This is a genomic window from Polaromonas sp. P1_F1 (genome assembly GCF_056405795.1).
Window position 1 is genome coordinate 275,650 of record NZ_JBFUBJ010000004.1, and the last position, 56,482, is coordinate 332,131.

Here is a 56,482-nt window from a genome sequence, read left to right on the forward strand (position 1 = left end):
GTTCGGCCGCTACGTGCTGAACAACACGCCGACATGGGCCGAAAGCCTGGCGCTTCTGCTGGTTGTATACGTGACCATGCTGGGTGTTGCCGTCGGCGTCCGCGATGCAGGCCACATCGGCCTCGAGTCCATGCTGGTGCTGGCGCCCGACTGGCTGCGGCTGAAGATGGAGTACCTGATTCACGCGCTGGTCCTGCTCTTCGGCGCTGCCATGGCATGGAACTGCGGTTATCTCGCAATATCCGTGTGGGGCTACCGCCTGCCCACCCTCTGGATTTCCGAGGGCTGGAAGTATGTGCCTGCCACTGTGGCCGGCGTTCTTATCGTGATGTTCTCGATCGAACACATCATTGCCCTGGCCAAAGGCCGCGAAGTTGAACCAGCCTGGGGCTAAGCATCCATCATGACAATTCCATTACTTATTCTCTGCCTTTCGTTCACACTGTTTCTGCTGCTTGGCGTTCCCGTTGCCTTTTCGATTGGCCTCTCGGCCCTGGCCACGCTGGCGTATGAGGGCCTGCCCCTGGCCGTCGGTTTCCAGCAGATGACGTCAGGCATGGGCATCTTCTCTTTCCTTGCGATTCCATTTTTCATCTTTGCCGGCGAGCTGATGCTCTACGGCGGTGTGGCGGACCGTATCGTCAATCTCGCGCGCGGCCTGGTGGGCCATGTGCGCGGCGGCCTGGGCATGTCCAATGTGGTGGCCTGCACCTTGTTCGGCGGTGTGTCCGGTTCGCCTGTGGCTGACGTTTCGGCCATGGGTGCCGTGATGATCCCGATGATGAAAAAAGAGGGTTACCATGCCGACTATGCGGTCAACGTGACGACGCACGCCGCACTGGTGGGCGCACTGATGCCGACCAGCCACAACCTGATCATTTATTCGCTGGCTGCCGGTGGCAAGGTGTCGATCGCAGCGCTGATTCTTGCTGCGCTGGTGCCTGCCGCGATCCTGACCATCTGCAACCTGGCGGCCGCTTACCTGGTGGCCGTGAAGCGTGGTTACCCCGCAGGCACCTTTCCCGGCTGGTCCATCGTCGCGCGTTCACTCGCGGCTGCCTTGCCGGGCCTGATGATCGTGGTCATCATCCTGGGCGGCATTTTGTCGGGTGTGTTCACGGCGACAGAGTCTGCGGCCGTTGCCGTGTTGTATGCGTTGGCGCTGACGATCTTTGTTTACCGCTCCATCAAATGGGAGCACTTCATCAAGGCGGCCTCCAAGGCGGTCAAGACCACCGGCGTCATCTTGCTGCTGATCGGCATCTCCAGCACCTTCGGTTACCTCATCAGCCTCTATGGCGTGGCGGAGTTGACAGGCCAGATGCTATCGCAAATCACCACCACACCGTGGGTGATCTTCCTGCTGATCAACATCATCCTGTTTGTGTTGGGCACCTTCCTGGACATGGCCGCGACCATCCTGCTGTGCACGCCCATCTTCCTGCCGATTGCCCAGCACTACGGCATGAGCTCGGTGCAGTTCGGCATCGTGTTGCTGATCAACTGCGCATTGGGATTGAACACGCCGCCCGTGGGAACGACCCAGTTCGTGGGGTGTGCCATTGGCGGAGTGTCCGTGGGCACCGTGATGCGGACCATCTGGCCTTTCTATGGCGCGCTGATTTTCGCGCTCGCACTGGTCACGTTTGTGCCGGCTTTCTCCATGTGGTTGCCCAGCCTCTACATGACGGTCGGCAAGTAAAAAGTTCAACAACACAACGGAGACATCCATGACAACAGGAACCACCATTCGCCAGGTCCTGATCCCCGCCGTTTTTGCCGGGACCATGGCTGCCGCTGGCGCCAGCAGCGCAGCCACCTGGGTGTATGTCAGCAACGCCGACAGCCAGGAGATCTCGGTGTTTCAGCTGGATCGCGCCGCAAGTTCCCTCAAGCCGGTGGCGAGGGTTCCTGTGGGCGGAACCGCCATGCCCATGGTGGTCAGCAAGGACAAAAAAATCCTGTACGTGGCCCTGCGCTCGCAGCCGTTTCGCGTTGTCACCTTTGCCATCGACGGCGCCAACGGCGGGCTGAAGAAACTCGGCGAGGCCTCATTGGCCGACAGCATGGCCAACATTGACCTGGACGCCTCTGGCCGCTGGCTCTTTGCCGCCTCCTATGGCGGCAACAAGATCACGGTGAACAGCGTGGGTGCCGACGGCCTTGTCGGGCCCGTCCAGCAGATCGTTCCGACTTCGCCCAACGCCCACGCCATTCACCAGGACCCTGCGGGCCGTTATGTATTTGCCACCAGCCTGGGCGGCGACAACCTGTCGAGCTGGCGCTTCGACCCCAAGACCGGCCAGCTGAGCGCCAACGATCCGGCGCTGGTGAATGTGTCGCCGGCCAAAACCGGCCCGCGGCACTTCCTGTGGAACAAGGCCCAGACGCATGTCTACCTGCTTAACGAACTGGACGGCGGTGTGGATGTGTTTGCATACGACGCTGGCAAGGGCGCCATGCGCCATCTGCAGCGAAGCACTGTCATGCCGGCTGGTTTTACGGGCAAGCCATGGGCGGCAGACCTCCAGCTGTCCGCCGACGGACGGTATCTGTATGGATCGGAGCGTACTTCCAGCACGTTGACCACATTCAAAATAGACCCTGCCACCGGCCTGCTGCAAACAGCCGGCACAACGCCCACTGAGAAAACGCCCCGCGGCTTTGCGGTGGACTCGAGCGGCAAGTTCCTTATCTCTACCGGCCAGGACTCCCATGCCGTGTCGCTGCATCCGATCGATGCGGCCACGGGTGTGCCTGCCGCCGGGGTGAGCCAGCCCGCGGGCAAGAACCCGAACTGGGTGGAAATCGTCGACTTCTGATGGAACGCACCAACGTCAACCCTCTTTTTATCCGCATGCACGGTGCGGACAACGTCGCCATTGTTGCCAACGATGGTGGCCTGCCAGCGGGCGCAGTGTTTGCCGATGGGTTGACGCTGATCGAGCGGGTTCCGCAGGGCCACAAGGTGGCGCTGGTCGACTTGCCCAAGGGCGCGGCGGTGCTGCGTTACAACGTGCCCATCGGTTACGCATTGAAAGATATTCCCGCCGGCAGCTGGGTGCATGAACGCCTGCTGGAGATGCCCGACGCGCGCACGCTGGACGCGCTTCCCATCGCCACCGTGCGGCCGGCCCCTCAGCCCGCGCTGGAGGGTTACACCTTTGAGGGCTACCGCAACCCGGACGGATCGGTCGGCAGCCGCAACATCCTGGCCATCACCACCACCGTGCAGTGCGTGGCCGGCGTGGTGGACTTCGCCGTCAAGCGCATCAAGGCAGAGTTGTTGCCCCGCTTTCCCCATGTCGATGATGTGGTGGGGCTGGAGCACACCTACGGCTGCGGCGTGGCCATCGATGCGCCGGACGCCATCATCCCGATCCGCACGCTGCGCAACATCAGCCTGAACCCCAACTTCGGCGGTGAAGTCATGGTGGTCAGCCTGGGCTGCGAGAAGCTGCAGCCTGAACGTTTGCTGCCGCCGGGCACCATCCAGATCGTCGATGAACGCAACGTGGCCGATGTGGGCACGAATGCGGAAGCCGCGCTGGATGTGGTGTGCCTGCAGTCCGAGAACCATGTCGGCTTCATGTCCATGATTGATTCGGTCATGGACATGGCACTGCAACATCTCGAACGCCTGAATGCGCGACGCCGCGAAACGGTGCCCGCCAGCGAGCTGGTGGTGGGCGTGCAATGCGGTGGCAGCGATGCGTTCTCTGGTGTCACGGCCAACCCTGCGGTGGGCTTTGCCACCGATCTGCTGGTGCGTGCCGGCGCCACGGTGATGTTTTCCGAGACCACTGAAGTGCGCGACGGTATTGACCAGCTGACATCGAGGGCCAGCAGCCCTGAAGTGGCCGCCGCGATGATCCGCGAGATGGCCTGGTATGACGCGTACCTGAAAAAAGGGCAGGTTGACCGCAGCGCCAACACCACGCCGGGCAACAAAAAAGGCGGCCTTTCCAACATTGTGGAAAAGGCCATGGGCTCCATCGTCAAGTCAGGCTCCGCGCCCATCAGCGGTGTACTGGCACCCGGCGAGAAGGTGAAACAAAAAGGCCTGATCTACGCCGCCACGCCCGCCAGCGACTTCATCTGCGGCACGCTGCAGCTGGCCGCGGGCATCAACATCCATGTGTTTACCACCGGCCGCGGCACGCCCTACGGCCTGGCGGAAGTGCCGGTCATCAAGGTGGCCACGCGAAGCGACCTCGCCCGGCGCTGGCACGACCTGATGGACATCAATGCCGGGCGTATTGCCGACGGCGATGCCACCATTGAAGACGTCGGCTGGGAGCTGTTCCAGTTCATGCTGGACGTTGCCAGCGGCCGAAAGAAAACCTGGGCCGAACACTGGAAGCTGCACAACGCGCTGGTGTTGTTCAACCCGGCGCCCATTACCTGATGGACTGATGCATTGACGTATAGATTCAAAGATTCACTGCCTACCTGATCAACAGAGATCATCGATAAAAAGAGAGTTAACTCATGACACAAGCAACCCCTTATCAAAGTTTTCCCAACAGCTTCAAGCGCGACCTGCTGGCCGGCAAAAAACTGATCGGCTGCTGGTCCTCGCTGTCCAACGCCATCACCACCGAGGTGCTGGGCGTGGCCGGTTTCGACTGGATCCTGCTTGACGGTGAACATTCGCCCAACGACATGGCCACCTACATCCCGCAACTGATGGCGCTGAAAGACAGCCGCAGCGCACCGGTGGTGCGCCCGACCTCAAACAACTCGGTAGAGCTCAAGCGCCTGCTCGATGCCGGCTTCTACAACTTCCTGATCCCCTTTGTCGAAACCGCCGAGCAGGCCACCAGCGCCGTCGCCGCCACCCGTTACCCGCCGCAAGGCATTCGCGGCGTGTCGGTGTCCCAGCGCAGCAACAAGTACGGCACGGTGCCGGACTACCTCAAGTCCATCAACGACCACATCTGCGTGATGGTGCAGATCGAAAGCATCGCCGGCACGGCGGCAGCGAACGAGATTGCCGCCATCGACGGTGTCGACTGCATGTTTGTCGGCCCGTCCGACCTGGCCGCCGGCCTGGGCCACCTCGGTAATGCCGGGCACCCGGAGGTGCAGGCCGCCATGGTGAAAATTTTTGCCGCCGCCAAGGCGCACGGCAAACCGGTCGGCATCCTGGCGCCGGTGGAGGCCGACGCGCGCCGCTACATGGAGATGGGCGCGACTTTTGTCGGCGTCGGCAGCGACCTCGGCGTTTTCCGTGGCGCCACACAGGCCCTGCGCGACAAATACCTCGCCTGATTTTTCTGTCATCCCGGACCTGGTCCGGGATGCGCCTTGTGGACCGCGCGTCCGGGGCCATTGCTATTTTTTACAAACAAGGAGCATTTTTATGAGCAAGCTTGGATTTATCGGCTTGGGCATCATGGGCGCGCCGATGGCTGCGCACCTGATTGCGGCAGGACACGAGGTTTTCATGAACACGCGGAGCAAAGTGCCTGCGGCTCTCTTGACCGGCAAGGGCAAGGCCTGCGACTCCATCGCCGACGTAGTAAAGCAGGCGGACATCATTTTCCTGATGTTGCCCGATACGCCCGACGTGGAGAACGTGCTGTTTGGCGAGGGCGGAGTGGCCTCGGTGCTGACCAAGGGCAAGACAGTGGTCGACATGAGCTCGATCTCGCCGATGGACACCAAAGAGTTCGCCAAGAAAATTGACGCCCTCGGTTGCGACTATCTGGACGCCCCGGTGTCGGGCGGTGAAGTCGGCGCCAAAGCTGCGAGCCTGACCATCATGGTGGGCGGCCCGCAGGCGGCGTTTGACCTCGTCAAGCCGTTGTTCGAACTGATGGGCAAGAACATCACCCTGGTGGGCGGCAACGGCGACGGCCAGACCTGCAAGGTGGCCAACCAGATCATCGTGGCGCTGAACATCGCGGCCGTGGGTGAAGCCCTGTTGTTTGCCAGCAAGGCTGGCGCCGATCCAGCCAAAGTGCGCCAGGCGCTGATGGGCGGTTTTGCCTCGTCGCGCATTCTGGAAGTTCACGGCGAACGCATGATCAAGCGCACCTTTGCGCCGGGCTTCCGTATCGGCTTGCACCAGAAGGATTTGAACCTCGCGCTCAGCGGTGCGCGTACGCTGGGTCTGGCTTTGCCGCAAACGGCGGGCGCCGCCCAGCTGATGCAGGCCTGTGCCGCCAACGGCATGCAGGACCTGGACCATTCCGCTCTGGTGCGCGCGCTTGAACTTCTGGGCAACCACGAAGTCGCGTAACTCATCCGCATGAAGAGCCCACAGAGGCTCACGGCGCAGCTGGTGGAGGACACCGCTTTTTCACACATCCGGAGACGAACATGCCGATCAATCGACGAGAGCTTATTGCTGCTTCACTGGCTTTGGGGACTGGCGCTGCGAGCGCGCAGGCTTCATGGCCGTCCAAACCCATACGCCTGGTGGTGCCGTACCCACCCGGCGGTTCTTCAGACATCATCGCGCGCGCCATTGCGCAGCCTCTGTCCGAGGCGCTCAAGCAGTCGGTCATCGTGGACAACAAGGCTGGCGCCAACGGTAACCTGGGCGCCGACATCGTGGCCAAGTCAGCACCCGACGGCTACACGCTGCTGCTGTGCGACACCGGCGCTCTGGCCATCAGCCCTTCGGTCTATCCCAAGCTGGGTTTCGACCCGACCAAGGACTTGCGTGGTGTCACGATGCTGGCCTACTCGCCGCACCTGCTGGTGGTTCATCCCTCGGTACCCGCCAGCAATCTCAAGGAGCTCGTAGCGCTTTCGCACAAGACCGACCTGAACTTTGCGGTAACGGCCATGGGTAGCGCACCGCACCTGGCTGGTGTTGCGGTCGAGCGGGCGAGCAAGGCGAAGTGGCAGTACATCCCCTACAAGGGCGGTTCGCAAGCCGTCAGCGATACGATCGCCGGCCAGACCCAGGTGTTGATGAACGGCATGCTGGCCACCTTGCCGCATGTGCAAAGCGGGAAGCTGAAGATCCTGGGTGTCTCCAAGAGTACGCGCATGCCGCTGATTGGCAATGTGCCGACGCTGGCGGAGCAGGGGCTTGCCAACTTCGAGTCGGGCACCTGGCAGGGCTTGCTGGTGGCTAATGGTACGCCGGCAGCCGTCATCAATCGCCTCAACACAGAGCTCATCAAGATCATCCGCAGCCCGGACATCCGCGCCAAGTTGGCGGGACAAGGCGCCGAGGTAGTGACCATGACACCGGCACAGCAGGATGTGTTTTTCAATCAGGAGCGCAGCCGCTGGGCCAAAGTTGTTGCAGAAGCAAACATCAAACTGGATTGAAAAATCGTTGCGTGATTTAGTGGTGATATTGCCTGATATCTTTGGGTTGTGAGCGCGCATCCGTGGGAATATCGAGCAAGGGATTCAATCTTGAAAAGAAACGAGTCGGCCCATCAGAGGCTGGCCGTTATTAGCCACGCCAGGAGACAAAAACATGCGGACTTCATTCAAGGGGCTTTTGTGCCTCTCTTTTGCCCTATGCGCGAGCGCCGCCATGGCTCAGACCAAGCTGCGGGCATGGAACATCCATCCCGATGGTTATCCGGTATCGGAAGCCATGAAGAGTTTTGTAGAGCAGGTGGCCAAGAGCACCAGTGGTCGCTACAACATCGAGCTTTTCAACAGCGGCACACTTGGCGACCAGCCCAAGGCCGTTCAGATGCTCAAGAGCGGCGAGATTGACGTGGCTGAGTTCAGCTCGGGCCCGCTGTCGGATGCCGTGCCGGGTATCAAGGTACTGAACCTCCCTTTTCTATTCACCGACTCCGCACACATGTTCCGCCACCTGGACGGCAAGCTGGGCGAACGGTTTTCTGCCAACCTGAAGGCTGCTGGCTTCGTTGTACTGGGTTGGTACGACGGTGGTGGACGTTCTTTTTACTGCGTCAAACCCGTCAACAACATCAGGGACCTGGCCGGCATGAATATCCGGGTTCAGCAGTCCGAGGTTTATATCGAAATGGTGAAGCTCATGGAGGCCAAGCCGGTGGCCTTGCCTTTCAAGGATGTGCTGAGCGCTCTGGAACAGGGTAAAGTGGATTGTGCCGAGAACAACCTGCCTTCGTATGAATCCACCGGCCACTACAAAGTCGCAAAAAACGTTTATATGACCAACCACGTGATCTCGCCCGAAGCGCTGGTGGTGTCGACGAAACTCTGGGACAAGCTGAGCAAGGAAGACAAGGCCGCTTTCGCCGATGCCGGGGCCAAGTCGGCCATCCTGATGCGCGAGTTGTGGAACAAGCGAGTTGCCGCTGCCCTGGAGACAACGACCAAACAGGGCTCGCAGTTCGTCAAGGTCAGGGACGCATCGCCCATGGTCAGGCGCATGGGGCCGCTGTACGGAAAATACATGGCCGATCCGACCACACGCGAAGAATTGCTGACCATTATTGCCAAGTGAGCAAGCTGAATACCGTCATGTTGCTTGATCCCGCGCGGTTTGTGCGCGAGATCGACGGCAAGTCCGTCGGGTTGTTCACGCTGCGCAACCGGCAGGGAATGACGGTTTGCGTGACCAACTACGGCGCCAAGATCGAGCAGATTCTGGTGCCCGGCCGCGATGGACATTTTGGCGACGTGGTGCTGGGCTACGACAGCATCGACGGCGTGATCGGCGGAGCGCCTTCAGTGGGTGCCTTCATCGGGCGCTATGCAGGTCGTATTGGCCATGCGCGCTTCACGTTGGGTGGCAAGGAGCATGTGCTGGCCGCCAACAACGGCCCGCATTGTTTGCACGGCGGCGTGAAAGGCTCGCGTTTTCGGGTATTCGCTGCGGTGCAGCGCAGCGATTCCAGCGTTGAAATGCGTTATGTGTTTGCCGATGGGGAAGAGGGCTTTCCGGGCACGATGACGCTGCGCCTGACCTACAGCGTGACCGAGGCGAACGAGCTGGTGCTCGACTACGAGGCGCTCGCGCTGGATGCCCCCACGGTAGCCAATTTCACCACGCATGCTTTTTTCAATCTCGAAGGCCCGGGAAGTCGTAATGCGCTGGAGCACGAGGTCACGATTTGCGCCGGCCGCTATTTCGAGATGGCGCCTGACCTCATCGCAACAGGCAGGTTGCTGCCGGTGGAAGGAACGCCGTTTGATTTGCGCAAGCCGGTCGTGCTGAACAAGCGCGTGTGCGGCTTGCAAGCCGAGGCCGGTATCGGCCTCGTCGCCGGGTATGACGACTGTTTTGAGATTGACCGCTCTGCCGCCAGTGATGAAGATCTGGCGCTATGCGCGCGCGTGAGTGCACCCATTAGCGGGCGGGTAATGGAAGTCTGGTCGACCGAGCCCACCATGCAGTTCTACACCGGTCTTGTGGCAGGCGAACCGCTGGCTGGCGGGCCGGGCAAGGGCGGCAGGCAGTACGCGCAGCAGCAAAGCCTGTGCTTTGAGCCGCAAGGGTACCCCAACGCACCCAATGTGCCGGCATTTCCTTCCGCCGTGCATGAGCTGGGACGGAGCCGCCAGGGCCGCACGCTCTACCGCTTCAGCACTTCCTAGGCAAGTGCGTTCCGCATGTCAAAATGCTCCGGCAACAAGCAAGGAGCTGAGCATGCGATGGTGGAAACTGGCGTGGATGCTTGGGATGGTGTGGGCGGCGCAGACGACCGGCATGCCAGCATGGGCGCAGCAGCCCGAGCGCGTGCCGCCGCAGATCGTCAAACTGCCTCTGCTGATCGACGGTAAACAGTATGAGGTTGTCACCCATCTCTACAAGCCCGCAGGCGAAGGTCCGTTTCCGCTGGTGATCTTTTCCCACGGGCGGGCGCCGTCGCGCGTTGACAGGGCCAAGCTTGAGTATCCGGTGCTGGTCGGGCACGCCAACTACTGGCTTCGCAAGGGTGTTGCCGTGGTTGCCCCGGTACGGCCGGGATACGGGGATACCGGGGGCACCGACAGGGAGGACTCCGGCATCCGGTGGAGCGGCAAGGTTTGCACCGGCGACCCCGACTTCACGCGTGTGGCCAGCCACGCGGGCCAGACAGTAGTCGCGTTGCACCAATGGGCGCTGCAGCAGCCCTGGGTGCGCAAGGACAGGGTGCTGCTCGAAGGGCAGTCGGTGGGCGGAATGACGACGGTGTCGGTCGCGGCGCTCAATCTGCCGGGCGTCGTCGGCGCCGTCAATTTCGCGGGCGGCTCCGGCGGTAATCCGGAAGACTCCCCGGCCAGGAGTTGCAAGCCCGAGAACATGGGTAAAACCTATGGTGAACTCGGCAAGCTGGTCAAGGTGCCCAACCTGTGGCTCTACGCCGAGAACGACCAGTTCTGGGGAGCCGAGGCGCCCCGCGGATGGCACGAGGCTTTTAGTGCCGGTGGCAGCGATACACAGTTCATCCAGACCGGCCCGGTTCAGGGACATGACGGGCATTCACTGCTGACCTACGGCGGAAAAATGTGGTCGGTGCCGCTGGATGCGTTCGTGCGCAAGGTGGGACTGACGGCGCCCTGAGTTTTGATCGGGCATAAAAAAGCCCGGAACCCTGCGGGGCCGGCTCATCAAGTCCCTGACTTGCCCATGGAATAATTTCGGATTTCCTGGCAGAGGTCTTCAAGCGCAGTGACCATGGGGATGTCGTAGTGTGCACACACGATGTCCACATTTCCCTTTCGCCAGTAGCCCGGAGGGCAACAGACCACCGCCTTTCTTTCGCGAGCCGCGAGGCCGAGTTCCAGCAAAGTGACGGGAGCCTGGGATTGCGGGGCAAAGTAAAACGCCACCATCCCCACGGCTTCCATCGCGCTCAATTCCCATTCGACCTGCTCACGAAACGGTGGAAAGTCGGCTTGCGCCTGCCAGCTTGAATCCCACTGGGCCCGGCGAGGGTTGAGCAAGGTTCCTGGACAGTCCGCCAGAGACAATGCCAGCTCCGCTTGCCAGTCAACGCTTTTTCCCAAGTCGATGGACCCCGCCAGGAACACGGCTTTGTCAAAAGACAGCGTGGAAAGACGAGTGGGTGGCAGGACAAGCTGCATTTCTCAAATGCGCTCGGTCAGCGTGAAGAAGAAATCCAGCATGTGGAAGTGATCGTCATGAAACCGGTCCTCCATGGAGGTCAATTGATTGACTGGAATCCATTCAGCCGCCGCCGCGTCGTCGGCCGCCTGGATTTCCGGCAGGTGACGCGAGCCCAGATCAAAGAAGTGGGCATGGGTGATCACGCGGCCGCGCAAGCTGCGATCCGGATGGTCAAACACGTGGACTGCTTTCAAGGCGTTTTTCATATCGCCTTCCAGCAAGCGCATCTGGGTTTCTTCCTCCAGCTCGCGCAAGGCTGACTGATACACCGTTTCCCGCTGCTCAATGAATCCGCCCGGCACGGCAAACAAGCCCTTGCCGGGAGAACGTCCGCGCTGTATCAGCAATACCCGGTCACTGCATTTCACGACCGCATCCACCGTCACAAAAACCGGCGCATAGGGAGAGCCGGCCCACTTCGCCTTTTCCTGCCTGAGGCTCTCCCATTCCTGTGCGAGTTCAGGAAAGTAAGGCAAGGCCGCCCAGGTGCGAAGAAATGCGATGGTGCTGGCCGGCGCCTGACTCACTAATGCGGCGAGTGCCGGTTCCAGCGCCGCGCCGGCATTGCCAAAGTAAGCGTCACGCAATGCGCTGGCATCGATCCTGCCTTGCGATTCGACGGCATCAAGCGTCCAGCCGGGGAAATTCTTCAAATACTCGCTGGTCGCATCTTTAAAGTGCCCGACGAGCACAAAGGATGTCCCGGATTTCTCGCCCACCAGCTCCGCCACGCCGTGCTTGACCGCCGATACCCAGCGTTCCTGGTCATAGTAGTCACGCACAGGCAGAAACCGGATTCTGTCCCGGTCGGACTCAGGCAGGGCCAGGCGGATCATTTCCGCCCGCTCTTGCCAGGTGAACGGGTTCTTGGGCGTGCGGGCCTGGTAGGCCGAGCCAAGTACGACGATGCACAGCGGCGCCGCTTCCAGGGCCCGGCGCAGCAGCGCAAGCTGCCCGTTGTGAAAGATCTGGAACCTCCCGATATAAATCGAGACGTCGTGTTTTTTAGGGTTTGATGTCATGAGAGCCTATTGAAATTTGGCGGCAATCGGCATCTGGCGACCGGAGCCGAAGGCGCGCGCGCGCAGACGGATGATGGGGGGGGCCTGCCGGCGCTTGTACTCGTTGCGGGCGATCATGCCCTTGATACGTTCGATCATTGCGAGACTCTCGGGCTGCCGGCGCAGTTGCGCGACGAAAGCGGACGCTTTCTCGTACTCCCACCCGGCCAGCCGCCGGCCTTCGATCAGGAGCTTGAGCACCTCGTCGAGCACCGGGTAAGGTGGCAGGCTGTCCACGTCCTTCTGATCGGGCGCCAGCTCCGCGGAGGGGGCTTTGTCGATGATGGCCTGAGGGATGATTTCTTTGCCTGCGACTTCGTTGAGGTAACTTGACAGGGCGAACACCTCGGTTTTGTAAAGGTCGCCGATCAGGCCCAAGCCGCCGTTGGTGTCGCCATACAGCGTGCAGTAGCCGACCGAGATCTCGGACTTGTTGCCCGTGGTCAGCAGCAGATGCCCGAAGCTGTTGGAGTATTCCATCAGGATGGTGCCGCGTGCACGGGCCTGAAGATTCTCCAGAGCAATACCGTGCAGCGGCTGGCTGAAGGCGGCTTCAAATCCACCGGAAAATTCGTTCACGATGTCGGCGATCGGATGGTGAAGCAGCTCCACCCCCAGATTGCGGCAAAGGACTTCAGAATCATCGACCGAGCCGGCCGACGAAAACCGCGAGGGCATGGTGATGGCCGTCACATTGGATGGGCCCAGGGCCTCGGCGGCCAGCGCCAGCGTCAGCGCCGAATCAATACCGCCGGACGATCCGATCACCGCGCGGGTGAAGCCACAGCGCCGCGCATAGTCCTGCAGGCCGAGCACGATCTGGCGCCGGTAGAACTCCATGGTCGGCAGTCCCTCCACGGGAACGGGGGCGGGTTCATCCCCGGCCAGCGTGAGGAACCGTCCGCTTTCAAAGCGCAGGGTCGTCACGTCTTCGGCGAAGCGTTCGGCTTCAAACACCACACCGGCTTGGGGCTCCACCGCGAACGATGCACCGTCATAGACAAGCTGGTCATGGCCGCCCACCTGGTTGACGTAGAGGATGGGCAATTGGTTGCGCTTGCTGGCGGCGCCAAAGATCTGGTGACGCTGTTCACGCTTGCCGATGTTGGACGGGCTGGCATTGATGGAAATCACCAGGTCGGGCGCGGCGTCGCGCATGCGGTCAAAGGGGTTGATCGCATAATCCAGTCCCTCATCGTTCCAGCCGTCTTCGCAGATCAGCACGCCTACCTTGGCATCCCGGATGCGCAAGACCTTTGCCACATCCTGGCCGGGTTCAAAATGCCGGCGTTCATCGAAGATGTTGTAGGTGGGCAGCAACTGCTTGGCGTATTCCAGCAGCACCTCGCCGCCCTTGATCACGCGCAGCGAGTTGCGCAGCTTCTTGCCCGGCGCTTCGCGGCGCGCGGGCAGGCCGATGACCCAGCAGAGATTAGGAATCTGGCGGGAAGCCAGCAGCAGATCCTGGAGAGCCGAATCGACGCGCTCCATAAAGCCCTCTTCTTCGAGCATGTCGCCGGGGTAGTAGGCCGTGAGCGACATCTCGGAGAAGACAACGATGTCGGACTGGTCGATCCAGGCCTTGCTGGCGGCCGTGACCATCTTGGCCACATTGCCTGAGAGGTCGCCTATGGTGAAGTTCAGTTGGGCGGCGGTGATTTTGAGCATGCTGTCCTCAAACCGAAGCAGGAAAACGGAACACCTGGCGCAGGTAGGCCAGAAAGGTCTGGTCGTTGCACAGCGTCTTGCCCGGGCTGTCCGACAGCTTGGCCACCGGCCTGGCATTGGCGCCGGTCAGCTTCATCACGATGTTCAGCGGCGTCAGCCCGACGTCGTTTGTCAGGTTGGTGCCTATGCCGAAGCCCGTCTGGGTGCGCCCGGCGAAGGCGCGGTAGAGCTTGAGCGCGGTCGGCACGTCCAGCCCGTCGGAAAACACCAGGCGCTTGTTCTGCGGGTCCACGCGCAGCTTGGCGTAGTGGGCCAGGGCTTTTTCACCCCACACAAACGGGTCGCCGGAATCATGGCGCAGGCCGTCGAACAATTTGGCGAAGTAGAGATCGAAGTCCGCCAGAAAGGCGTCCATGCCGACGACGTCCGTCAGGGCCACACCCAAATCGCCGCGGTACTCCTGCACCCAGTCTTCGAGTGCGGCCCGCTGGAAGTCGCGAAGCGTCATGCCCAGCGCTTGGTAGGTCTGCAGGTATTCGTGGGCCATGGTGCCGATGGGCACCAGGTTGAGCTCCTTGGCCAGCAGCACATTGGAGGTGCCTTTGAAATACTGCGGGACTTCGCGTTTGAGCGTGGTGACCACTTCGGTCTGCCAGTCGCGCGAGAAACGCCGGCGCACGCCGAAGTCAAAGAACTCGAAGGGGTTGCGCAGCGAGGGTTCTTTTTCGAAGGCACGCAGGATGTCAATCTTGCCCTGCAGGCGCTTGCGTCCCTCCACAAGGGCGACAGCCTGGTCAGAGCGGCGGAAATAGAGCTCGTTGACGATCGCGAGCACGAAGATCTCGAAGGCCATGGTGTGCACCTGCGGGCCCACGGCCTTGATCACCAGCGTGGGGCCGTCGACCGTGGCTTTGATGAACTCTCGCTGGAATTCAAAGATGCGCAGGAAGTCGACAAAGTCGCTCTTGATGAAACGAAGGCCACGCAGGTAGGCCAGTTCCTCGGGCTGGAAGCGCAGGGTGCAGAGATGGTCGAGCTGCGCATTGACCTCGGCCAGCAGCTCGCTCAAGGGGTAGCCCGGCTGGTTACGGCAGACAAAGCTGTATTCGGCCTCAGTCTGCGGATGCCGGTGCAGCATGGTTTGCCACATGGTGAACTTGTAGAGGTCGGTGTCCAGCAGGCTTTGAATGATGGGTTGCATAGTGGCTTTGTGATGAAGAGAGAACGTCGCTCAGGCGTTGGCTTGCAGGGCTTTGAGGATTTCCGTGCTGGTCGACAGCACCACGCCGCGGCCGGCCATGTCGTCCAGGAAGGCCTGGTGCTGCGCTTCAAAACCGCCGACCGGGCTCATGCAGTCGGTCAGCAGCACCACCTTGCCGGTCTTGCCGGACGGCAGGTTTTCCACGATGTGCTCGGTGGTCGCTTTCACGCAATGGCTGCTGGCCTCGCCGGCGATGATGAGCAGGTCCGCCTGGTCCAGCGAGGCGATCAGCGCAGTGTTGAGCTGCGTCGCCGGGTCTTCTTCATCCGGCACCTCGGCCTGCATGGCGCTGTAGTGTTCGGTCCAGGGGTTGCTGCCTTTGCCGATCTTTTGCACCATGGCAAGGCGGCTGTCTTCCCAGCTGTTGTAGGCAGCCTTCACGGCGGGGTGCACATTGTGGCCCCAGCTGCCGATTTCGCAGTGCACCGGCCAGACCATCAGGGTGTAACGGCCGCGCCGCTCGAGTTCGTCGATGTAGGCCAGGGCTCTGGGCAGCATGGCCGCATCTTTGGGCAGGTAGTCGCCCTTGCGCACCTGCGCCGCCGTGATCGGCGTGAACGGCCCCACGGCCGCGCCGGCGCCGGTCTTCCAGAAGGTCGGGTGAGCGATGTCAAACCTGTGGTGAGAATCCAAAGTCACGCCGATGGCGGAAATGCCGGGCGCGCCTTCACGGATCAGCGTGGCCAGGCGCAGCATGTCGGCATGGGCACCCGCCACGGGCAAGGCCGGCGAGGTGGCTTTCCCCGTCACCGGGTCAATGGGCAGCCAGTCGGCCGGCAGGTCGCAAAAGTCGTTTTGCGGGTCGATGATCAAAAGCTGGATGTTTTTCTTCATGCTGTCCTCTGTTGAGATTGATTGGGTGCACTGCCGCCGATTCTCGCAGCAGCGGCCGGTTTTATTCCACCAGGATTCCCTTGGTCTCGCAGACGCCGATGCGGGCTTCCATGCCGGCGGTGAAACGCAGGAAGTCAGCCTCCATGCCGTCCGAGAAGATGACCCCGTTGTCCGGCATGCGCGAGCGCAGCGTCAGCACGTCCGTTTCCTCGATCTCTCCGTACAGCAGGGAGGTCTGGGAGGCCCGGCTGGCAAAGGGCTCCCGCACGGCGAAGACGAGGTGGTCGGTGTCGCGCGGCATGGGTTCGTATTCGTCACCCCGCCCATAGCCCACCGCTTGCGCGATACCGATGGAGCCAGTGATGATGCTTTTAAGCCAGGCCGTCGATCCCAGCCCGGTTGCGACAATCAGGCCCGAAGACGACTGCGCCTCCTTCACGCCGCGGAACTCGATGTCGTAGAGCGCCGAGGTATGACTTTTCGGGCCTATGAACAGGTCGTTGACGCCCCTCAGCACCTGCCCGTCGGACAGCCTGGCCTCCGCCATGGTCACCAGCGAGGTCGCGCGGCTGCCCCTCGCCACCCCGGGCAGCACTGATGCCAGCTGTGAGGGCTCAAACGGAAGCAGCACGCCGTCCCAGCGTTTGGGCTCCGGGTTGACGCCGACCAGCGGCTGGCCGTTCAGGTACTTCAGGGTGTTGGCCACCATGCCGTCCTGGCCCAGCGTCACCACGATGTCGTCGGCCGCGAAGATGTAGTTGCTCAGGTGCGCCCTGTCGATGATCTGGTAGCGGCCCCAGGCCTGCAAGGTTTCCGCGACCACCCGCAGGCTGGAGGCATAGGCCTCGTTCTCGCGCAGGTAGTCGGTGAAGTCGGCGCCCAGGTGTTCCAGGTAAAACTGAGCCTGGCCCAGGGTCTGATAGCGCGCCACCAGCTCTTCGAGCCGGGTCTGGCGCGTGACCAACACCACCTTGCGGTTCTCGGCTGCAGACATGTTTTTGTCCTTTCCTGTTTCTGCTTATTTCCGGGTACCGGCGTTCGCGCCTGCCAGCAGCGAGTTGAGCAGTTCGGGCGACATGTTCAACTGGCCGATCTTCTCGGCCTTGTCGGCGATGCCGCCAAAGGCCTGGGCGATCAGCTGGGCTGGGTCCATGCCAGCCGAAGCCAGTGCCTGGATGGTGCGGGGATCTACCGCCTGGAAGGTCTTCATGATGGCGTCCAGCCGGGCCGCTTCTGCCTCGGCCAGTGTGCGCGAGTTGGCGGCCTGGCCGTTGACGTAAAGCTTGCGTTTCTCTTCGAGGGCCACGTCCGAATCCATCTGCTCGGTACGCAGGGCGTTTTCCTTGCGCATCACCGATGCCTTGGCGGCCATCTTGGCGTCCTCGATCTGGCTGCGTTTGTCTTCCACGGCAACTTCGGTGTCCAGTTCGTTTTCGCGGATAGAGCGCTCGTTCTGGACCGCGGCCATGCGGCGCAGGTAGATGGCGTCGTCCGCAGCCTTGAGGTTGGCCTCGCGCGATTCGGCTTCCAGAGCCCGGGCGATGTCAGGGGTCGGCTTGATGGCCAGGATGGACACCCCCAGGACCTGCAGGCCCAAGGCCGCGATCTCGGGCTGCGCGCCCAGGCTGGCTTCGGCATGCCGGGCGATCTCGGCGGAGGAGAGCAGGGCTTCCTTGAGCGCCAGTGCCTGGACTTTTTGCTGGATGATGACCTGTACCTGCATGCCGACACGGTCGCCCAGCTTGAGTGGGTCGTCCGATGCATAACCCTGGCCGTTGGCTTTCAACGAGAAGTCCATCAGGCGAGCCGTCAGCTGCGGCGTTTTGACCTGGTAGGTGACCTGCCCCTGCACCGTGACGTTCTGGAAGTCGGAGGTCACCAGGGTCAGCATGAAGGGGTGGTGGGCGCTGGCCACGGGCACCGCCACCACGGTAGAGGTGGGCGCGTAGTAATAAAAGGACTGGCCTGCGCCTTCCCGGATCACTTTCCCCCTTTTGAACTGGATCAGGTGAACCGTGGGCTGGGACTTGATGAACCGGATGCCTAACATGGTGCTTTCTCCTTGTGGTTAATTGTTCGATAGGTTGTATTGAACAACCTTTTTATGAGTTGCATAATACAACCTAATTCAGATTTGTCAAACGGGAGAAAAAAAATGGCCGCCAAACCGAAACACCTGAACTTTGAAAAACCGCTGACGACGGTCGACATAGTGATCTTCACCGTGCTGGACGAACACTTGCAGGTCCTTTTGGTTAAACGGCCCGTGGGGCCGGAAGAGCCGTTCCCGGACGCCTGGGCCCTCCCTGGCGGTTTTGTGGATGTTGACAAGGACGACTCGCTGGAGGCCTGCGCCAGGCGCAAGCTGCTCGACAAGACCGGCGTCAAGAGCCCCTATCTGGAACAGTTGGGCAGTTGGGGCGGCAAAACGCGTGATCCGCGCGGCTGGTCGGCGACGCATGCTTACTTTGCGCTATTGCCCGCCGACTCTGTGCAACTGGTTCAGGATGAAGCCAAGCCGGCCAAATGGCATCCGGTAGATGAGTTGTCGCCCCGTAAGCGGCTGGCGTTTGACCACAGCGACATCTTGCAAGCTGCGCTGGAGCGCCTGCGAAGCAAGGTGGAATACACCTCGCTGCCGGCTTTCCTCTTGCCGGAACCGTTCACGCTGCCGCAATTGCAGAAAATGTATGAGGTGGTGTTGGGGCGGTCCATCGACAAAAGCGGGTTCCGGACTCGCGCGCTGGCGGCGGACTTTCTGAAGGAGGAAGGCTTTCTCGACGTAGGATCGCCCAGGCCTGCCATGGGCTACCGCCTGAAAGACAGGCGTGCAGTGATGTATTTTCCGAGGACCTTCAGCCCCCGTAGCTAAGGGGATGGCCTATGCGGCCCGCTCGATGTACACCGTCTCGACCGGCACTTGCAGGTTGGGATCATCATCCGTGGCTTGCAGGCGCTGCGATGCGACGAAGCTGCTCATGTCGATCACCTCCAGCAGCTCGGTCGTGGCCAGCGCGCGTAAGGCCTCCCCGCGCAAACCGAGCTGTATGGCCCGGCGGGTGAGGTTCGCGCCCGATGGTGCGTGGTCTGGATCCCACTGGCGCCTGACATTCGAAGTCGCAACGGCGGCTTGCCATTCCTGTGGGTTCGCATAGACCTCGCTGTCGAACATGGAAGGCACGGCGGCGGCGAGAAGCGAGTCAAAGAACGTACGCCTCAGTCTCAGGCCCAAGACCCCTTCTTGCCCCTCTTTGCTACCCCAGCCTGAGCGATACATCATCCACAAGAAGTTTGGCTTGATCCAGCTCATGCGGTTGAAGCTGAAGTCAGGACCGCCCAACTGCCCATGCTCAATGGCGTACGCCGCCGTGCTGGGTCGATAAGCCTGGTAAACGACGATGGTGTCCGCGTCGTGGTGCGCTAACACATGCCGACCCTCTGTTGGCCATACCCGTCGCTGTTCTACGTAAGGAGCAGTAGTCAGTTTCACTCAGGGCTCCCGGCCTCAACAACGCAGAGGTAAACCGGCGGCACATGATCGGTCAGCCATACATTGTTTTCCGATCGAAAGAACAGATAACCTTCTGCCGCCATGCGCTGGGCGTCCACGGCAAGCAGAACCGGTTGACCATAACGCTGGCCCACCGCGGTAGCCGTTTCGCTGCTTTCGCTCAGGTGGACATGATGGCGCTGGCGCTTGGTCAAGCCTTCCGCCAGGACGGCGTCGAGGAAACGCGATGCGGTGCCGTGATAAAGCCTTGCCGGCGGAGCCAAAGGCGGCAAGCCAAGTTCGACATCCACAGAATGGCCTTGGTTGGCGCGGATGCGCAAGCCGTCGTCGCTGAAGGCGAAACGTTTTTTGTCGCTGGTTTCGACGACTTTTTCGAGCAGGGCACGAGAAAGGGGATGGTTTGCCGACGCAGCCCTGGCGAGCAGCTCATCGACGTTGGCCCAGCCCGCCGCATCTAGCGAAAGCCCGATGGTGGACGGCTTGTGCCGCAGTACCAGGCTGAGGAACTTGCTGGTGCTGGTGAGTTGTTGTGGGGTCATGAATTTTCCTTTTTTATTGTTATAGGTTGATTTATAGGTTGCTCTGAGCAACTTATAGGGTTGCATAATACAACCAAACAACGGAAAGTCAAACCCCTGAACAGATCAGCAGGCAATGAGCGCGAATCGGCGGTCAATATGCATTGATTTTGGTGTTGACATGAAAAAGCCCGGCGCCTTGCGGGGCCGGGCTTTCAAGAAGCTTTGAAGAAAAAGCTGTTTACAGCGTGTCGATAAAGCTGCGCAGCTTGTCCGAACGCGAAGGGTGCTTGAGCTTGCGCAGTGCCTTGGCTTCGATCTGGCGGATGCGTTCGCGCGTCACGTCGAACTGCTTGCCGACTTCTTCGAGCGTGTGGTCGGTCGACATTTCGATACCGAAGCGCATGCGCAGCACCTTGGCTTCGCGCGGTGTCAGGCTGTCGAGAATGTCTTTGACCACATCGCGCAGGCCGGCCTGCATCGCGGCTTCCAGCGGTGCGGTGTTGGCGCTGTCTTCGATGAAGTCGCCCAGGTGCGAATCGTCATCGTCACCGATCGGCGTTTCCATCGAGATCGGCTCTTTGGCGATCTTCATGATCTTGCGGATCTTGTCTTCAGGAATCTCCATCTTGGCGGCCAGGATGCTGGCGTCCGGCTCAAAGCCGAATTCCTGCAAGTGCTGGCGCGACAGGCGGTTCATCTTGTTGATGGTTTCGATCATGTGCACCGGGATGCGGATGGTCCGCGCCTGGTCGGCGATGGAGCGCGTGATCGCCTGGCGGATCCACCAAGTGGCATAGGTCGAGAACTTGTAGCCGCGGCGGTATTCGAACTTGTCGACCGCCTTCATCAGGCCGATGTTGCCTTCCTGGATCAAGTCAAGGAACTGCAGGCCGCGGTTGGTGTACTTCTTCGCGATCGAAATCACCAGGCGCAGGTTGGCCTCGATCATTTCCTTCTTGGCGTCGCGCGAGTTGGACTCGCCTTCGTTCATGCGTTTGTTGATGTCCTTGAGCTGGCCCAGCGGCACCACCACGCGGGCTTGCAACTCAGCTAGCTTGGTTTGCAGTTCCTGGATGGGCGGCACGTTACGCGCCATCACCACCGACCACGGCTTGCCGGAGGCAACCTGCTTTTCAACCCATTTCAGGTTGAGCAGGTTGGGCGGGAAGTCCTTGATGAAGACTTCCTGCGGCATGCCGCATTTCTCGACGATGATGCGGCGCAGCTCGCGCTCTTTCTTGCGCACGTCCAGCACCTGGCCGCGCAGCATGTCGCACAGCTTTTCAATGGTCTTGGCGGTAAAGCGCACCGTCATCAGCTCGTCGCTCAGGGCTTTTTGCGACTTTACGTAAGTCGGTGTGCCGTAGCCTTCCTTGTCGTAGGTCTTGTGGACCTTCTCGAACAGGGTGGCGATCTTGTCGAAGCGGCTGAGTGCTTCTTTCTTGAGCTCTTCGAGCTTCTTGGTCAGGGCCTTGGAGCCGCCCTTGCCGTCGTCGTCGTCCTCTTCGTCGAATTCGTCAAAGTCTTCTTCGGCCACATAGTCGTCGGCTTCATTGGGGTTGGAAAAGCCGTCGACCACGGTGGAGATGACGATTTTGCCTTCGCGGATTTCTTCGCCCAGACGCATGATTTCTGCGATGGTGGCGGGGCTTTCCGAGATGGCTTCCATCATCTTCATGAGGCCGCCCTCGATGCGCTTGGCGATTTCGATTTCGCCTTCGCGCGTCAAGAGCTCAACCGTGCCCATTTCACGCATGTACATGCGCACGGGGTCGGTGGTCCGGCCGAATTCGCTGTCGACGGTGGACAGCGCGGCTTCGGCTTCTTCTTCGGCTTCTTCTTCAGTGGCGACCGTAGGGCCGGTGTTGTTCAGCAGCAGGGTTTCGGCGTCAGGCGCCTGCTCGTACACGGCCACGCCCATGTCGTTGAGCATGTTGACCACGACTTCCAGCGTTTCAGCATCGACCAGCTTGTCGGGAAGGTGGTCGGAGATTTCGCCATGCGTGAGGTAGCCGCGCGTTTTACCCAGCTTGATCAGGGTTTTCAGGCGCAGGCGGCGTTTGAGCATGTCTTCTTCGGAGAGGACGGTTTCGTCCAGGCCGAATTCCTTCATCAGGGCGCGTTCCTTCGCCTTGCTGATTTTCATGCGCAGCGGTTTGACCTTCTCGGTCGTTTCCGCGATGGGTTCCCCGACGAGATCGTCTTCAATGTCGGACATGTCGAGGTCTTCCCCCGTCTTGACCGGGCCGGCGGCGCTCTTCGGCTTGCGGCCGCGCTTGGCGCCGGTGGTAGTGGCAGGCGCGCTGCCTTCGGCTGCCGGGTTCTTGGGCGGGCGGCCGGGTTTCTTCTTCACGGGCACGTCGGCGGAGACGGCGAGGGGCTTGGCTTCAGGACTGGACTTGGTCGGCACGGCGGGGGCTTTCTTCAGGGGCAAATCGGAAATCGCGGATTTCGCGGTTTTCAGGGGGGCTTTGCTCACCAGGGCATTGGGTTTGCTGGGTTTAACAGATATGGCGTGTTTTCCCGGCTTTTCAACCTTGCCGCTTTTGGCGGCAGGCTTTGCGGCAGCCTTGGTTGCTGCTTTGACTGGAGGCTTGCCTGCGGGCCGGGCAGCAGCTTTGGGCGCTGCCTTGGCTTTGGGCTTTGCGGCAGCTTTGGGCTGCGCACCTTGCGGCTTCTTGGACGTGCTCGGCTTCTTCGGCTTGGCAGTAGGCATAGGACCTCCAGTTGTCGGGAATTGTTTTAAATATCGATCAGCTACCAGTAAACAAAAATGCGCCTTTGCGCCTGTACAAAGCACAGGCACGGTGACAAGAGTTCAGAGTCAAAACGAGAGGGCGGAAAACAGGCCGGGCAATGCCAAAGGCACATGGCGGCTTATTTTCCCGGGCAAGCTGTTTGGGCGAACATTTGGTGTGCAGTCCTTGCGGAAATTCCCTGGGGGAAGTGGCCGTCTCATCTGTGAGTTCCCCGAAGTTTCAGGGTGGCCGGGCCGGAGGTGCTGCTGTCGCGCTTGCCGTCGAAAATCGGATTATACCCTGTTGCCTGTTTTTTGGGCGATTTATATGGCCCAGAAACAGGGATTTTTCCGGAGGCCGGGCCCGCTCAGCGGGCCGGGTCGGTGGCGGTGGTTTTGAGGCTGGCGGCCAGTTCCAGGTAGCGCTGCCGGGCGGCCGGGTCGGTGGCGGCGCGAGCGGCCAGCTCGCTCATCTCGCGCTGGCGGTGCAGGCGCAGGAGCTGGTCCAGGATGCTCCGAACCTCATCCCAGTCACTTTCGATGCCTTCGGGAATCTGTGCGATCTGCGCTGTGGCGTGTCTTTCGTAAGGGTGGCCGCGCAGCCCTTCACGCAAGGCGGCCCAGGGCTGGGGTCCGTGCTCATGCAACTGGCTCTCCAGCCAGATGAAAAGCGGGCCGTGGGGCTCAGGCAACTCGACCAGTAAATGATGCTCTTCAGTGGTGAGCCGGTCCCAGGTCTGGGCTTCGGTCAGCAGCAACCTGAGCACGCGGTCTTCACGACTGGCCGGCAGGATACGGCCAGCCACGCGGCGTGGAGCCCGGGCGCCGAAGCTGCGTCCCGCCGTTGACGATGCCGGGAAATAGTTGCCAGAGGGCTCGGACGAGGTGTAATCGGGCTCCTCGCGAAAATCCGGCAGATAGTCCGCAGGGCCGGACATGTCCTGGGAAGCGCCTGATGCTGAGGATGATTCCGGCTTCTGGCCCTTATTGGACGTGCGTAAGCTGCTATTATTTTTATAGCTGCCCTTGGAGGTCGCAGGTTGCCAAAGCTGCATCAGTTCGCGGCTGTCAATCAATACCCTGTCGGCAATTTCAGCCAGCAGCTGGCGTTTCAATGCGCCATCGGGCATCAGGTTCCACAGCGGGCGGGCGTTGCTGGCCATGTGGGCGCGGCCCTCGGCGGTGTCCAGGTCGCAGCCCTCGGCGGCGGCCTCCAGCAGGAAGCGGCTGAGCGGCACGGCCTTGCTGACATAGGCCGCGAAGCCTTCCTGGCCGTGCTCGCGGATGTAACTGTCGGGGTCGTGTTCGGCCGGCAGGAACAGGAACTTGACGGTGCGTACGTCCGTGGCAAAGGGCAGGGCGGCGTCCAGCGCTTTTCGGGCGGCGCGGCGGCCGGCGCTGTCGCCGTCAAAGCTGAAGACGACTGAGTCGGTGAAGCGGAACAGCTTTTGCACGTGATCAGCCGTGCAGGCGGTGCCCAGGGTTGCCACCGCATTGGCAAACCCCAGCTGGGCCAGGGCCACCACGTCCATATAGCCTTCTGTGACGAGGGCATAGCCGTGTTCGCGCAGGGCGGTGCGGGCCTCGAACAGGCCATAAAGCTCCCGGCCCTTGCTGAACACAGGGGTTTCCGGCGAATTGAGGTACTTGGGCTTTTCGTCGCTGAGCACGCGGCCGCCAAAGCCTATGCATTCGCCCTTGACGTTGCGGATGGGGAACATGACCCGGTCACGAAAGCGGTCATAACGCTTGGCTTCACCGGCCTGGTTTTCTTCGCCGGGCTCGCCCGTGATGACCAGGCCGCTTTCTACCAGCAGCGGGTCGTTGTAATCCGGAAAGACGCTGGCGAGGCTGCGCCAGCCTTCAGGTGCGTAGCCCAGGCCGAAGGTCTTGGCGACTTCGCCCGAAACGCCGCGGCCCTTGAAGTAGTCGATGGCGCGCTCGGAGTTGCGCAGGGCCTTGATGTAGGCGACGCCGGCTTTTTCAAGCACGCTGGTGAGTGTGGCCTGCTGCTCGCGCATCTGGGCGGCCCGCGCCCGGTCTTGCGGGGAGACGTCGTCTTCAGGCACTTGCAGGCCGTATTGCTGGGCAAGGTCCTTGACGGCTTCGACAAAGGTCATGCCGCCGTGGTCCATCAGAAAGCTGATGGCGTTGCCGTTTTTGCCGCAGCCGAAGCAGTGATAGAACTGCTTGGAGGGGCTGACACTGAAAGAGGGCGATTTTTCGCCATGGAAGGGGCACAGGCCCATGAAGTTGGCGCCGCCCTTTTTCAGCTGCACGTAGCGGCCCACGATGTCCACCACGTCGGCGCGCGCGAGCAGCTCCTGGATGAACGATTGGGGGATGGCCATAACCGATTGTAGAAACAACAAGGCCCTGCGACGGCAGGGCCTTGTAATTCACGGGGTATCGGGCGGTTTAGTCACCCAGGACGAGCCCTTCACGCCGCGGATCGGCGCCGCCGAAGAAGCCCTCGGGTGTTCTCTGAATGGCTTGCAGGCCGCTGGTCATGGTTTGTTCGCGTACCTCGGCGCCGCGGCTTCGCAGCGCCTCGACGGTGGCCGGCGAGAAACGTTTTTCTTCCAGGATGCTCGGGCCGTTGAGTGAGGCGAAGTTGGGCAGGTCGATCGCCTGCTGGGCATTGAGGCCCCAGTTCAGCGTGCCGTAAAGCGTCTTGGCCGTGAAGTGAATGATCAGCGCACCGCCGGGGCTGCCGCCGCTCATGACGAGCTGGCCCGAGGTTTTGTCAAACACGAGCGTAGGCGCCATCGACGAGCGCGGGCGTTTGCCGGCCTGCACACGATTGGCCACGGGCTTGCCGTCGGCATCGGTCGGGGCAAAGCTGAAGTCGGTGAGTTCGTTGTTCAGCAAAAAGCCGCCAGCCTTGCCGGTGCCGCCATCGGTCATCAGGCGCGAACCGAACTGGTCTTCAATCGTCGTGGTCATGGCGATCGCGTTGCCGTAGCCGTCGATGATGCTGATGTGCGAGGTACCGTACTCGGGCTGGTCGGGCATGGGCGCATAGGCGGTGGTGACGGCGCCTGGAACGCCCGGTTTGGCGGTCTTCATGCTCGGGCCTGCGGGCTGGATCAGCTTGGCGCGCTCGCTGAGATAGGCCGGTGCGAGAAGGCTCATCCAGTTGCCGCCCGGCGGCTGCACGAAATCAGGGTCACCCAGGTATTGGCCGCGGTCGGCAAAGGCCAGGCGCGAAGCCTCGGTGTAGAGGTGCAGCCAGTCGGCCGAAGGTGTGGGCGACACCGTGCCGGGAACACCGCCGGTGCCGGCGACCAGGCCCAGGGTACTTGCCGGTGTGTTGTTCAGGATGCCGAGGATTTGCCCGACCGCAATCGCGCCCGAGCTGGGCGGTGGCATGCCGCAGAGGCGGTAGGCCTTGCCGGCCGCGCGGTAGTCCGAGCAGATCGGGTCGCGCTTTTTGGGCTGGTAGCCGGCCAGGTCGCCCAGGGCCAGCTTGCCGGGGTTGGTGGCGTGGCCCTGCACTTTGGTGACGATGGCTTGCGCGACTTTGCCTTCGAGCAGCGCGCTGGAGCCTTTGGCAGCGATCTGTCGCAGCACGTCGGCGAGCGCCGGGTTGCGCAAGACGGAGCCCACATCGACGGGGCTGCCGTCGGCCTTGTAGAAGTAGGCTGCGGCGGTGGCGTCCTTCTTCAGGTGCACTTCACTCTTGAGCAAGGTATTGAGCCGCGGGCTGACCTTGAAGCCGTTTTCTGCGAGCTGGATGGCCGGCACAAAGAGCTGGGCCCAAGGCAGGCGGCCGTATTGCTTGTGGGCCATCTCCAGCATGCGCACCGTGCCGGGCGTGCCGACGGAGCGGCCGCCCACCACGCCGTCGTAAAACGGCATCGGTTTGCCGTCGGCGCCGATAAACAGTTTTTCGTCCGCCGCTGCGGGCGCGGTTTCGCGGCCGTCAAAGGCCTCGACCTTGCCGCCATTGGCGTGCAGCAGGAAGGCGCCGCCGCCTATGCCGCTGGACTGCGGCTCCACCAGCGTGAGCACCATTTGCACGGCGATGGCCGCGTCGATGGCCGAACCACCGGCTTTGAGCACCTGGTAACCCGCATCGGTGGCCAGTGGGTTGGCGGCCGCCACCGCAAAGGTCTTCGTGGCCCAGCCCGGTTTAGGCGTGAAGCCGGATGAGCCCTCGGGCTGCATGTATTTGGTGCCGCGCGCGACTTCATCGGCGGGGACCTGGTAGTTGAACGCGGTGGGGCTGCTGGCGCAGGCGGCAAGCAGCATGGTGGCTGCCAGCGCCGGGAAGGCGTGTCTCATGCGATATCCTTGAATGTAGTTGTAGCTTGTGGCAGGACCCTGTGCCTGCGCTGTTGAATATATCGAGCGGCCCCGCGCCTCACAATGGCGTTTCAGAGAAATCACTCTTCCATGGAATTTGACAATCTCGATGCCTTGCGCGTGCTGCTTGCCACGGCGGAAACTGGCAGCCTTACAGCAGCGGGCAAGCGCTGCCGGCTGTCTACAGCGGCCGTCAGCGCGGCGATCAAGCGGCTGGAAACCTCGCTGGGTGTGCGTCTGTTCGAGCGCACCACACGCGCCGTGCGGCCCACGGCCGAAGGCGCGGTCATGGTTGACCATGCGCGCCGCGCCCTTGAGCTGGTGTCGGAAGGCCAGGCCAAAGTCCGCGCGGGCACTTTTGGCCTCACGGGCAGCATCCGCATCACCGCCACGGCCATGCTGGCTCGCGAGATGCTCGCTTACTGGCTGGCAGAGTTTGCCAACGCCCATCCCGGCATTGAAATCGACCTGCAGATCAGCGATGCGCGTGTGGACCTGGTGCGCGAGGGCATCGACATCGCCTTGCGCAATGGGCCGCTGATGGATTCGACCCATTCTGCGCGCCTGCTGGCGCCGGCGCGCCGGGTGGCTTGCGCGAGCCCTGACTACCTGGCGCGCCGCGGTGCGCCGCTCGAGCCTTGTGAACTAGCGCAGCACGACTGCTTGGTCTGCCATGTGCGCGAGCGAAGGCAGGATCAGTGGCAGTTCGAATTGCACGGAGAGGCCAGCGCGCCTTTTCAGGTGCGCGTGGCCGGGCCACTGGCCTGCAACGACGCATCCATTGCGTTGCAGTGGGCGCTGGAAGGGCGGGGCATCGTCTACCAGTCCGAGATCGACCTCATGGCCTCTTTGGCCGACGGCAAGCTGGTGCGCCTTTTCGCGGGTCACCTGGGTGAGCCGGCGCCGCTCTATGCTGTGGTGCCGAGCCGGCGCTATGTGCCGGCGCGCGTCAACGAGGTGATTGAGCGGCTTTCAGCGCTGCTGACCGAACGGCTGGCAGCGCTGCACCCGCCTGCGGCCTAGGCTCAACGCGGTGCGAGGCGGATCGCACCATCCAGGCGAATGACTTCACCATTGAGCATGTCGTTTTCAATGATGTGTTTGGCCAGGCGGGCATAGTCCTGCGGCGTGCCCAGGCGTGAAGGGAAGGGAACGCCCGCGGCCAGCGAGTCCTGCACTTCCTGCGGCATGCCAAAGAGCATGGGCGTGCCGAAAATGCCGGGCGCAATCGTCATGTTGCGGATGCCGTTGCGGGCCAGGTCGCGGGCGATCGGGAGGGTCATGCCGACGATGCCGCCCTTGGAGGCGCTGTAGGCCGCCTGGCCGATCTGGCCGTCGTAGGCTGCCACAGAGGCGGTGGAGATCAGCACACCGCGCTCGCCGGTGGCTTCCGGGTCGTTCTTGCACATGGCGTCGGCCGCCAGTCGGATCATGTTGAAGCTGCCCACCAGATTGACGGTGATGGTTTTGCTGAATGAGCCCAGGCTGTGCGCGCCGTTTTTGCCCACGGTTTTTTCGGCGGGCGCAATGCCGGCGCAGTTCACCAGGCCCATCAGCTTGCCCATGGCAACCGCCTTGGCCACCACGGTCTGGCCGTCGGCTTCCTGGCTCACGTCGCATTTGACGAAGGCGGCCTTGTCGGCACCCAGTTCCTTGGCAATGGCTTCGCCCTTGTCGGCCTGCATGTCGGCGATGACGACTTTGGCGCCGTTGGCCACCAGCATGCGTGCTGTGCCTTCACCCAGGCCCGATGCGCCGCCGGTGACGATAAATACTTTGCCTGCGATTTCCATGGTGGTTCCTTGATGAAGATGGAGGGATTTTGAAGAGCTTGCGTGAACGTTTTATGTGACGTTAACGTAAACGTCAATTATGGCGCATGAAAAGTACCCCCCGCGCTCGTTCACTTCGTGTGGTCGCTGCCCCCGAGGGACGCTTTTCATCTAGGGACGGCCCGGCGATGAAAAAGCCCGGCGCCTTTCGGCGGCCGGGCTTTTCGCAAAAGTGGGGCGTTGGCTTATTTGTAGCCGACACGGTCCAACATCTGCTGCACTTTGAGCTGGTTGTTGCCCACGGCGCTGATCGGGATGGTTTCAGACTTGAAGCTGCCATTGCCCGACGGTGTCATGGCCTTGAGCGCGGGATTGCTCACGCCCAGCCCCGGTACGGCGGCCCACTCGTTGTTGCCGTTGGCAAAGTACTCCTGTGCGCTCGGGCTGGCCAGATATTCCATGAACTTGACGGCGTTGGCCGTGTTCTTGGCGTTTTTGGCAACCGCCGCGCCGGCGATATTCACATGCGTGCCCCAGCTGTCCTGGTTGGGGAAGACCACGCCCACGCGGTCGGCCACGACTTTGTCTTCAGGCGCGTTGGAACGCATGATGCGCGCCAGGTAGTAGGTGTTGGTCAGCGCAATGCCGCACTCGCCGCTGGCCACGGCCTTGATCTGGTCGCTGTCGCCGCCCTTGGGGTCACGCGCCATGTTCGCCACCAAGCCCTTGAGCCATTGCTCGGCCTTGGCTTCGCCAAGATGCTCGGTCACCGCACCGAAGAGGGAGAGGTTGTACGGATGTGCACCGGAGCGGGTGCACAGCAGGCCCTTGTTCTTCGGGTCGGCCAGCTTTTCGTAGGTGTCCACGTCGGCTTTCTTGACCTTGAGCTTGTCAAACACCACAACGCGGGCGCGCGTCGAGAAGCCGAACCAGGTCGTGCCTTCGGCCGTTTCCTTGGCGCGCAACTTGGCCGGGATGGCGGCTTCCAGGGCGGGTGACTTGATGGGCTTGAAGAGGCCGTCCGCATCGCCCTTGTGCAGGCGCGCGGCATCGACCAGCAAAATCACGTCGGCAGGAGATGCCGTGCCTTCGGCCTTCAGGCGCGCCAAAATGCCGGCGTCATCCGCGTCCACGCGGTTCACCTTGATCCCGGTGGCCTTGGTGAAGTCGCTGTAGAGCTTTTCGTCCGTCTGGTAATGGCGGGCAGAATACAAGTTGACCACCTGTTCCTGCGCTGATGCCAAGCCTGCCAGCAGCATCAGCGACGAGAGAACCACTTTTTTGTACATAACTTTCCACTTCCTTACTGGTATTTTTAAAGCCCGGCCATGATAAAGCAAATAAGAATCATTCTTGGTAGTCCCCCTACGTTGTGCAAGCCTTCACGAGGGCTGGACTGGCTGGCGGGCATCGGCCTGGCTGCGGTTTTGTCGCTGTTTGCCGGCTGCGCCACAGCGCCGCCCGGACCGGCCGCGCCTGTAGCGCCGCTACCGGCGGAGGCCGCCAGAAAGCCGGTGCGCATCGGGCTGGCGCTGGGCGGTGGCGCGGCGCGCGGCTTTGCCCATGTGGGTGTGATCGCCGTGCTTGAGGAGGCCGGGCTCAAGCCGCAACTGGTGGTCGGCACATCAGCCGGCAGCCTGGTGGCGGCGCTGTACGCCAGTGGCAAGACCAGCGCGCAGCTGCAGCAGACCGCGCTGAACATGGAGGAAGTTGCCATCACCGACTGGATGCTGCCGATCATCGGCCGCGGCATGTTCCGCGGTGACGCGCTGGCCCGCTATGTCAACGACCTTGTGGCCAACCGGCTGATGGAAAACATGGCCATTCCGCTGGGCATCGTCGCCACCGATCTCAACAGCGGCCAGGCCGTGCTGTTCCAGCGCGGCGATACCGGCACAGCAGTGCGCGCATCCAGTGCGGTGCCGGCTGTGTTCGTGCCCGTCAAGATCAACGGCCGCGAGTATGTAGACGGCGGCCTGGTCTCACCGGTGCCTGTGCGCTTTGCCAGGCAGATGGGGGCCGACGTCGTGATTGCTGTCGACATCTCCAGCCCGCCCGAAGCCAACCTCGCCGGCGACACGTTGCAAATCCTGCTGCAGACTTTTGCCATCATGGGCAAAAGCATCAACCAGTACGAACTCAAGGATGCCGATGTCGTGGTCCGTCCGTCGCTTACGGGCCTGAAAAGCGCCGACTTCTCTGCGCGGCAGCGCGCCATCGATTCAGGCCGTGCGGCCATGTTGGCCGCGTTGCCACAGCTGAAGGCAAAGCTGGCCGCAGCGGGTGTGGCGATGGCAAGGTAGCTGCTATTGATTTGATAGCTGCTAGCGCTCGTCCCTATTGGGTAAAACGCCTGAATAGCTTAAATCGGGATGCGCCGGACAAAAAAAAGCCCAATCTTGCGACTGGGCTTAACTGGATCCGTGAAAATGAATTTCGAATGGATCCGAGGAGACAAGCGGTCTGGAATCGTGCTGTTACGCAAGGTTCCGGGATCAGGCTCCGGTCGTTCCCGCAGAAATGCGGGAACAATGAATAACAATTAACGCTTCTTGGAAGCGGTTTTCGTGGCGCTCACTGCGGATGCAGCCACGGTGTTGAAGTTGGCTTCAGCCATTTCGCTGGCTTGCTTGACAGCCTTTTGCATGGATTCGAATGCGTTATTCGCGGCAGCAACAGCGCTCTTCATCACGGCAACGGCGGTTTCGGAACCGGCTGGCGCATTTTTGGCAGCGTTGTCGACCAGGCCGACAAACTTCTTCTGTGCATCAGCAGTTTGGCCTTCCAGGGTCTTGCCCAGTTCAGCACCGGCAGCCGAAGCGATGTCATACAGGTGACGGCTGTAAGCAGCGGTCTTTTCAGCCAGGGGCTGGACCAGGCCGGCTTGCAGGGCCATCAGTTCTTGCGCGTCTTTCACGCCCATCACGGCTTGTGCGTGGTTGGCGGTTTCGGCAAGGGCAGCCTTGGTGGCTTGCACGTTCAGTTCGACCAGCTTTTCAACGCCTTCGAAGGCTTTGTGGGTCAGACCAAACAGGGTTTCGATGTTGGCTTTGTGGGAGGCCATGATTTGTTCAGCGGTCAGCATAATTAATCTCCAGATATAAGTTAATGAGTCGTCGGGTCAATAGTTGCGTTGCGCTGAATTGCTGCACTGCAACATGACCCTAAGTATAGGCATTGGCCGAGGCATTGCAAGCAGTTTTTGTTGCACTGCACCATTTTAGATGTCGGGCCCTATTTGCACCCCGAAAACAGAATTCAAAAGCATTCAAAAGTCCACGATTTCCGGTGCTGGGTACTACATGCCCGTCGCTGCTGCTTCAGGCCACAATCGTTGAAGCCCTTCCTCGCTTCTCATCTTGCAAGCTTTTTACGCCGACAACTTCGTATTGCCGCTGCCGCTTGGGCACCGTTTTCCCATGGCCAAGTACCGGCTGTTGCGCGACCGCCTGGTCAACGAACTGTCGGCCGTTCGAATGGCGCAGGCACCGGCCGCCACCGATGGTGAGCTCGCCCTTGTTCACACGCCCGCCAATATAGATGCGATCATGCACGGCACCTTGCCGGCGCCCGCGCAGCGCGAGATCGGCTTTCCCTGGAGCCTGGGCATGGCCGAGCGTGCGCGCCGCTCTGCCGGCGCCACCGTTGCAGCGGCCCGCGTGGCGATGGGGCCAGGGGGCAAACGGGGCGAGGGCGTTGCAGCCAACCTGGCCGGAGGTACGCATCACTCGTATGCCCACAAAGGCGGCGGCTTCTGCGTTTTCAACGATGCGGCGGTGGCCGCCAGGCTCATGCAGGCGGAGTGGGCGCGGCTGCACCGCCACGAGCGCAAACCGCTGCAGGTCGCCATCATCGATCTGGATGTGCACCAGGGTAACGGCACTGCCAGCATCTTTGCCGCGGACACCAGCGTGTTCACGCTGTCGTTGCATGGGCAAAAGAATTTCCCGTTTCGAAAAGAAGCCAGCGACCTCGATGTGGACTTGCCGGACGGCTGCGGCGATGCAACCTATCTGCAGGCGCTGGAGCATGCGCTTGACGAGCTGGAGCGGCGCTTTGAGCCGGGGCTGGTGCTGTTTCTGGCGGGCGCCGATCCGTACGTGGGCGACCGGCTGGGACGGCTGGCCCTGAGTTTTGACGGTCTGGAGGCGCGCGACCGGCGCGTCTTCGACTGGGCCTGGCAGCGCCGCATCCCGCTGGCGTTTTCCATGGCGGGTGGCTATGGCATCAACATCGACGAAACCGTGCAGGTGCAGATGAACACCTACCGGGTGGCGCTTGAATACTGGAAGCGCTGGAATCCGTAGCGGGGGTGATCCAGCGGGGATTGCTGCTACATTGCCAGGGCCATCCTAGGTGGCCAGGAAGTAAAACAAGCTAATAACAAACAAAAATATGCAGCCACGCTCCGGGGAATCCCAGAAAAATACCGCAGCCCATGCTGCCCACGCTCTTCGCGTGCTGGTGTTAGGCGGCACCGGCTTCATTGGCCGCCATGCCGTGGCGGCGCTGCACGCGTCGGGCGCGCAGGTTTCGATCGGCAGCCGCCATCCTTCGCGCCACGAAGAGGCCTATCCTTTTGCTGTCTTGCGCGCTGCGCGCTTTGAGCAGCTGTTACAGCCCGATGCGTGGACAACCCTGCTGAAAGATGTGGACGTGGTCGTCAATTGCGTGGGCATCCTTCGCCAGCGGCCGAATGAGTCGTATGACCATGTGCATCACCGCGCGCCAGCGGCGCTGGCCGTCGCTTGCGCCGGCGCCGGCATTCGGCTGATTCATACCTCGGCCCTGGGCTTGCACGCAGGCGCCAAAAGCCGGTTTTTGTCGAGCAAGCTGCTGGGTGAGCACACCATCGCGGCGTCGGGCAGCGACTACGCCATCGTGCGGCCGTCCTTGCTCGACGGCGAGGGCGGCTTTGGTGCCCGCTGGCTGCGCGGCTTGTCGCGCTCGCCGGTGCAATTTATTCCGCGCGGTGCGCGCGGCGGTATTGCGGCGATGGCTGCCACCGATCTTGGGAAAGCGTTTGCTGCGCTTGCGGCTCTTTCCTCCCTGGCTGGTCACCGCGAGGTTGAACTCGGCGGCACCCGCCGATACGGCTACGCGGAGTATTTGCGTGAGCTTCGCGCCGACTACACCCGCACCCGCGCGCTGCAAATTCCGTTGCCCAACTGGGCGGCACGCCTGGGCGCGCATGTATGCGACGTCCTGCACTTTTCGCCTTTCTCGTATGGGCACTGGATATTGCTGCAGCGGGACAACGTGCCTTCACCCAATCGTTTGCCGGAATTGCTGGGGCGCGAGCCGCTTCCGATCAGACTTCCCTGCAGCCCAGTTATTCATCCAAAAGCCCACCCTGAGTCCGGCCAGGTTCACGCTGGCAAAATAGGTTCTCATGACCTCCCCGACACGCCCGCAGGCTGAAGCCCGCAGCGCCTATAAAGCCTTTCGCGACATCGGCACCCGATGGTCCGACAACGATGTTTACGGTCACGTCAACAACGTCGTCTACTACAGCTGGTTCGATACCGCCGTCAACGGCCTCCTGATTGAACGCGGCGCCATCGACATCCACACCGGCAGCGTGATCGGCCTGGTGATCGAAACCCAATGCAACTACTTCGCGCCGCTGGCCTTTCCGGAGCCGGTGGTCGCGGGCATCCGCGTGGCACACGTCGGCTCGTCCAGCGTGCGCTACGAAGTGGCCCTGTTCCCCGGCGATGAGGGTGCATCGTGCGCGGCCCGGGGCCATTTCATCCATGTGTATGTCGACCGCGTCACGCGCCGGCCGGCGCCACTGCCCCCCGAACTGCTTTCTGTACTGGAGACCCTCTGATGACCCAGGCACTGCCCGTGCTTCCCTATATCACCCCGCGCCGAGCAGGCGATGCACGCAATGCGGTGGATGAAGCCATCGTCAGCCGCCAGTCGATACGCCAGTTTTTACCCAAACCGGTGCCGCGCGAGACCATTGCCCACCTGCTGGAAGTAGCCAGCCGCGCGCCTTCAGGCACCAACACACAGCCCTGGAAGGCCTATGTGCTGCAGGGCGCGAGCCGCGATGCGTTGGTCGGCAAAGTCTGCGAGGCCCATGACGCGATATACGCCAACCCCGCACTGGCCGCCGACTACAAAGAGGAATACGACTACTACCCTGAAAAGTGGGTCTCGCCCTATATCGACCGCCGTCGCGAAAACGGCTGGGGCCTCTACGGACTGCTGGGAATCACCAAGGGCGACAAGGACAAGATGCATGCACAGCACCATCGCAACTTCCAGTTGTTCGACGCGCCTGTGGGCCTGATGTTCACGCTGGACCGCGTGATGGGCCGGGGTTCACTTGTGGACTACGGCATGTTCATGCAAAACCTCATGGTGGCCGCGCGCGGCCTGGGCCTGCACACCTGCCCGCAAGCGGCCTGGAACGGGTTTTCCCGGATCATCCTCCCGCACATCGGCGCGGGTAGCGACGAAATGCTGGTGTGCGGCATGGCGCTGGGTTATGCCGATGACACGGCGCTCGTCAACACATTCCGTACGCCACGGGTGCCGGCTTCGGAATTCACCACATGGCTTGATTAGGCGCAGCGCAGTTGCATCTCCGTACGCGCCAGCTAGTTTGGGTGTTGCGGGTAAAGTCAGGGATTCGCGAAAAGACGCGATTTCTTTTTGCCTGTTTGGGCTCTGTTTTTTTGTTTCACCTGTTTTAGAAGGACCTCACAATGAATCTCACCACCACACCTTCCGGCCTGCAATACGAAGACACCGTGCTGGGCACCGGTGCCATCGCCAAGGCGGGGCAACATGTCAAGGTTCACTACACCGGCTGGCTCTATAACAACGGCGTCCAGGGCGCCAAGTTCGACTCCAGCAAGGACCGCGGCCAGCCGTTCGAGTTTTCCCTTGGCGCAGGGCAGGTGATCCGCGGCTGGGACGAAGGCGTGCAAGGCATGTCGGTGGGTGGCACCCGCCGCCTCGTCATTCCGGCGGAGCTGGGCTACGGTGCGCGCGGCGCCGGCGGCGTGATTCCACCGAACGCCACTTTGCTGTTTGAAGTGGATTTTCTCGGTACCTGAGCTGGCGCGAGTTGAAGAAGGCCCCGGTGCGGCATTGGCGCCGGGCCTGTTCACCTGATTAACCGCCAAGGCGCCCTGGCGCCGCGGCCCTCAAGCGATCCCCATGATCATCACCAGCCTGCTAGACACCGACTTGTACAAGTTCACCATGATGCAGGTGGTCTTGCACCAGTTTCCGGGCGCCGAGGTGGAATACCGCTTCAAGTGCCGCAACGCCGGTGCTCCGGGTATTGGTGATCTGGCGCCCTATGTGACCGAGATACGGGAAGAAATCCGTGGCCTGTGCAGTCTGCGCTTTCAGGATGCCGAGCTGGCTTACCTCAAGGCCATGCGCTTCATCAAGAGCGATTTTGTCGACTTCCTCGGCATCTTCCGGCTCAATGAAAAGTACGTCAGCGTCACGGCCTTGCCTTCGGGCGAGATCGACGTGTCCATCAAGGGCCCCTGGCTGCACACCATCCTCTTCGAGATTCCGGTGCTGGCCATCATCAATGAGGTCTATTTTCGCAACACGCAGAAGAAGGCGGACCTGGTCGAAGGTCGCAAGCGCCTGGAGACCAAAATTGGCGAGTTGCAGACGCAGGGCCTGCGAACGCTCAAGATCGCCGATTACGGCACACGCCGCCGGTTTGGCAAAGCCTGGCACGAAGAAGTGCTGCGCACCCTGGTGACGCGGCTGGGCACGGGGGTGGGTGGCCAGTTCGCCGGCACCAGCAATGTGCTGTTTGCCATGAAGCTCGGGCTGACGCCGTTAGGCACCATGGCGCATGAATACCTGCAGGCCTGCCAGGCGCTGGGGCCGCGTCTGCGTGACAGTCAGGTCTTTGGCTTCGAGTCATGGGCCAAGGAATACCGGGGCGACCTTGGGATCGCGCTGTCGGACGTTTACGGCATGAGTGCCTTCCTGCGCGATTTCGACATGTACTTCTGCAAACTGTTTGACGGCGCGCGACACGACAGCGGCGACCCGTTCCAGTGGGGCGAGCGCATGCTTGCGCACTACACCAAGAACCGGGTCGACCCGCAGACCAAGACGCTGATTTTCAGCGACGGCCTGACGGTGCCGCGCACCATCGAGCTGTTCCAGCAGTTCAGGGGGCGTTGCCAGCTGGCCTTCGGGATCGGCACCAACCTCACCAATGACCTGGGCTATGAGCCGCTGCAGATCGTCATCAAGATGATCCGCTGCAACGGCCAACCCGTGGCCAAGCTGTCTGACACACCTTCCAAGAACATGTGCGACGACGAAAAATACCTGGCATATTTGCGGCAGGTGTTTGAAATCGCCTCGCCTGCATAATCGACAGCCTACCTGGCTTATCTTGAAAACCCGCGCGTGACTATTGCAGGCGTTCCCCTAGATTTCGTATTGTTTGGCCTGACGCTGCTCGGCGTTGCAGTGTTCCACCATCACACGCTCAAGGTGGCGTTGGCGGGCCTGGCGGTCATCACGCTTTACAAGCTCGCGCTGGGTGATTTTTCAGGCGTGCCTGGTATCGGCGGCCTGCTGCAATTGCTCGCGCACGAGTGGGTGACGCTCGGCAACTTGCTGGGCCTGTTACTGGGTTTTGCGCTGCTGTCCGATCATTTTGAAAAGAGCGGTATCCCCGCACTGTTGCCGCGCTATCTGCCCGACGACTGGAAAGGCGGCTTTGTGATGCTGGTATTGGTCTTCGTGATCTCCAGTTTTCTCGACAATATCGCGGCGGCCATGATAGGCGGCACCATGGCATCTGCGCTGTACCGCAAGCGTGTTCATATCGGCTTCCTGGCTGCCATCGTGGCCGCCAGCAACGCGGGCGGCTCGGGCAGCGTGGTGGGAGACACCACCACGACCATGATGTGGATTGCCGGGGTTTCGCCGGGCCAGGTCTTCGAGTCCTATGTCGGTGCATTGGTGGCGCTGGCCATCTTCGGCGTGATCGCTGCGCGCCAGCAGCACGCGCTGCAGCCCATCATGAAGGACGCCACTCCGGGCGCGCATCTGCATTGGGCCCGGCTGGGCATCGTCGCCATCATTCTGCTGTCGGCAGTAGCTGCCAATGTGTATTTCAACCTGCGCGATCCGGCGGTGCTGGAGCAACTGCCGGTGATCGGTATCTCGGTATGGGTGGCCATCGCGGTGACCACGCCCTGGCGCCGGCCCGACTGGCGCTTGTTGCCTGACGCCGCACGCGGTAGTGTGTTTCTGCTGTCGCTGGTGCTTTGCGCTTCCATGATGCCGGTGCAGCATTTGCCGGCCGCCAGCTGGCAAACTGCTTTCGGCCTGGGTTTTGTGAGTGCGGTGTTTGACAACATTCCGCTCACGGCGCTGGCCCTGCACCAGGGCGGCTACGACTGGGGCTTTCTGGCATACGCCGTCGGCTTTGGCGGCAGCATGCTGTGGTTTGGCTCCTCCGCTGGTGTGGCCCTGTCGAATATGTACCCCGAGGCCAAGTCGGTTGGCGCCTGGATCAAGGGCGGCTGGCATGTGGCGCTGGGCTATGTGGCCGGATTTTTCGTTTTGCTGGCCGTGCTTGGCTGGCATCCTGACGCTCCCCGTGCCCGAAAGATTGCAGCGACCGCACCGCCGGCGTCCGCAATGCATTCCCCCACCGGGACGGAAGTACCTGCTCCCGCATCACTTGTGAAAACACCATGACCAAACCCAAAATTCTCGTCGCTCGCGCCGTATTCCCCGAAGTCATCGCCCGCCTGGAACAGTATTTCGAGGTTGAATCCAACCAGGCCGACGAGACCTGGTCCAAGACCCAGCTCACCGAGCGCCTCAAGGGAAAGGACGGCGCCTTCACCACCGGCGGCGACAAAATCGACGCGGAGGTGCTGGCCGCCTGCCCGGGTCTAAAAATTTGCGCCAACATGGCGGTGGGCTACAACAACTTCGACATCGACGCCATGACCGCTGCCGGCGTGCTGGCCACGAACGCGCCCGACGTGCTGACTGAAACCACCGCTGATTTCGGTTTTGCCCTGCTGATGGCCACGGCACGCCGCGTGACCGAAAGCGAGCATTACCTGCGCGCCGGCAAATGGACCAAATGGAGCTACGACATGTTTGCGGGCTCCGACATCCACGGCGCCACGCTGGGCATCCTGGGCATGGGGCGCATAGGGCAGGGCATTGCCAAACGCGGTGCCCATGGATTTGGCATGAAGGTGATTTACCACAACCGCTCGCGCCTGGATGCAACGCTGGAAGCAGAATGCAAAGCCAGCTACGTCGGCAAGGAAGAACTGCTCAAGACGGCAGATCACCTGGTGCTGGTACTGCCGTATTCGCCTTCATCCCACCACACCATTGGCGCAGCAGAACTGGCGTTGATGAAGCCCACCGCCAACCTGATCAACATCGCACGCGGCGGTATCGTCGACGATGCCGCACTCGCTGCCGCCTTGAAGAACAAGCATATCGCAGCCGCAGGCCTGGACGTGTTCGAGGGCGAGCCCAAGGTGCATCCTGATTTGTTGACCGTACCCAATGTGGTGTTGACGCCGCATATCGCCAGCGCCACCATTCCCACACGCCTTGCCATGGCCGGGCTGGCTGCCGACAACCTGATCGCATATTTCGGCGGCAAGAAGCCGCTGACCCCGCTCAACCCCGTGGTACTGGCCGGCAAATAAGCAAGAAGAAGGCAGCAAGCGGACAATGAACAGATGATGGAATCCTGGCTGATGATTGCCTTGTTGGTGGCCAACCTGCTGTTGCTGGTCTGGCTGCTGTTGCGCAAGCCCGCCGAACCAGCGGATACGGGCCGCATCGAGCTGCTGGCAAACATCGCGGCAGGCCACGACAAACTTGAGCGTGAATTGCGGCGCGAGATCGGCGACAACTCGCGCAGTAGCCGGCAGGAATTGGCGACTACTTTCGCCACCTTCCAGCAAACGCTGGTGCAGCAAAGCGCCGAAGCGATCCGCACGCAGAACACGCAAATTGACGCGTTTTCGCAGCAACTCACCCTGCTGCAAAAAACGCTGTCGGATACCCTGACCACTCAGCTGCAGTCCGTCAGCGAGTCGAACGCCAGGCGCATGGGTGAAGTGCGCGAGACCCTGGAAAAACAGCTGGCGCAACTGCAGCAAACCAATTCGGCCAAGCTCGACGAGATGCGCAAGACGGTCGACGAGAAACTGCAGACGACGCTGGAGACGCGCCTGGGCGAAAGTTTCAAGCAGGTAGCCGACCGGCTCGAACAGGTGCACAAGGGCCTGGGCGAAATGCAGACGCTGGCGCAGGGCGTGGGCGACCTCAAGCATTTGCTCACCAATGTGAAAACGCGCGGCATTTTTGGCGAAGCGCAACTATCGGCGCTGCTGGAACAGGTGTTCACCGTCGACCAGTATGCGGCCCAGGTCATTACCCGCCGTGGTGGCAAGAACCCGGTCGATTTCGCCATCAAGCTGCCAGGTCGGTCTGATTCGGGTGAACCTCTGTGGCTGCCCATTGACGCGAAATTCCCGAGCGAAGACTACGAGCGCCTGCTGGACGCGCAACAGCGCGCCGATGTGCTGGGCGCTGAAATCGCCGGCAAGGCGCTGGAGACGCGCATACGGCTGGAGGCCAGGTCGATCTCCGAGAAATACATAGACCCGCCTTACACCACCGATTTTGCGATTCTTTTTTTGCCGACCGAGGGCCTCTATGCCGAAGTGCTGCGCCGGCCCGGCCTGATGGAATTCCTGCAGCGCGACCACCGTGTCACGCTGGCCGGCCCGACAACGCTGCTGGCCATGCTCAATTCACTGCAGATGGGTTTTCGCACGTTGGCGCTGGAAAAACGTTCCAGCGAAGTCTGGCAGGTGCTGGGTGCGGTGAAGACAGAGTTCGGCAAGTTCGGCGACGTGCTGGCCAAGGTCAAGTCGCAAACCGAAACCGTGCTCAACACGCTGAGCAGCGCCGAGCAGCGCAGCCGTGTCATGGGCAAAGCCCTGCGCAATGTCGAAGCGCTCCCGGAAATCGATTCTGCCCGCCTGCTTCCATTGGATCCGCTTGACAAAGACCTGGACAACATTTGATGCGCACCGCATGAGCTGTGCGTCATGACGCCTGAACTTGCACGCCTTATCGTGGCGCAGATCTGCCTGCACGCCTGCATGGCCGGCACGCGCATGGCGGCGCCCCTGCTGGCGCTGCGCGAGGGCTACAGCCCTGCGGCGGTGGGAGTGCTGCTTGCGTTGTTCGCTCTGACGCAAGTCTTCCTGGCGCTGCCGGCCGGCCGTTTCGCCGACCGGCATGGTCTCAGGCGCCCGATACGGTATAGCGTGTTCGCTGCGGTGCTGGGAGCCGGGGCTGCGGTGGCCTTTCCGGTGTTCCCGGTGCTGTGTCTGGCGGCGCTGCTCACGGGCGGCGCCACCGGCGCGGCAGTTATTTCCCTGCAGCGCCACGTGGGCCGTGCGGCGGTCGGCGCACTGGAGTTGCGCCAGGTGTTCAGCTGGCTAGCCATCGGTCCGGCGGTGTCCAATTTCATCGGGCCTTTTTCCGCCGGCCTGCTGATCGACCATGTGGGCGCCGTGCCGGGCAGTACTTCCGGCTACCGGGCGGCGTTTTTGTTGATGGCGATCCTGCCGCTGGCCTGCTGGTTCCTGGTGCGCAAGACGCGGGAGCTCCCTCCGGTGATCGCCGCCAGCGGCGGGGTGCAGCCCAAGGCCTGGGATTTGCTGCGCCAGGCCGACTTTCGCCGCCTCATGCTGGTGAACTGGTTTTTGTCGTCCTGCTGGGACGTCCATACTTTTGTGGTGCCGGTGCTGGGTTTTGAGCGCGGCATCAGTGCTTCGGTCATAGGCACCATCCTGGGATCGTTTGCGGTAGCCGCGGCCCTGATCCGCATGGTGATGCCGCTGGTGGCGGCCCATCTGCGCGAGTGGAAGGTACTGGCGGTCTCCATGCTGGCGACAGCCGCACTGTTCGGCATCTACCCCTTGATGCATTCGGCGATCGGCATGGGCCTGTGCTCCATCCTGTTGGGCCTTGCGCTGGGCATGGTGCAACCCATGGTGATGAGCATGCTGCACCAGATCACACCGGAAGCGCGCCACGGCGAAGCGCTGGGGCTGCGCTTGATGGCGATCAATGCGTCCAGCGTGGTGATGCCCATGTTGTTTGGATCTGCCGGCGCGCTGATGGGAATCGGCGGGGTCTTCTGGGTCACCGGGGCCATGGTCGGCGCGGGTTCACGCGCGGCGTGGCTGCTCAAGGACAGCATGTCTGCCCATGGCGGGCACCATCCCGAAACCGGGCCTACAGACGGTAAAAGTCCTTGATCAGGTCCCAGGCGACCTGTGCGTCGTCCACGTACTGAAAGAGCTTGAGGTCGTTGGGCGATATCACGCCTTCTTCCACCAGCATGTCGGTGTTGAGCAGGCGTTTCCAGTAGCTGCTGCCAAAAAGAATGATGGGCACCGGTTTGGCCTTGCGGGTCTGTACCAGCGTGATGACTTCAAACAGTTCGTCGAGCGTGCCGAAACCACCCGGAAACACCACAAGCGCCTTGGCGCGCATCATGAAGTGCATCTTGCGCAGCGCGAAGTAGTGGAATTTGAATGACAGCTCAGGCGGCACATAAGGGTTGGCCGCTTCTTCCATGGGCAGGGCGATCGCCAAGCCCACACTGAGCCCGCCGGCCTCGTGCGCACCCCGGTTGGCCGCCTGCATGATGCCCGGGCCGCCGCCGGTGCAGATGAAGAGCTTGGTCTCGGGCGGTTTTGTCTCGCTGTACTGCGCCACGAGCTTGCCGAAGGCGCGGGCTTTTTCGTAATAGTGGGCATTGCGGGCCAGTTTGCGCGCGCGGTCTATGGTTTCGGCATCCCCGCCTGCCTCGGCTTCGGCCACCATGGTGACGGAATCTTCCTCGCTGCGAAACCTGGCGCTGCCGAAAACGACCACGGTATTTTCAATGCCATGGGCCTGCTGTTCCAGGTCGGGCTTGAGCAGTTCCAGCTGGAAGCGGATCCCGCGTGTTTCACGCCGCAGCAAAAACTCCGGGTCGGCAAATGCCAGCCGTGAGGCGTCGGCCTCCAGCGGTGTGCCTTCCCGTGCATGGGCCTGCAGTTCAGCCCAGGCGTTGGCCAGGCGGCTGACGGATAAATCTTGTTTTTGTTCCATAAGCTTATTGTGAACGATCAGGTGGAGAGGGTGCTTTTCGGGGACTGGAGGCCGCGCAAAGCAAAAAGGCTCCGTAAGGAGCCTTTTGAGGGAGATGAAAGAGGCAGAAGCGGGATTACACGCGCTTGCGGTACTCGCCGGTGCGGGTGTCGATTTCGACCACGTCGCCTTGCGCCACAAAGATGGGCACGCCGATTTCAAAGCCGGTGGCGATCTTGGCAGGCTTCAGAACCTTGCCGGAGGTGTCGCCCTTGACGGCGGGTTCGGTCCAGGTGATTTCGCGCTGCACGCTGGTGGGCAGTTCAACCGAGATGGCCTTGCCGTCGTAGAACACGACTTCCAGTTCCATGCCGTCCTGCAGGTAATTGAGCGAATCGCCCATGTTTTCCGCTTCGACTTCGTACTGGTTGTATTCGGAGTCCATGCAGACATACAGCGGGTCTGCGAAGTAGGAATAGGTGCAGTCCTTTTTGTCGAGGACGATCTGGTCGATCTTGTCGTCGGCCTTGAACACGACTTCGGTGTTGAAGTTGGCGACCAGGCTTTTGAGCTTCATGCGCACGGTGGCGGAATTGCGCCCGCCGCGGCTGTATTCGGTCTTGAGCACCACCATCGGGTCTTTGCCGTTCATGATGACGTTGCCGGCGCGGATTTCTTGAGCGATTTTCATAGCAGTTTTACTGAGGTAGGCCGCTAAACGCTTGCACCGGTGTGCAGGTTCCGCGGCGGGTTGTGCAGGACGCCAAAGTCTGGTCGACCTTCAGGCTGTTCTGCAAAGCCTATGATTTTAACGTTTTTTTGTCACGAAACCGAGCAGCCGTGTCCCCAGGTCGTCCTGGGCCATGAGGCGGGAACGGGTCGCTTGGGCTGTTGCTTGCCAGGCCGGCAGGTCAATGGGGAAGGACGCCAGGCCGCCGACGGTGGGTGGCGACGCTGTTTTGCCGTTCCAGGCGGCGTGAAAAGCCCGCAGGGAGGGGGGCGCCTGGAGCATGTCCAGGAAGGCCTGCAGTTTGGCCAGGTGGGCGCCGTCATGCTGCGGATAGATGTGCCAGACGAAAGGCTTGCCGGCCCAAAGCGCCCGCACCACCGAGTCCTCCCCGCGCACAAAATTCAGGTCCGAGGCCCAGAGCAGGTGGTCAAAGCCGGTTTGCGTCAGCAGGGGGAGGTATGAAATTGATAGCTGCTTGCGCCCGTCCTTATTGGGCTGCAGCCGATTTTGATCGTCAAGCAGGGTGCGAACGGCATTTGCGGCACGCCCCGCAGCCACCAGCAGATGCACTGGTTTGCCCTGCAAGCCATGTTCTGAAAATTGCGCCAGCAGGCCTTCGAGCGCAGGGGGCTCATAGCAAAACAGGGACACCAGGGTTTCGCCGCCCCAGTGGATTCCGTAGGTTTTCAACCAGCCTGCGCGGTCAAAGCCTGCTTGCCTGTCCTGCAGGCCTGACTCGCGCAGCAGCCCGCCGGTACCAGCCGTGAAGCCCGGGTAGAAAAACCACTTGGTCCAGCCGGCGGCCGGACCGCTTTGTACCGGCGACGGCATGGCGTGGGAGCGCTCCACGTAGTCCTCGGCAGACAGGTATTCGAGATTGATCCATACGGGTTTTTGGCCTCCAGCCCAATGCTGGCGAGCGCAAGTCGCTATGAAATCAGGAGCAACTTCACAGCCGAAGGCCTCAACCAGCACATCGCAGGGCTGCCCCGCGAGCCCTGCGGTGTCCAGGTCCAGGGGTTGTTCACCGGAGGGCCACGGAAATACCTGCACGCCTTCACAGCCCCCGGGGGCCATCCATGTCAATGCTGAGGCATCGTCCACCCAGAGCCGCACTTTTTGCCCGCGCGAGGCCAGGTCAGCGGCCAGGCGCCAGCACACACCAATGTCCCCGAAGTTGTCGATGACTTTGCAAAAAATGTCCCACTGCAGGCTGCGATTCATGAAAGGATTGTCCACAATACGGCCAGTTGCACCATTTCAGCCCATGACCAAAGCCCACGAATTTGACCCCCAACTGCTCAGCGAAGTCGCCGCGCTGCCCGCCTTGCCCGGCGTGTACCGCTACTTCGATGCGGAGGGCGGTGTACTGTATGTCGGCAAGGCGCGCAACCTGAAGAAACGGGTTTCCAACTACTTCCAGAAGAACCACGGCGGCACGCGCATTGGCCATATGGTGACCAGGATCGCCCGCATGGAAACCACAGTGGTGCGCTCGGAAGCTGAAGCGCTGCTGCTCGAAAACAACCTGATCAAGACGCTCAACCCGAAATTCAACATCCTGTTCCGGGATGACAAGAGCTACCCCTACCTCAAGCTGACAGGTGCGCGCCCAGCCGAAGAAGGTGCTGCGCCCACGGCCGCCGTCTTCCCGCGCATTGCCTACTACCGCGGCGCGGTCGAGAAGAAGCACCGCTACTTCGGCCCATATCCTAGCGCCTGGGCGGTGAAAGACACCATCTTGCTGCTGCAAAAGGTGTTCAGGCTACGGACCTGCGAAGACACGGTGTTCAACAATCGCACACGGCCCTGCCTGCTGTACCAGATCAAGCGCTGCTCCGCACCCTGTGTGGGTCATGTGTCGCCCGAGCAGTACGCGCTGGACACTGCCAATGCCGAGCGCTTTTTGCAAGGCCAGGCCCAGGACATCCTGACCGAGCTTGAGAGAAAAATGCTGGTGCATGCCGACAAGCTGGAGTTTGAGCAGGCCGCAGAGTTGCGTAACCAGATGTCGGCACTGTCCAAGGTGCTGCACCAGCAGTCCATGGAAATCGGCGGCGACAAGGACGTCGACATCCTGGCGGTGAAAGTGCAGGGCGGCAAGGCCTGCGTCAACCTGGCCATGGTGCGTGGCGGCCGCCACCTGGGCGACAGGGCGTACTTTCCGAGCCACGTGGAAAACGCCACCGACGTCGCGGCACTGGATGCCGAGATCGATGCGGATGCCAGGCTGGCAGCGCAAGCCGGGGCGGCCGGTGAAAGTGTTCCGCCGGTGCCTGCGCCCGCACCTGCGGGCAAATCCCTGGAGGCTCTGGTGCTGGAAGCCTTCATTGCGCAGCATTACATTGATGTGCCGGTTCCACCCACCCTGGTGTGCAGCGAGCCGGTGGACAAAGAGCTGATGGACGCCCTGAGCGCACAGACCGGGATCAAGGTCACGGCCCTTCACCAGCCGCGCGAGCAGCGCCGCATCTGGCTGGAAATGGCACAGAAGAACGCTGGCCTCCAGCTGGCCCGGCTGCTGGCGGAGCAAGGTTCCCAGCAGGCGCGCACGCGCGCGCTGGCCGAGGCGCTGGATCTTCCGCTCGACAACCTCGACACGCTGCGCATCGAATGTTTTGACATCTCGCACACGGCCGGTGAGTCGACCCAGGCCTCCTGTGTCGTGTTCCAGGAGCACAAGATGGTCAACAGCGAATACCGCCGCTACAACATCGAAGGCATCACGCCAGGCGACGACTACGCCGCCATGCGGCAGGTGCTGATGCGCCGCTATACCCGGCTGGCTGAAGCCGCACGCAATGGGGAGGCCAAACTGCCCGACCTGGTGCTGGTCGACGGCGGCAAGGGGCAGGTGTCGATGGCACGCGAAGTGTTCGAAGAACTGGGCCTGGACCTGGGCCTGATTGCCGGCGTTGAAAAAGGGGAGGGCCGCAAGGTTGGCCTCGAAGAGCTCGTGTTTGCGGACGGCCGTGACAAGGTCTATTTAGGGCGGGATTCGGCTGCGTTGATGCTGATCGCGCAGATCCGCGACGAAGCCCACCGTTTCGCCATCACGGGCATGCGGGCCAAGCGCGCCAAGGTGCGGGTGGGCGGCAGCAAGCTTGAGGACATTGCCGGCATTGGCCCCAAGCGGCGCGCCAGCTTGTTGCAGCGCTTCGGCGGCATTCGCGGCATCGCTTCGGCCAGCGCGGAAGACATTGCCACGGTGGATGGCATTTCGAAGGACCTGGCCGAGGAAATCTACCGCGCCCTGCATTGAGGCCGCATCGGTTGCGTGCCCTGTTTCGGGCAGCAGTTCCTTGAAATTTGCTCAGATGTATTTGTGCAACGGAACGCACTGTTTTGGCGTGCTTTGCACCGCTATCCGGCACCACCGCACGGCTCATGCCAAAATCGGGGCATGTTTCTGACCATCCCTACGCTGATGACCTGGACCCGCATCGTTGCGATTCCGCTGATCGTGGGGGTGTTCTACCTGAACCTGGCGCCCACGGAGCGCAACCTGATTGCCACCGTGATGTTTGTCGTGTTTGCCGCCACCGACTGGCTGGACGGCTTCCTGGCGCGCAAGCTGAACCAGACTTCTTCCTTTGGTGCTTTCCTCGATCCGGTGGCCGACAAGTTCCTGGTCTGCGCCTCTTTGCTGGTGCTGGTGCACCTGCAGCGTGCCGACGTGTTCGTGGCGCTCATCATCATCGGCCGCGAGATCGCCATCTCTGCGCTGCGCGAGTGGATGGCCCTGATTGGCGCGACCAAAAGTGTGGCCGTGCACATGCTCGGCAAGGTCAAGACCACGGTGCAGATGATTGCCATCCCTTTCCTGCTGTTTGACGGCGTGCTGTTCGGCGTGATCAACACGCACGCGTGGGGCACCTGGTTGATCTGGATCTCCGCCATCCTGACGGTCTGGTCCATGATTTATTACCTGAAAAAAGCCATCCCGGAAATCCGCGCGCGCGCCAAGTAATCCTGCCCTTGGTGTTGCCGTTCTAAGGCTTCTGTTCTTGAGTTCTTCCTCTTCTTCATCCTCTTCCGGTGCGCTGATCCGGGCCATGCCCGCTGTGTTTGTCCTGATCTGGAGCACCGGCTTTATCGTCGCCAAATACGGTTTGCCTTATGCGCCGCCGCTGACTTTCCTGGCGATCCGCTATTTTCTGTCGATTGCTTGTTTCCTTGTCTGGATCGTGCTCGCCCGGGCGGCGTGGCCGCAAGGCCGGGCGCAATGGCTGCATCTGGCCATGACCGGCGTGTTGATGCATGCCGGTTATCTGGGTGGCGTCTGGATTGCCGTGAAGTCGGGCATGGGTTCGGGATTGACGGCACTCATTGTCGGACTTCAGCCAGTGCTGACTGCGCTGTGGGTTTCGTGGGTTGCCTCGCCCGAGGCTAACGGCGGCGAGGCCAGGGTCACCTCACGCCAGTGGGCCGGTCTGGCGCTGGGGCTGGGCGGGCTGTTGCTGGTGGTTTCGCGCAAATTTGGCACGGGCCATGAAGTGACGGCGCTGACGCTGGCCTGCACGGTCTTTGCGTTGTTCAGCATCACTGCGGGAACGCTTTACCAAAAACGTTTTGTCAAACCTGCCGATGTGCGCAGTGCCAATGCCATTCAGCTGGCCGCTGCTTTCGTGGTGACTCTGCCGCTTGCGCTGTTTGAAACTGAAGCGATCACGTGGAACCATCAGGTTCTGGGCGCCATGGCGTGGTCGGTGCTGGTGCTCACGCTGGGAGGAAGCTCCCTCCTTTATCTTTTGATCCAGCGTGGCGCAGCTACAGCCGTGACCAGCCTGCTGTACCTGGTTCCGCCAACGACCGCCCTGATGGCATGGCTGTTGTTTGACGAACCCATTACGCTAAGCACGATTGCCGGCACCGCGCTCACGGCGTTGGGCGTGAGCCTCGTGGTGCGGGCCGCGAAGCCGGCGGCAGCGTAGTTTTCCAGGGCGCTTCCTGAAACTGTGCGACCAGGTGGTCAATCAGCAGGCGAATACGGCGTGGCTGGTCGGTGCGGTAGGGGGCCAGCCAGTGAATGTCGGCATCGGGCATTGAATAGGCCGGTAAAACGCGCACGAGCCGGCCCGATGCGATGTGCGGTGCAATATCCCAGAGGCTGCGCAGCATGATGCCGCGGCCTTCCATGCACCAGTCGCGTACCAGTTCCCCCGAATTGCTGGCCAGCGGGCCTTGCACGCGAACGCGTACCGCTGCTTTCTCTCGTTCCCTGTGCAGCGGCCAGACATCAAAACGCTGGCCCGGGGCATTGCCGTTTTCGCGCACGATCAGGCAGGCATGGTCCTGCAAGGCCTCCAGGCTGGCGGGCGAGCCGTGCTGTTTGATGTAGCGGGGCGAGGCCACCATGATGCGCTGGTTGCGTGCAAGACGGCGTGACACCCACTGCGCCGCCTGCCGCCCCTGTATCGACCAGAGCCAGATGGCGCCGTCGTAACCTTCCAGCGCGAGGTCGGGCAAATGCTCGGTGAGCTCCAGCTGTATCTCGACACGCGGATAACGCTCCTGGAATTCCGCCAACGCAGGGCCCAGCCACAGGCGGCCGAATCCAAAAGTTGCAGCGAGCCGGATCAACCCTGTGGGCTCCGCTTTTCGCTCCTGCAACTCTGCCTCGAGCGCCTGGAAGCCCTGCAGGAGGAGGATGGCTCGTTCGCAGACTGTTTCGCCTTCAGCGGTGGGGCTGACGCGGCGGGTGGTGCGCTGGAACAGCCGTTGGCCCAGCCTGGCCTCCAGCGCGGCAAGCCGCTTGGTGACCACCGGTGGCGCTACATCCAGGCTTTGCGCTGCGGCCGCCAGGCTCCCGTGGTCGCGAACGGCAAGCACCAGTTCAAGGTCGCTGCGTTCCATTGATTAATTCCTTTTTGGAAATAATTGATTGCCTGATTATTGCTTGTATTGGATGCCACTCTTCTACAAAATCAGGCAAAGATCTAAAAATCGTTCAAGGCATTCAACGCCGGAGTACCGGGGAATTGATTGCGCGAAGGTGAACCAAGGCAACTGATTGATGTTTGAGAATTTCGTTTCGTGCGATGTCGACGGCCCGGCTGGCAGCTTGCACACCCTGCGGGGCGGCGCAGGGTCGCCACTTCTGTTGCTCCACGGGCACCCGCAAACCCACGCGATGTGGCACCTGGTTGCGGGAGAGCTTGCGAAAAAATTCACCGTCGTGATGATGGACCTGCGCGGTTACGGTGACTCCGCAAGGGTTGCTGGGGACTCAGCGCACGAGGCCTATTCCAAACGCGCGATGGCGCTGGATGCCGTCGCTGTCATGCGTCACCATGGGTTCGAACGGTTCCAGGTGCTGGCGCACGACCGCGGCGCGCGTGTAGCCCATCGCCTTGCGGCGGATCATCCTGGCGCGGTTCAGCGGCTGATGCTGCTTGACATCGCGCCCACGCTGGCCATGTACGACAACACCTCGGATGCATTTGCCCGTGCTTACTGGCACTGGTTCTTCTTGATCCAGCCGCCGCCTTTGCCGGAGGCCTTGATTGAATCCGATCCGGTGCGTTACGTGCGCAGCGTGATGGGTAAGCGCCATGCGGGCCTTGCGGCTTTCGCGCCGGCCGCCCTGGCCGAGTACGAACGCTGCGCGCAAATTCCCGGCACCGCACAAAGCATCTGCGACGACTACCGGGCCTCTGCCACCATCGACCTGACGCACGACCGCGCGGACGTCGCGGCCGGCCGGCGCCTGGCGCAGCCGCTGCGCGTGCTGTGGGGTGAACATGGCGCGGTGGGCCAATGCTTTGATGTGCTGGACCTCTGGCGGGACCGGGCTGAAGATGTCTCGGGCCGGAGCCTGCCTTGCGGTCACTACATTGCGGAAGAAGCGCCGGCGTTGTTGCTGGCAGAAGCGCTGAGTTTTTTCAAACCCTGAATCAGCGGCTCTCAACGGGTCAAATTAACGCCAACTACAGTCAAAAAGGAACACCATGAGCAAGAGCATCGGAAAAAAACGCATCGCCGTCATTGCAGGCGACGGCATCGGCAAAGAGGTTATGCCAGAAGGCGTGCGTGTGCTGGAGGCTGCGGCCGTCAAATACGGCATTGACCTGCAGTTTGACCACTTCGATTTTTCAAACTGGGACTACTTTGAAAAGCACGGCAAGATGATGCCGGACAACTGGAAAGACCAGATTGGCGGCCATGACGCGATCTACTTCGGTGCGGTGGGATGGCCCGAGAAAATTGCCGACCACGTGTCTTTGTGGGGTTCGCTGCTGCTGTTCAGGCGTGAGTTCGACCAGTACATCAATTTGCGGCCGGCGCGGCTGATGCCCGGCATCATTGCACCGGTGGTCAGGCGTGACGGAAGCGCGAGGCAACCTGGTGAAATAGATTTTTACATCGTCCGCGAAAACACCGAGGGCGAATATTCCAGCATTGGCGGGCGGGCTTTCCCCGGCACGGAGCGCGAGTTTGTGCTGCAGGAATCGGTGTTCACCCGTATCGGCGTGGACCGCGTCCTGAAGTTCGCCTTTGAACTCGCCCAGTCCCGTCCCAAGAAGCACCTGACCAGTGCGACGAAGTCCAACGGCATTTCCATCTCCATGCCTTACTGGGACGAGCGCGTGGCCGAGATGGCAAAAAGCTATCCAGGCATTCAGCTGGATAAATTTCATATCGACATCCTGACGGCGCATTTTGTGCAGCGGCCCGACTTCTTCGACGTGGTCGTGGCCAGCAATCTCTTCGGCGACATCCTGAGTGACCTGGGGCCGGCCTGCACGGGCACCATAGGCATTGCGCCCAGCGCCAACCTGAACCCTGAGCGGAAGTTTCCTTCGCTATTCGAACCGGTGCACGGCTCGGCCCCGGACATTGCGGGCCGCAACATTGCCAACCCTATCGGGCAGATGTGGTGCGGTGCCATGATGCTGGAGTTCCTGGGGCACAAGGATGCGCATGACGGCATCCTCGCTGCAATTGAAAAGGTGTTGAGCCCTGGAAGCGGTGCGCCGCGCACCCCGGACCTGGGCGGAAAAGCCGGGACGACAGACCTTGGCAAGGCCGTCGCCGAGGCCCTGTCCGCTTCCTGAAACCGTCATAAAGACGGCTTTTGTCAAGCATGAAAATTACACATCATGCTTACGATTAAGCCGTGAAAGCGCTGAAAAACCGTCTAGAATCCGCCTCCGCACGTTGTAAAAACTTGCTGCTGTATTGACAGGTTAGGAGTCCATGGCTCTAATTGGAATCAGCAGAAAACTGCACATGCCGCTCCCGCTGACACACTCAACACAGTGTCCCGGGAGATATTTTTTAGAGACAACCAGATTAACTTTTTATCAACGAGGGGCTCCTTGTGAACAAGACTGAACTGATCGAGCACATTGCCAAGCATGCTGATATTTCCAAAGCTGCCGCCACGCGCGCGCTGGAGTCAACCATTGGTGCTGTGAAAACAACCCTGAAAAAAGGAGGCTCCGTGTCTCTGGTGGGTTTCGGCACTTTTGCCGTGGGAAAACGTGCTGCGCGCACCGGCCGCAATCCGCGTACCGGCGATGCGATTAAAATCAAGGCTGCCAAGGTTCCAAAGTTCCGTCCAGGCAAAGCTCTCAAGGATGCTTTGAACTGAAACGGAAACTCAACGTGGGGTGCTTAGCTCAGTTGGTAGAGCAGCGCCCTTACACGGCGTAGGTCGGCGGTTCGAGCCCGTCAGCACCCACCACCCACGAAAAAAGGCGAACATGGTTCGCCTTTTTTGTTGTTGGCTCCCGGTTTGTTCGTAAAGCTGTTGCAGCACAGGAAGTTCGAGATGTTTGATTTCATTCGCAAGCACACCAAAGTCACCATGGCGTTGCTGTTTTTGCTGATTGTTCCGTCCTTTATATTGGTGGGCATGAACAGCAATGGTCCCTCCGGGAACAACAGGGGGGTTGTTGCCGTTGTCGACGGAAAAGACATCACGCAGCCCGAATGGGATCAGGCTCACCAGAGCGAGGTCCAGCGCATACGCGCTTCCATGCCGTCGATTGATGTCAAGCTGCTGGATACACCACAAGCACGCTACGCGACGCTGGAGCGGCTGGTACGCGACCGCGTGGTTGCTGCTGCTGCCCACGTCACCGACGACTATCTGGCGCGCGAGCTGCAGAAAATCCCTGAAATCGCCGCCCTGAAAGGCCCGGACGGCAAGCTCGATATGGAGCGCTATCGCCAGTTGCTGGCATCGCAGGGCATGACGCCGGAAATCTTTGAGGCCAATGTCAAGGCCGGGCTGCCGAGCCGACAGGTGCTGGGCGGTATTGGTGCAAGCGGCTTCGCCACGAATGCTGCGGCTGATCTGTCGCTCAATGCCTATTTCGAGAAGCGCGAAATCCAGCTGGCCCGTTTTGATGCTGCCGATATGGCAGCCAAACTGGCACCGACCGATGCCGACCTTGAGCAGTTCTACAAAGCCAACGAGAAACTCTTTCAGGCGCCAGAACAGGCCAACATTGAGTATGTGGTGCTCGACATCGAGACTGTCAAAAAGACGGTCACGGTCAACGAGGCCGATCTCAAGACCTACTATGAGCAGAATATCCAGCGCCTGGGTGGCACTGAAGAACGCAGGGCAAGCCATATCCTGATTGCAGCGCCCAAGACTGCCTCGGCAGCCGATCGCGAAAAAGCGAAAGCCAAAGCAGAGGAATTGCTGGCGCAGGTCAGGAAGGCGCCCGATACTTTTGCCGATGTGGCACGTAAAACCTCGCAGGACACTGGTTCGGCACCTTCCGGTGGCGATCTCGATTTCTTCGCGCGCGGCTCGATGGTCAAGCCGTTTGAGGATGCCGCCTTTGCGATGAAAAAAGGCGACATCAGCAATGTCGTGGAGTCGGAGTTCGGCTACCACATCATCAAGCTGACGGACATCAAGGCACCGAAGCGGCCCGCGTTCGAAGAAATGAAACCGCAGCTGGAAGCCGATCTCCGCAAGCAGGAAGCCCAGAAGAAATTTGCTGAAGTTGCCGATGTCTTCACCAATGGCGTCTATGAGCAGCCCGACAGCCTCAAGCCCGTGGCGGACAAGCTGAAGCTTGAAGTCAAGGCGGCCAGCAATGTGGCCCGGCAGCCCAAAACCGGTGCGGCTGGCGTGCTGTCGAATCCGAAATTCCTGGGCGCACTTTTTTCGCCGGATGCGATCGAAAAGAAGCGCAATACCGAAGCCATAGAAACAGCGCCCAGCCAGCTGGTTTCAGGCCGGATCACCCAGTACACCCCGGCACGCACCCAACCCTTTGCCGAAGTGAAAGATGTCGTGCGCCAGCGCTGGGTTGCCCAGCGCAGCGCCGAAGAAGCGCGCAAGGAGGGCGAGGCCAAGCTGGCTGCCTGGAAGGCCGCCCCGGCGTCTGCAACCGCTTTGGCCGCACCGGTGGTTGTGTCGCGTGAGCAAACCCAGAAGCTTCCCAATCCGGTGATCGATGCGGCGCTCCGCGCGGACGCGGCTGCCTTGCCGGCATTTGCCGGGGTTAGCCTCGGCGCACAAGGTTACGTCGTGATCAAGGTCAACAAGGTGGTTCCGCGCGAGGCGCCACCTGAAGCGGCAGCCAAGCAGGAACGCAACCAGTACACGCAGTGGTGGACCGCCGCGGAAAATCTGGCGTATTACAACGGCCTGAAAGATCGCTTCAAGACGAAAATCCTGGTGGCAAAGCCTCCTGTCGCCAAGGCAGGCGCAGAAGAAGTCGTCACCCAGTAAATTGCAGCGGCTTTGCCGCTATAATGCAGGGCTCCGGTGGCTGTAGCTCAGTTGGTAGAGTCCAGGATTGTGATTCCTGTTGTCGTGGGTTCGAGCCCCATCAGCCACCCCAGTATTTGAAGTCCCGCTTGCCGCAAGGCTCGCGGGACTTTTTCATTTGGGGCCTGGCGCGGCTGCCTTACACAGGCGGGGCCATACCCTAGTTCACCATGACCAGCTTGCCCTTGACGCCCCGTGAGCCCATGTGGGCATAGGCGGCTTTCAGTTCGGCCATGGGCATGGTGCGGTCGATGACCGGTTTGATCTTGCCTTGGGCATACCAGCCGGCCAGCTCGGCCATCATGGCCGCATTGGCCTTGGGTTCGCGCTTGGCGAAGTCGCCCCAGAACACGCCGACGATGGAAGCGCCCTTGAGCAACGTAAGGTTGAGCGGCAGGGACGGGATGGGTCCCGAAGCAAAGCCCACCACCAGGTAACGGCCCCGCCACGCGATGGAGCGAAAAGCCGGCTCGCTAAACTCGCCGCCGACCGGGTCATAAATCACGTCAGGTCCCTTGCCTTCGGTCAGTGCCTTGATTTCGTCACGCAGGTTTTTCGTGGTGTAGTTGATGGTGGCGTCCGCGCCAATGGACGTGCAAAGGGCACATTTCTCATCGGTCGATGCGGCTGCGATTACGCGAGCTCCGGCGGCCTTGGCAATCTGTATGGCGGCGGTGCCCACACCGCCTGCCGCACCCAGCACCAGGACGGTTTCACCGGCCTTGAGTTGCGCGCGGTCCATCAGGGCGTGCCACGAGGTTGCGTAAATCATGATGAAAGCGGCCGCATCCACAAAGGGGAACCCTTTTGGCAAGGGCATGCAAAGGGCTGCCGGTGCAAGCGTATGCGTGCCGAATCCGCCGGTGCCGGAGAGGCAGGCCACGTTTTGCCCCACCTGGAGGTGCGTGACGCCTTCGCCTGCCGCCTGGATGACACCGGCGTATTCGGAGCCGGGCACAAAGGGCAGGGGCGGCTTCATCTGGTACTTGTTCTGCACGATCAGCAGGTCGGGGAAGTTCAGGCTGGCGGCCTTGATCTCAATCAGCACTTCGCCTGCCTTGGGTTGCGGTGTGGGCAATTCTTTCCAGGTCAGGGCGTCTACGCCGGTGGGGTTTTCACAAAGCCAGGCTTGCATGGAATGTCTCCGATAGAAGGAATGCTGCGACAGGTGCAGAAGAAAAAGGGGGCGGCCGGCGGAAGGAGGCGGCGCCTTGCCTGCATCATAGGCAAAGCGGCAGGTTTTGCGATGTCCGGCAGGGCTCAGGCTGTCGCAGCCGTGACCGTAAAATCAGTTTATGAAAATCCTCATTTGCAACGACGACGGTTACCAGGCCTCCGGCATCATTGCCCTCTATGAAGCGCTTAAAACCGTTGCCGATGTCGAGGTGGTGGCCCCCGAGCACAACAACAGCGCCAAATCAAACGCGCTGACCCTGCACTCGCCGATGTACGTGCAGACCGCGGCCAATGGCTTTCGCTACATCAACGGCACACCGGCAGACTGCGTCCACATCGCGCTGACGGGTTTGCTGGGCTACCGGCCCGACCTGGTGGTTTCAGGTATCAATAACGGCGCCAACATGGGCGACGACACGATTTACTCCGGAACCGTGGGCGCTGCCATGGAAGGCTACCTGTTCGGCATTCCTTCCATCGCGTTTTCCCAGACTGAAAAGGGTTGGGCGCACATTGATGTGGCAGCCCGGCGTGCGGCCGAGCTGGTGCAGCAACTGATGCCCACCCTGGAGGCCGTGGCGGAAGGCGCTGAGCCGACGGTGCCGCCCTGGCTGCTCAATGTGAACATTCCCAACCTGCCCGACAACGAGATCCAGGGCGTGAAGGTGGCCCGGCTGGGGCGGCGCCATGCGGCCGAACGCGTCATCGTGCAGACCAGCCCGCGCGGCGAAACCATGTACTGGATTGGCGGTGCAGGGCCTGCGAAAGAGGCTGGTGAAGGAACCGATTTTTATGCCACCAGCCAGAAGTTTGTGTCCATCACCCCGCTGCAGGTGGATTTGACCGATCATGAGCGTCTGCCTTATTGGGCTCAAACCGCTGCCCGGCTGGCCGAGTTGCACAAAAAATCGTCATGAAATCCAGCCTCAAACCGCCATTCAATCCCGCTGCCAAAGCGCCGGCTGCAGCAGGCCGCCCGGCA

Annotated in this window: 52 protein-coding genes and 2 tRNA genes (2 of these 54 running past the window's edge); 34 read left to right on the plus strand and 20 right to left on the minus strand. The window is 61.4% G+C overall.

What is annotated here, in order from left to right; translation table 11 throughout:
* The 10 genes from AC1DZE_RS13555 to AC1DZE_RS13600 form a co-directional block, all read left to right on the plus strand.
* Positions 1-394 carry the 3' portion of a TRAP transporter small permease gene (locus AC1DZE_RS13555; protein WP_477671058.1) on the plus strand. It extends 95 nt beyond the left edge of the window, so 394 of the gene's 489 nt are visible here — the last part of the coding sequence; the start codon falls outside the window, past its left edge; its stop codon occupies positions 392-394.
* 9 nt (positions 395-403) lie between these two features.
* On the plus strand, positions 404-1,702 hold the full coding sequence (locus AC1DZE_RS13560; RefSeq protein WP_477671057.1) for a TRAP transporter large permease: 1,299 nt from the start codon (positions 404-406) through the stop codon (positions 1,700-1,702).
* Between the two features lie 28 nt (positions 1,703-1,730).
* Entirely contained in the window at positions 1,731-2,822 is a 1,092-nt protein-coding gene (locus AC1DZE_RS13565; protein WP_477700191.1) for a lactonase family protein, read from the plus strand.
* Positions 2,822-4,408, plus strand: a complete 1,587-nt coding sequence (gene garD, locus AC1DZE_RS13570) for a galactarate dehydratase (protein ID WP_477671055.1) — start codon at positions 2,822-2,824, stop codon at positions 4,406-4,408. Before AC1DZE_RS13565 ends, garD begins: the two co-directional genes overlap by 1 nt.
* 83 nt (positions 4,409-4,491) lie before the next feature.
* Entirely contained in the window at positions 4,492-5,274 is a 783-nt protein-coding gene (gene garL, locus AC1DZE_RS13575; RefSeq protein ID WP_477671054.1) for a 2-dehydro-3-deoxyglucarate aldolase, read from the plus strand.
* 91 nt (positions 5,275-5,365) lie between these two features.
* Positions 5,366-6,247, plus strand: coding sequence for a 2-hydroxy-3-oxopropionate reductase (gene glxR, locus AC1DZE_RS13580; protein ID WP_477671053.1), 882 nt, complete (start codon positions 5,366-5,368; stop codon positions 6,245-6,247).
* Positions 6,248-6,327: 80 nt separating this feature from the next.
* The gene (locus tag AC1DZE_RS13585; RefSeq protein ID WP_477671052.1) at positions 6,328-7,293 is read left to right on the plus strand and encodes a Bug family tripartite tricarboxylate transporter substrate binding protein; all 966 of its coding nucleotides are present in this window, start codon (positions 6,328-6,330) and stop codon (positions 7,291-7,293) included.
* A 154-nt stretch (positions 7,294-7,447) separates the two neighbouring features.
* Positions 7,448-8,416 (plus strand): TRAP transporter substrate-binding protein, encoded by a 969-nt coding sequence (locus AC1DZE_RS13590; RefSeq protein WP_477671051.1) that lies wholly within the window; start codon positions 7,448-7,450, stop codon positions 8,414-8,416.
* A gap of 17 nt (positions 8,417-8,433) precedes the next feature.
* Entirely contained in the window at positions 8,434-9,510 is a 1,077-nt protein-coding gene (locus tag AC1DZE_RS13595) for an aldose epimerase family protein (RefSeq protein ID WP_477672787.1), read from the plus strand.
* Positions 9,511-9,562: 52 nt separating this feature from the next.
* Positions 9,563-10,459, plus strand: a complete 897-nt coding sequence (locus tag AC1DZE_RS13600; protein ID WP_477700192.1) for a dienelactone hydrolase family protein — start codon at positions 9,563-9,565, stop codon at positions 10,457-10,459.
* Between the two features lie 47 nt (positions 10,460-10,506).
* On the opposite strand, the gene AC1DZE_RS13605 is transcribed toward AC1DZE_RS13600, so the two are convergent.
* The 7 genes from AC1DZE_RS13605 to AC1DZE_RS13635 form a co-directional block, all read right to left on the minus strand.
* Positions 10,507-10,983 (minus strand): nucleoside 2-deoxyribosyltransferase domain-containing protein, encoded by a 477-nt coding sequence (locus AC1DZE_RS13605; protein WP_477672789.1) that lies wholly within the window; start codon positions 10,981-10,983, stop codon positions 10,507-10,509.
* A gap of 3 nt (positions 10,984-10,986) precedes the next feature.
* Positions 10,987-12,048, minus strand: coding sequence for an NUDIX domain-containing protein (locus tag AC1DZE_RS13610; RefSeq protein ID WP_477672790.1), 1,062 nt, complete (start codon positions 12,046-12,048; stop codon positions 10,987-10,989).
* A 6-nt stretch (positions 12,049-12,054) separates the two neighbouring features.
* Positions 12,055-13,755, minus strand: a complete 1,701-nt coding sequence (locus tag AC1DZE_RS13615) for an NAD+ synthase (protein WP_477671046.1) — start codon at positions 13,753-13,755, stop codon at positions 12,055-12,057.
* A 7-nt stretch (positions 13,756-13,762) separates the two neighbouring features.
* On the minus strand, positions 13,763-14,956 hold the full coding sequence (gene pncB / locus AC1DZE_RS13620) for a nicotinate phosphoribosyltransferase (RefSeq protein WP_477671045.1): 1,194 nt from the start codon (positions 14,954-14,956) through the stop codon (positions 13,763-13,765).
* Positions 14,957-14,986: 30 nt separating this feature from the next.
* On the minus strand, positions 14,987-15,850 hold the full coding sequence (locus AC1DZE_RS13625) for a cysteine hydrolase family protein (RefSeq protein WP_477671044.1): 864 nt from the start codon (positions 15,848-15,850) through the stop codon (positions 14,987-14,989).
* Between the two features lie 61 nt (positions 15,851-15,911).
* Positions 15,912-16,844 carry a diacylglycerol kinase catalytic domain-containing protein gene (locus AC1DZE_RS13630; protein WP_477671043.1) on the minus strand — a complete coding sequence of 311 codons (933 nt, stop codon included), beginning with the start codon at positions 16,842-16,844 and terminating at the stop codon, positions 15,912-15,914.
* 24 nt (positions 16,845-16,868) lie between these two features.
* Entirely contained in the window at positions 16,869-17,900 is a 1,032-nt protein-coding gene (locus AC1DZE_RS13635; protein ID WP_477671042.1) for an SPFH domain-containing protein, read from the minus strand.
* A 105-nt stretch (positions 17,901-18,005) separates the two neighbouring features.
* Here AC1DZE_RS13635 and AC1DZE_RS13640 point away from each other — a divergent pair, with 105 nt between their 5' ends.
* Positions 18,006-18,722 carry an NUDIX hydrolase gene (locus AC1DZE_RS13640; RefSeq protein ID WP_477671041.1) on the plus strand — a complete coding sequence of 239 codons (717 nt, stop codon included), beginning with the start codon at positions 18,006-18,008 and terminating at the stop codon, positions 18,720-18,722.
* A 9-nt stretch (positions 18,723-18,731) separates the two neighbouring features.
* On the opposite strand, the gene AC1DZE_RS13645 is transcribed toward AC1DZE_RS13640, so the two are convergent.
* The 5 genes from AC1DZE_RS13645 to ggt form a co-directional block, all read right to left on the minus strand.
* The gene (locus AC1DZE_RS13645; protein ID WP_477671040.1) at positions 18,732-19,277 is read right to left on the minus strand and encodes a DUF4291 domain-containing protein; all 546 of its coding nucleotides are present in this window, start codon (positions 19,275-19,277) and stop codon (positions 18,732-18,734) included.
* A gap of 59 nt (positions 19,278-19,336) precedes the next feature.
* The gene (locus AC1DZE_RS13650) at positions 19,337-19,900 is read right to left on the minus strand and encodes an RNA 2'-phosphotransferase (RefSeq protein ID WP_477671039.1); all 564 of its coding nucleotides are present in this window, start codon (positions 19,898-19,900) and stop codon (positions 19,337-19,339) included.
* 220 nt (positions 19,901-20,120) lie between these two features.
* Entirely contained in the window at positions 20,121-22,598 is a 2,478-nt protein-coding gene (gene rpoD, locus AC1DZE_RS13655; RefSeq protein ID WP_477671038.1) for an RNA polymerase sigma factor RpoD, read from the minus strand.
* A 389-nt stretch (positions 22,599-22,987) separates the two neighbouring features.
* On the minus strand, positions 22,988-24,970 hold the full coding sequence (dnaG, locus tag AC1DZE_RS13660) for a DNA primase (protein ID WP_477671037.1): 1,983 nt from the start codon (positions 24,968-24,970) through the stop codon (positions 22,988-22,990).
* 67 nt (positions 24,971-25,037) lie between these two features.
* Entirely contained in the window at positions 25,038-26,906 is a 1,869-nt protein-coding gene (ggt, locus tag AC1DZE_RS13665) for a gamma-glutamyltransferase (RefSeq protein ID WP_477673746.1), read from the minus strand.
* 111 nt (positions 26,907-27,017) lie between these two features.
* On the opposite strand from ggt, the gene AC1DZE_RS13670 reads away from it, so the two are divergent.
* The gene (locus AC1DZE_RS13670; protein WP_477673745.1) at positions 27,018-27,950 is read left to right on the plus strand and encodes a LysR family transcriptional regulator; all 933 of its coding nucleotides are present in this window, start codon (positions 27,018-27,020) and stop codon (positions 27,948-27,950) included.
* A gap of 2 nt (positions 27,951-27,952) precedes the next feature.
* On the opposite strand, the gene AC1DZE_RS13675 is transcribed toward AC1DZE_RS13670, so the two are convergent.
* On the minus strand, positions 27,953-28,720 hold the full coding sequence (locus AC1DZE_RS13675; protein WP_477673744.1) for a 3-hydroxyacyl-CoA dehydrogenase: 768 nt from the start codon (positions 28,718-28,720) through the stop codon (positions 27,953-27,955).
* 224 nt (positions 28,721-28,944) lie between these two features.
* Entirely contained in the window at positions 28,945-29,988 is a 1,044-nt protein-coding gene (locus AC1DZE_RS13680) for an extracellular solute-binding protein (protein ID WP_477671035.1), read from the minus strand.
* 120 nt (positions 29,989-30,108) lie between these two features.
* Here AC1DZE_RS13680 and AC1DZE_RS13685 point away from each other — a divergent pair, with 120 nt between their 5' ends.
* Positions 30,109-31,002: a patatin-like phospholipase family protein gene (locus tag AC1DZE_RS13685; protein WP_477671227.1), complete on the plus strand. Its 894-nt coding sequence runs from the start codon at positions 30,109-30,111 to the stop codon at positions 31,000-31,002.
* Between the two features lie 239 nt (positions 31,003-31,241).
* Here the strand turns inward: AC1DZE_RS13685 and AC1DZE_RS13690 are convergent, their stop codons facing one another.
* Positions 31,242-31,787: a phasin family protein gene (locus AC1DZE_RS13690; RefSeq protein ID WP_457279775.1), complete on the minus strand. Its 546-nt coding sequence runs from the start codon at positions 31,785-31,787 to the stop codon at positions 31,242-31,244.
* A 271-nt stretch (positions 31,788-32,058) separates the two neighbouring features.
* Between AC1DZE_RS13690 and AC1DZE_RS13695 the strand changes: the two genes are divergently transcribed.
* The 10 genes from AC1DZE_RS13695 to AC1DZE_RS13740 all read left to right on the plus strand — a co-directional run bounded on the left by AC1DZE_RS13695 (position 32,059) and on the right by AC1DZE_RS13740 (position 42,033).
* Positions 32,059-33,006 (plus strand): histone deacetylase family protein, encoded by a 948-nt coding sequence (locus tag AC1DZE_RS13695; RefSeq protein ID WP_477674159.1) that lies wholly within the window; start codon positions 32,059-32,061, stop codon positions 33,004-33,006.
* Positions 33,007-33,094: 88 nt separating this feature from the next.
* Positions 33,095-34,120: an NAD(P)H-binding protein gene (locus tag AC1DZE_RS13700; RefSeq protein ID WP_477671033.1), complete on the plus strand. Its 1,026-nt coding sequence runs from the start codon at positions 33,095-33,097 to the stop codon at positions 34,118-34,120.
* Positions 34,092-34,532, plus strand: coding sequence for an acyl-CoA thioesterase (locus AC1DZE_RS13705; protein ID WP_477671032.1), 441 nt, complete (start codon positions 34,092-34,094; stop codon positions 34,530-34,532). Before AC1DZE_RS13700 ends, AC1DZE_RS13705 begins: the two co-directional genes overlap by 29 nt.
* Positions 34,532-35,278, plus strand: a complete 747-nt coding sequence (locus AC1DZE_RS13710; protein ID WP_477671031.1) for a nitroreductase — start codon at positions 34,532-34,534, stop codon at positions 35,276-35,278. The genes AC1DZE_RS13705 and AC1DZE_RS13710 overlap by 1 nt, the downstream gene beginning before the upstream one ends.
* 140 nt (positions 35,279-35,418) lie before the next feature.
* Positions 35,419-35,772, plus strand: a complete 354-nt coding sequence (locus tag AC1DZE_RS13715) for an FKBP-type peptidyl-prolyl cis-trans isomerase (RefSeq protein WP_457278836.1) — start codon at positions 35,419-35,421, stop codon at positions 35,770-35,772.
* Between the two features lie 103 nt (positions 35,773-35,875).
* Positions 35,876-37,072 carry a nicotinate phosphoribosyltransferase gene (gene pncB / locus AC1DZE_RS13720; protein ID WP_477671030.1) on the plus strand — a complete coding sequence of 399 codons (1,197 nt, stop codon included), beginning with the start codon at positions 35,876-35,878 and terminating at the stop codon, positions 37,070-37,072.
* 36 nt (positions 37,073-37,108) lie between these two features.
* Positions 37,109-38,413, plus strand: coding sequence for a citrate transporter (locus tag AC1DZE_RS13725; RefSeq protein ID WP_477671029.1), 1,305 nt, complete (start codon positions 37,109-37,111; stop codon positions 38,411-38,413).
* Positions 38,410-39,396: a 2-hydroxyacid dehydrogenase gene (locus AC1DZE_RS13730; RefSeq protein ID WP_477671028.1), complete on the plus strand. Its 987-nt coding sequence runs from the start codon at positions 38,410-38,412 to the stop codon at positions 39,394-39,396. The genes AC1DZE_RS13725 and AC1DZE_RS13730 overlap by 4 nt, the downstream gene beginning before the upstream one ends.
* A gap of 36 nt (positions 39,397-39,432) precedes the next feature.
* Positions 39,433-40,788, plus strand: a complete 1,356-nt coding sequence (locus AC1DZE_RS13735) for a DNA recombination protein RmuC (RefSeq protein WP_477671226.1) — start codon at positions 39,433-39,435, stop codon at positions 40,786-40,788.
* A 24-nt stretch (positions 40,789-40,812) separates the two neighbouring features.
* Positions 40,813-42,033 (plus strand): MFS transporter, encoded by a 1,221-nt coding sequence (locus AC1DZE_RS13740; protein WP_477671027.1) that lies wholly within the window; start codon positions 40,813-40,815, stop codon positions 42,031-42,033.
* Here AC1DZE_RS13740 and AC1DZE_RS13745 read toward each other — a convergent pair.
* From AC1DZE_RS13745 to earP, 3 genes are all read right to left on the minus strand, one after another.
* Positions 42,011-42,874, minus strand: a complete 864-nt coding sequence (locus AC1DZE_RS13745) for an LOG family protein (protein ID WP_457278831.1) — start codon at positions 42,872-42,874, stop codon at positions 42,011-42,013. The genes AC1DZE_RS13740 and AC1DZE_RS13745 overlap by 23 nt on opposite strands.
* 115 nt (positions 42,875-42,989) lie before the next feature.
* Entirely contained in the window at positions 42,990-43,544 is a 555-nt protein-coding gene (efp, locus tag AC1DZE_RS13750) for an elongation factor P (protein WP_411883615.1), read from the minus strand.
* A gap of 117 nt (positions 43,545-43,661) precedes the next feature.
* A complete protein-coding gene (gene earP, locus AC1DZE_RS13755) occupies positions 43,662-44,807 on the minus strand; it encodes an elongation factor P maturation arginine rhamnosyltransferase EarP (protein ID WP_477672723.1) in 1,146 nt (381 codons plus the stop codon).
* Positions 44,808-44,850: 43 nt separating this feature from the next.
* Between earP and uvrC the strand changes: the two genes are divergently transcribed.
* The 3 genes from uvrC (at position 44,851) to AC1DZE_RS13770 (ending at position 48,517) form a co-directional block, all read left to right on the plus strand.
* Positions 44,851-46,845, plus strand: a complete 1,995-nt coding sequence (gene uvrC / locus AC1DZE_RS13760) for an excinuclease ABC subunit UvrC (RefSeq protein ID WP_477700193.1) — start codon at positions 44,851-44,853, stop codon at positions 46,843-46,845.
* Positions 46,846-46,986: 141 nt separating this feature from the next.
* The gene (gene pgsA, locus AC1DZE_RS13765) at positions 46,987-47,553 is read left to right on the plus strand and encodes a CDP-diacylglycerol--glycerol-3-phosphate 3-phosphatidyltransferase (RefSeq protein WP_477671024.1); all 567 of its coding nucleotides are present in this window, start codon (positions 46,987-46,989) and stop codon (positions 47,551-47,553) included.
* 85 nt (positions 47,554-47,638) lie between these two features.
* On the plus strand, positions 47,639-48,517 hold the full coding sequence (locus tag AC1DZE_RS13770; protein ID WP_477671225.1) for a DMT family transporter: 879 nt from the start codon (positions 47,639-47,641) through the stop codon (positions 48,515-48,517).
* Here AC1DZE_RS13770 and AC1DZE_RS13775 read toward each other — a convergent pair.
* Complete coding sequence (locus AC1DZE_RS13775) at positions 48,462-49,439, minus strand: LysR family transcriptional regulator (RefSeq protein ID WP_477671023.1); 978 nt, start codon at positions 49,437-49,439, stop codon at positions 48,462-48,464. The genes AC1DZE_RS13770 and AC1DZE_RS13775 overlap by 56 nt on opposite strands.
* 160 nt (positions 49,440-49,599) lie before the next feature.
* On the opposite strand from AC1DZE_RS13775, the gene AC1DZE_RS13780 reads away from it, so the two are divergent.
* The 6 genes from AC1DZE_RS13780 to AC1DZE_RS13805 all read left to right on the plus strand — a co-directional run bounded on the left by AC1DZE_RS13780 (position 49,600) and on the right by AC1DZE_RS13805 (position 54,397).
* On the plus strand, positions 49,600-50,478 hold the full coding sequence (locus AC1DZE_RS13780) for an alpha/beta fold hydrolase (protein ID WP_477673397.1): 879 nt from the start codon (positions 49,600-49,602) through the stop codon (positions 50,476-50,478).
* A gap of 67 nt (positions 50,479-50,545) precedes the next feature.
* Entirely contained in the window at positions 50,546-51,640 is a 1,095-nt protein-coding gene (locus AC1DZE_RS13785) for a tartrate dehydrogenase (protein ID WP_477671224.1), read from the plus strand.
* A 266-nt stretch (positions 51,641-51,906) separates the two neighbouring features.
* A complete protein-coding gene (locus AC1DZE_RS13790) occupies positions 51,907-52,179 on the plus strand; it encodes an HU family DNA-binding protein (RefSeq protein WP_007874140.1) in 273 nt (90 codons plus the stop codon).
* Between the two features lie 17 nt (positions 52,180-52,196).
* Positions 52,197-52,272 (plus strand) — tRNA-Val (locus AC1DZE_RS13795).
* Between the two features lie 87 nt (positions 52,273-52,359).
* Positions 52,360-54,285, plus strand: coding sequence for a SurA N-terminal domain-containing protein (locus tag AC1DZE_RS13800; protein ID WP_477673742.1), 1,926 nt, complete (start codon positions 52,360-52,362; stop codon positions 54,283-54,285).
* Between the two features lie 36 nt (positions 54,286-54,321).
* Positions 54,322-54,397: transfer RNA gene (locus AC1DZE_RS13805), tRNA-His, on the plus strand.
* An 87-nt stretch (positions 54,398-54,484) separates the two neighbouring features.
* On the opposite strand, the gene AC1DZE_RS13810 is transcribed toward AC1DZE_RS13805, so the two are convergent.
* Positions 54,485-55,459, minus strand: coding sequence for an NADPH:quinone oxidoreductase family protein (locus tag AC1DZE_RS13810; protein WP_477700194.1), 975 nt, complete (start codon positions 55,457-55,459; stop codon positions 54,485-54,487).
* Positions 55,460-55,619: 160 nt separating this feature from the next.
* Between AC1DZE_RS13810 and surE the strand changes: the two genes are divergently transcribed.
* Positions 55,620-56,417 carry a 5'/3'-nucleotidase SurE gene (gene surE, locus AC1DZE_RS13815; protein ID WP_457278821.1) on the plus strand — a complete coding sequence of 266 codons (798 nt, stop codon included), beginning with the start codon at positions 55,620-55,622 and terminating at the stop codon, positions 56,415-56,417.
* A protein-coding gene (locus tag AC1DZE_RS13820) for a protein-L-isoaspartate(D-aspartate) O-methyltransferase (RefSeq protein WP_477673835.1) crosses the window boundary here: on the plus strand, positions 56,414-56,482 show its beginning. It continues 789 nt past the right edge of the window; the window shows 69 of its 858 coding nt (coding positions 1-69); it begins with the start codon at positions 56,414-56,416; the stop codon falls past the right edge of the window. Before surE ends, AC1DZE_RS13820 begins: the two co-directional genes overlap by 4 nt.

What these genes read in the sequence shown, in the direction of transcription:
- AC1DZE_RS13565 (WP_477700191.1), top strand. Translation starts at nt 1,731, where the DNA reads ATGACAACAGGAACCACCATTCGCCAGGTCCTGATCCCCGCCGTTTTT.
- pncB (WP_477671045.1), bottom strand. Translation starts at nt 14,956, where the DNA reads ATGCAACCCATCATTCAAAGCCTGCTGGACACCGACCTCTACAAGTTC.
- AC1DZE_RS13810 (WP_477700194.1), bottom strand. Translation starts at nt 55,459, where the DNA reads ATGCAAGCCTGGCTTTGTGAAAACCCCACCGGCGTAGACGCCCTGACC.
- AC1DZE_RS13710 (WP_477671031.1), top strand. Translation starts at nt 34,532, where the DNA reads ATGACCCAGGCACTGCCCGTGCTTCCCTATATCACCCCGCGCCGAGCA.
- AC1DZE_RS13640 (WP_477671041.1), top strand. Translation starts at nt 18,006, where the DNA reads ATGGCCGCCAAACCGAAACACCTGAACTTTGAAAAACCGCTGACGACG.
- glxR (WP_477671053.1), top strand. Translation starts at nt 5,366, where the DNA reads ATGAGCAAGCTTGGATTTATCGGCTTGGGCATCATGGGCGCGCCGATG.
- AC1DZE_RS13590 (WP_477671051.1), top strand. Translation starts at nt 7,448, where the DNA reads ATGCGGACTTCATTCAAGGGGCTTTTGTGCCTCTCTTTTGCCCTATGC.
- AC1DZE_RS13595 (WP_477672787.1), top strand. Translation starts at nt 8,434, where the DNA reads ATGTTGCTTGATCCCGCGCGGTTTGTGCGCGAGATCGACGGCAAGTCC.
- AC1DZE_RS13745 (WP_457278831.1), bottom strand. Translation starts at nt 42,874, where the DNA reads ATGGAACAAAAACAAGATTTATCCGTCAGCCGCCTGGCCAACGCCTGG.
- AC1DZE_RS13730 (WP_477671028.1), top strand. Translation starts at nt 38,410, where the DNA reads ATGACCAAACCCAAAATTCTCGTCGCTCGCGCCGTATTCCCCGAAGTC.
- AC1DZE_RS13615 (WP_477671046.1), bottom strand. Translation starts at nt 13,755, where the DNA reads ATGCTCAAAATCACCGCCGCCCAACTGAACTTCACCATAGGCGACCTC.
- AC1DZE_RS13600 (WP_477700192.1), top strand. Translation starts at nt 9,563, where the DNA reads ATGCGATGGTGGAAACTGGCGTGGATGCTTGGGATGGTGTGGGCGGCG.
- AC1DZE_RS13740 (WP_477671027.1), top strand. Translation starts at nt 40,813, where the DNA reads ATGACGCCTGAACTTGCACGCCTTATCGTGGCGCAGATCTGCCTGCAC.
- AC1DZE_RS13610 (WP_477672790.1), bottom strand. Translation starts at nt 12,048, where the DNA reads ATGACATCAAACCCTAAAAAACACGACGTCTCGATTTATATCGGGAGG.
- AC1DZE_RS13605 (WP_477672789.1), bottom strand. Translation starts at nt 10,983, where the DNA reads ATGCAGCTTGTCCTGCCACCCACTCGTCTTTCCACGCTGTCTTTTGAC.
- AC1DZE_RS13715 (WP_457278836.1), top strand. Translation starts at nt 35,419, where the DNA reads ATGAATCTCACCACCACACCTTCCGGCCTGCAATACGAAGACACCGTG.
- AC1DZE_RS13560 (WP_477671057.1), top strand. Translation starts at nt 404, where the DNA reads ATGACAATTCCATTACTTATTCTCTGCCTTTCGTTCACACTGTTTCTG.
- pgsA (WP_477671024.1), top strand. Translation starts at nt 46,987, where the DNA reads ATGTTTCTGACCATCCCTACGCTGATGACCTGGACCCGCATCGTTGCG.
- earP (WP_477672723.1), bottom strand. Translation starts at nt 44,807, where the DNA reads ATGAATCGCAGCCTGCAGTGGGACATTTTTTGCAAAGTCATCGACAAC.
- AC1DZE_RS13675 (WP_477673744.1), bottom strand. Translation starts at nt 28,720, where the DNA reads ATGGAAATCGCAGGCAAAGTATTTATCGTCACCGGCGGCGCATCGGGC.
- AC1DZE_RS13650 (WP_477671039.1), bottom strand. Translation starts at nt 19,900, where the DNA reads ATGACCCCACAACAACTCACCAGCACCAGCAAGTTCCTCAGCCTGGTA.
- AC1DZE_RS13800 (WP_477673742.1), top strand. Translation starts at nt 52,360, where the DNA reads ATGTTTGATTTCATTCGCAAGCACACCAAAGTCACCATGGCGTTGCTG.
- AC1DZE_RS13780 (WP_477673397.1), top strand. Translation starts at nt 49,600, where the DNA reads ATGTTTGAGAATTTCGTTTCGTGCGATGTCGACGGCCCGGCTGGCAGC.
- pncB (WP_477671030.1), top strand. Translation starts at nt 35,876, where the DNA reads ATGATCATCACCAGCCTGCTAGACACCGACTTGTACAAGTTCACCATG.
- AC1DZE_RS13775 (WP_477671023.1), bottom strand. Translation starts at nt 49,439, where the DNA reads ATGGAACGCAGCGACCTTGAACTGGTGCTTGCCGTTCGCGACCACGGG.
- garL (WP_477671054.1), top strand. Translation starts at nt 4,492, where the DNA reads ATGACACAAGCAACCCCTTATCAAAGTTTTCCCAACAGCTTCAAGCGC.
- ggt (WP_477673746.1), bottom strand. Translation starts at nt 26,906, where the DNA reads ATGAGACACGCCTTCCCGGCGCTGGCAGCCACCATGCTGCTTGCCGCC.
- AC1DZE_RS13670 (WP_477673745.1), top strand. Translation starts at nt 27,018, where the DNA reads ATGGAATTTGACAATCTCGATGCCTTGCGCGTGCTGCTTGCCACGGCG.
- AC1DZE_RS13770 (WP_477671225.1), top strand. Translation starts at nt 47,639, where the DNA reads ATGCCCGCTGTGTTTGTCCTGATCTGGAGCACCGGCTTTATCGTCGCC.
- rpoD (WP_477671038.1), bottom strand. Translation starts at nt 22,598, where the DNA reads ATGCCTACTGCCAAGCCGAAGAAGCCGAGCACGTCCAAGAAGCCGCAA.
- efp (WP_411883615.1), bottom strand. Translation starts at nt 43,544, where the DNA reads ATGAAAATCGCTCAAGAAATCCGCGCCGGCAACGTCATCATGAACGGC.
- AC1DZE_RS13625 (WP_477671044.1), bottom strand. Translation starts at nt 15,850, where the DNA reads ATGAAGAAAAACATCCAGCTTTTGATCATCGACCCGCAAAACGACTTT.
- uvrC (WP_477700193.1), top strand. Translation starts at nt 44,851, where the DNA reads ATGACCAAAGCCCACGAATTTGACCCCCAACTGCTCAGCGAAGTCGCC.
- AC1DZE_RS13705 (WP_477671032.1), top strand. Translation starts at nt 34,092, where the DNA reads ATGACCTCCCCGACACGCCCGCAGGCTGAAGCCCGCAGCGCCTATAAA.
- garD (WP_477671055.1), top strand. Translation starts at nt 2,822, where the DNA reads ATGGAACGCACCAACGTCAACCCTCTTTTTATCCGCATGCACGGTGCG.
- AC1DZE_RS13585 (WP_477671052.1), top strand. Translation starts at nt 6,328, where the DNA reads ATGCCGATCAATCGACGAGAGCTTATTGCTGCTTCACTGGCTTTGGGG.
- AC1DZE_RS13630 (WP_477671043.1), bottom strand. Translation starts at nt 16,844, where the DNA reads ATGTCTGCAGCCGAGAACCGCAAGGTGGTGTTGGTCACGCGCCAGACC.
- AC1DZE_RS13735 (WP_477671226.1), top strand. Translation starts at nt 39,433, where the DNA reads ATGGAATCCTGGCTGATGATTGCCTTGTTGGTGGCCAACCTGCTGTTG.
- AC1DZE_RS13680 (WP_477671035.1), bottom strand. Translation starts at nt 29,988, where the DNA reads ATGTACAAAAAAGTGGTTCTCTCGTCGCTGATGCTGCTGGCAGGCTTG.
- surE (WP_457278821.1), top strand. Translation starts at nt 55,620, where the DNA reads ATGAAAATCCTCATTTGCAACGACGACGGTTACCAGGCCTCCGGCATC.
- AC1DZE_RS13700 (WP_477671033.1), top strand. Translation starts at nt 33,095, where the DNA reads ATGCAGCCACGCTCCGGGGAATCCCAGAAAAATACCGCAGCCCATGCT.
- AC1DZE_RS13635 (WP_477671042.1), bottom strand. Translation starts at nt 17,900, where the DNA reads ATGTTAGGCATCCGGTTCATCAAGTCCCAGCCCACGGTTCACCTGATC.
- dnaG (WP_477671037.1), bottom strand. Translation starts at nt 24,970, where the DNA reads ATGGCCATCCCCCAATCGTTCATCCAGGAGCTGCTCGCGCGCGCCGAC.